This window comes from Mesorhizobium sp. B2-4-2, assembly GCF_006442845.1.
In the GTDB taxonomy this organism is placed as follows: Bacteria; Pseudomonadota; Alphaproteobacteria; order Rhizobiales; family Rhizobiaceae; genus Mesorhizobium.
In genome coordinates, this window is record NZ_VFVM01000003.1 from 57,672 (window position 1) to 115,342 (window position 57,671).

General features: G+C 61.3%; 48 protein-coding genes and 1 pseudogene (2 of these 49 cut by a window edge). 16 read left to right on the plus strand and 33 right to left on the minus strand.

All coding sequences use genetic code 11. The features are described 5' to 3' along the window. Positions 1-255, minus strand: partial view of a GntR family transcriptional regulator gene (locus FJ942_RS07330; protein ID WP_140672117.1) — the beginning only. It extends 420 nt beyond the left edge of the window; the window shows 255 of its 675 coding nt (coding positions 1-255); its start codon is at positions 253-255; the stop codon falls past the left edge of the window. A gap of 229 nt (positions 256-484) precedes the next feature. Here FJ942_RS07330 and uxaC point away from each other — a divergent pair, with 229 nt between their 5' ends. The 6 genes from uxaC (at position 485) to FJ942_RS07355 (ending at position 6,292) form a co-directional block, all read left to right on the plus strand. Continuing rightward, positions 485-1,885 (plus strand): glucuronate isomerase, encoded by a 1,401-nt coding sequence (uxaC, locus tag FJ942_RS07335; RefSeq protein WP_140897422.1) that lies wholly within the window; start codon positions 485-487, stop codon positions 1,883-1,885. A gap of 2 nt (positions 1,886-1,887) precedes the next feature. Then, entirely contained in the window at positions 1,888-2,061 is a 174-nt protein-coding gene (locus tag FJ942_RS28455) for a hypothetical protein (protein WP_181167349.1), read from the plus strand. A gap of 158 nt (positions 2,062-2,219) precedes the next feature. Beyond that, the gene (locus FJ942_RS07340) at positions 2,220-3,395 is read left to right on the plus strand and encodes an extracellular solute-binding protein (protein WP_140897609.1); all 1,176 of its coding nucleotides are present in this window, start codon (positions 2,220-2,222) and stop codon (positions 3,393-3,395) included. 77 nt (positions 3,396-3,472) lie between these two features. Continuing rightward, on the plus strand, positions 3,473-4,540 hold the full coding sequence (locus FJ942_RS07345) for an ABC transporter ATP-binding protein (RefSeq protein ID WP_140897423.1): 1,068 nt from the start codon (positions 3,473-3,475) through the stop codon (positions 4,538-4,540). An 8-nt stretch (positions 4,541-4,548) separates the two neighbouring features. After that, a complete protein-coding gene (locus FJ942_RS07350) occupies positions 4,549-5,445 on the plus strand; it encodes a sugar ABC transporter permease (RefSeq protein WP_140525304.1) in 897 nt (298 codons plus the stop codon). 1 nt (position 5,446) lies between these two features. Continuing rightward, positions 5,447-6,292, plus strand: a complete 846-nt coding sequence (locus FJ942_RS07355; protein WP_140498468.1) for an ABC transporter permease subunit — start codon at positions 5,447-5,449, stop codon at positions 6,290-6,292. An 81-nt stretch (positions 6,293-6,373) separates the two neighbouring features. On the opposite strand, the gene FJ942_RS07360 is transcribed toward FJ942_RS07355, so the two are convergent. The 5 genes from FJ942_RS07360 to FJ942_RS07380 form a co-directional block, all read right to left on the minus strand. Next, entirely contained in the window at positions 6,374-7,369 is a 996-nt protein-coding gene (locus FJ942_RS07360; protein WP_246679739.1) for a Gfo/Idh/MocA family oxidoreductase, read from the minus strand. 17 nt (positions 7,370-7,386) lie between these two features. Next, positions 7,387-8,409, minus strand: coding sequence for a Gfo/Idh/MocA family oxidoreductase (locus FJ942_RS07365; protein WP_140897425.1), 1,023 nt, complete (start codon positions 8,407-8,409; stop codon positions 7,387-7,389). Between the two features lie 7 nt (positions 8,410-8,416). Then, positions 8,417-9,601, minus strand: coding sequence for an extracellular solute-binding protein (locus tag FJ942_RS07370; RefSeq protein ID WP_140897426.1), 1,185 nt, complete (start codon positions 9,599-9,601; stop codon positions 8,417-8,419). A gap of 221 nt (positions 9,602-9,822) precedes the next feature. Then, positions 9,823-10,932, minus strand: coding sequence for an extracellular solute-binding protein (locus FJ942_RS07375; protein WP_348642134.1), 1,110 nt, complete (start codon positions 10,930-10,932; stop codon positions 9,823-9,825). Between the two features lie 79 nt (positions 10,933-11,011). Further along, entirely contained in the window at positions 11,012-12,082 is a 1,071-nt protein-coding gene (locus FJ942_RS07380) for an N-acetylglucosamine-6-phosphate deacetylase (RefSeq protein ID WP_246679720.1), read from the minus strand. A 222-nt stretch (positions 12,083-12,304) separates the two neighbouring features. Here FJ942_RS07380 and FJ942_RS07385 point away from each other — a divergent pair, with 222 nt between their 5' ends. Then, entirely contained in the window at positions 12,305-13,417 is a 1,113-nt protein-coding gene (locus tag FJ942_RS07385; RefSeq protein WP_246679741.1) for an ROK family protein, read from the plus strand. Positions 13,418-13,618: 201 nt separating this feature from the next. Here the strand turns inward: FJ942_RS07385 and FJ942_RS07390 are convergent, their stop codons facing one another. The 6 genes from FJ942_RS07390 to FJ942_RS07415 form a co-directional block, all read right to left on the minus strand. Beyond that, positions 13,619-14,071: a VOC family protein gene (locus FJ942_RS07390; protein ID WP_140897429.1), complete on the minus strand. Its 453-nt coding sequence runs from the start codon at positions 14,069-14,071 to the stop codon at positions 13,619-13,621. A gap of 64 nt (positions 14,072-14,135) precedes the next feature. Then, complete coding sequence (locus tag FJ942_RS07395) at positions 14,136-14,414, minus strand: hypothetical protein (protein WP_140897430.1); 279 nt, start codon at positions 14,412-14,414, stop codon at positions 14,136-14,138. An 83-nt stretch (positions 14,415-14,497) separates the two neighbouring features. After that, positions 14,498-15,196, minus strand: coding sequence for an ABC transporter ATP-binding protein (locus FJ942_RS07400; protein ID WP_140561318.1), 699 nt, complete (start codon positions 15,194-15,196; stop codon positions 14,498-14,500). Further along, positions 15,193-17,028, minus strand: a complete 1,836-nt coding sequence (locus FJ942_RS07405) for a branched-chain amino acid ABC transporter ATP-binding protein/permease (RefSeq protein WP_140666416.1) — start codon at positions 17,026-17,028, stop codon at positions 15,193-15,195. Before FJ942_RS07405 ends, FJ942_RS07400 begins: the two co-directional genes overlap by 4 nt. Positions 17,029-17,039: 11 nt before the next feature. After that, on the minus strand, positions 17,040-17,915 hold the full coding sequence (locus FJ942_RS07410; RefSeq protein WP_140561321.1) for a branched-chain amino acid ABC transporter permease: 876 nt from the start codon (positions 17,913-17,915) through the stop codon (positions 17,040-17,042). 185 nt (positions 17,916-18,100) lie between these two features. Next, positions 18,101-19,453 (minus strand): substrate-binding protein, encoded by a 1,353-nt coding sequence (locus FJ942_RS07415; protein WP_140513453.1) that lies wholly within the window; start codon positions 19,451-19,453, stop codon positions 18,101-18,103. 223 nt (positions 19,454-19,676) lie between these two features. Here FJ942_RS07415 and FJ942_RS07420 point away from each other — a divergent pair, with 223 nt between their 5' ends. Continuing rightward, positions 19,677-20,414, plus strand: a complete 738-nt coding sequence (locus FJ942_RS07420; RefSeq protein ID WP_140498481.1) for a Crp/Fnr family transcriptional regulator — start codon at positions 19,677-19,679, stop codon at positions 20,412-20,414. Positions 20,415-20,638: 224 nt separating this feature from the next. Then, positions 20,639-20,911, plus strand: coding sequence for a hypothetical protein (locus FJ942_RS07425; protein WP_140498482.1), 273 nt, complete (start codon positions 20,639-20,641; stop codon positions 20,909-20,911). Between the two features lie 265 nt (positions 20,912-21,176). Here FJ942_RS07425 and FJ942_RS07430 read toward each other — a convergent pair whose 3' ends face one another. Both FJ942_RS07430 and FJ942_RS07435 read right to left on the minus strand, forming a co-directional pair. Further along, complete coding sequence (locus tag FJ942_RS07430) at positions 21,177-21,863, minus strand: Crp/Fnr family transcriptional regulator (protein WP_140897431.1); 687 nt, start codon at positions 21,861-21,863, stop codon at positions 21,177-21,179. Between the two features lie 47 nt (positions 21,864-21,910). Next, positions 21,911-25,663 carry an adenylate/guanylate cyclase domain-containing protein gene (locus FJ942_RS07435; protein WP_181169847.1) on the minus strand — a complete coding sequence of 1,251 codons (3,753 nt, stop codon included), beginning with the start codon at positions 25,661-25,663 and terminating at the stop codon, positions 21,911-21,913. 416 nt (positions 25,664-26,079) lie between these two features. Between FJ942_RS07435 and FJ942_RS07440 the strand changes: the two genes are divergently transcribed. Continuing rightward, positions 26,080-30,207, plus strand: a complete 4,128-nt coding sequence (locus FJ942_RS07440) for a GMC oxidoreductase (RefSeq protein ID WP_140897433.1) — start codon at positions 26,080-26,082, stop codon at positions 30,205-30,207. Beyond that, positions 30,204-31,907 carry an alkaline phosphatase D family protein gene (locus FJ942_RS07445; RefSeq protein WP_140561326.1) on the plus strand — a complete coding sequence of 568 codons (1,704 nt, stop codon included), beginning with the start codon at positions 30,204-30,206 and terminating at the stop codon, positions 31,905-31,907. The genes FJ942_RS07440 and FJ942_RS07445 overlap by 4 nt, the downstream gene beginning before the upstream one ends. A 285-nt stretch (positions 31,908-32,192) precedes the next feature. Here FJ942_RS07445 and proX read toward each other — a convergent pair whose 3' ends face one another. From proX to FJ942_RS07460, 3 genes are read right to left on the minus strand one after another with little or no spacing between them, the layout of a single operon-like run. Continuing rightward, positions 32,193-33,245: a glycine betaine/L-proline ABC transporter substrate-binding protein ProX gene (gene proX, locus FJ942_RS07450; RefSeq protein WP_224519139.1), complete on the minus strand. Its 1,053-nt coding sequence runs from the start codon at positions 33,243-33,245 to the stop codon at positions 32,193-32,195. 56 nt (positions 33,246-33,301) lie between these two features. Then, positions 33,302-34,240 carry a proline/glycine betaine ABC transporter permease gene (locus FJ942_RS07455; RefSeq protein WP_140498487.1) on the minus strand — a complete coding sequence of 313 codons (939 nt, stop codon included), beginning with the start codon at positions 34,238-34,240 and terminating at the stop codon, positions 33,302-33,304. 2 nt (positions 34,241-34,242) lie between these two features. After that, positions 34,243-35,436: a glycine betaine/L-proline ABC transporter ATP-binding protein gene (locus FJ942_RS07460; protein ID WP_140498488.1), complete on the minus strand. Its 1,194-nt coding sequence runs from the start codon at positions 35,434-35,436 to the stop codon at positions 34,243-34,245. A 221-nt stretch (positions 35,437-35,657) separates the two neighbouring features. Here FJ942_RS07460 and FJ942_RS07465 point away from each other — a divergent pair, with 221 nt between their 5' ends. Further along, positions 35,658-36,320, plus strand: a complete 663-nt coding sequence (locus tag FJ942_RS07465) for a cysteine hydrolase (RefSeq protein WP_140897434.1) — start codon at positions 35,658-35,660, stop codon at positions 36,318-36,320. Here FJ942_RS07465 and FJ942_RS07470 read toward each other — a convergent pair. The 15 genes from FJ942_RS07470 to FJ942_RS07540 all read right to left on the minus strand — a co-directional run bounded on the left by FJ942_RS07470 (position 36,306) and on the right by FJ942_RS07540 (position 53,604). After that, positions 36,306-36,620, minus strand: a complete 315-nt coding sequence (locus FJ942_RS07470; RefSeq protein ID WP_140498490.1) for an NIPSNAP family protein — start codon at positions 36,618-36,620, stop codon at positions 36,306-36,308. The two genes, FJ942_RS07465 and FJ942_RS07470, sit on opposite strands and share 15 nt — an antisense overlap. A gap of 16 nt (positions 36,621-36,636) precedes the next feature. After that, entirely contained in the window at positions 36,637-37,719 is a 1,083-nt protein-coding gene (locus FJ942_RS07475; RefSeq protein WP_140498491.1) for an LLM class flavin-dependent oxidoreductase, read from the minus strand. Between the two features lie 42 nt (positions 37,720-37,761). Next, the gene (locus tag FJ942_RS07480) at positions 37,762-39,273 is read right to left on the minus strand and encodes an aldehyde dehydrogenase (RefSeq protein WP_140561386.1); all 1,512 of its coding nucleotides are present in this window, start codon (positions 39,271-39,273) and stop codon (positions 37,762-37,764) included. 4 nt (positions 39,274-39,277) lie between these two features. Further along, positions 39,278-40,291: a flavin reductase gene (locus tag FJ942_RS07485; RefSeq protein WP_140525288.1), complete on the minus strand. Its 1,014-nt coding sequence runs from the start codon at positions 40,289-40,291 to the stop codon at positions 39,278-39,280. 112 nt (positions 40,292-40,403) lie between these two features. Then, entirely contained in the window at positions 40,404-42,278 is a 1,875-nt protein-coding gene (locus tag FJ942_RS07490; protein ID WP_140897435.1) for a helix-turn-helix domain-containing protein, read from the minus strand. Between the two features lie 88 nt (positions 42,279-42,366). After that, complete coding sequence (locus tag FJ942_RS07495; RefSeq protein ID WP_281406723.1) at positions 42,367-43,923, minus strand: aldehyde dehydrogenase family protein; 1,557 nt, start codon at positions 43,921-43,923, stop codon at positions 42,367-42,369. 25 nt (positions 43,924-43,948) lie between these two features. Further along, entirely contained in the window at positions 43,949-45,697 is a 1,749-nt protein-coding gene (locus tag FJ942_RS07500) for an ABC transporter ATP-binding protein (protein ID WP_140897436.1), read from the minus strand. After that, positions 45,694-46,452, minus strand: a complete 759-nt coding sequence (locus tag FJ942_RS07505; RefSeq protein ID WP_140896789.1) for a hypothetical protein — start codon at positions 46,450-46,452, stop codon at positions 45,694-45,696. The genes FJ942_RS07500 and FJ942_RS07505 overlap by 4 nt, the downstream gene beginning before the upstream one ends. A gap of 8 nt (positions 46,453-46,460) precedes the next feature. Continuing rightward, complete coding sequence (locus FJ942_RS07510) at positions 46,461-48,218, minus strand: hypothetical protein (RefSeq protein WP_140513437.1); 1,758 nt, start codon at positions 48,216-48,218, stop codon at positions 46,461-46,463. A 13-nt stretch (positions 48,219-48,231) separates the two neighbouring features. Beyond that, positions 48,232-48,972: an ABC transporter permease gene (locus FJ942_RS07515; RefSeq protein WP_246679743.1), complete on the minus strand. Its 741-nt coding sequence runs from the start codon at positions 48,970-48,972 to the stop codon at positions 48,232-48,234. 72 nt (positions 48,973-49,044) lie between these two features. Continuing rightward, complete coding sequence (locus FJ942_RS07520; protein ID WP_140513435.1) at positions 49,045-49,986, minus strand: ABC transporter permease; 942 nt, start codon at positions 49,984-49,986, stop codon at positions 49,045-49,047. A gap of 195 nt (positions 49,987-50,181) precedes the next feature. Continuing rightward, positions 50,182-51,693 carry an ABC transporter substrate-binding protein gene (locus FJ942_RS07525; protein WP_181169851.1) on the minus strand — a complete coding sequence of 504 codons (1,512 nt, stop codon included), beginning with the start codon at positions 51,691-51,693 and terminating at the stop codon, positions 50,182-50,184. A gap of 101 nt (positions 51,694-51,794) precedes the next feature. Next, complete coding sequence (locus tag FJ942_RS07530; RefSeq protein WP_140498500.1) at positions 51,795-52,418, minus strand: amino acid synthesis family protein; 624 nt, start codon at positions 52,416-52,418, stop codon at positions 51,795-51,797. Further along, positions 52,415-52,807, minus strand: coding sequence for a carboxymuconolactone decarboxylase family protein (locus tag FJ942_RS07535; protein ID WP_140498501.1), 393 nt, complete (start codon positions 52,805-52,807; stop codon positions 52,415-52,417). The genes FJ942_RS07530 and FJ942_RS07535 overlap by 4 nt, the downstream gene beginning before the upstream one ends. Before the next feature lie 17 nt (positions 52,808-52,824). Then, positions 52,825-53,604 carry an alpha/beta hydrolase gene (locus tag FJ942_RS07540; protein WP_181168613.1) on the minus strand — a complete coding sequence of 260 codons (780 nt, stop codon included), beginning with the start codon at positions 53,602-53,604 and terminating at the stop codon, positions 52,825-52,827. 149 nt (positions 53,605-53,753) lie between these two features. On the opposite strand from FJ942_RS07540, the gene FJ942_RS07545 reads away from it, so the two are divergent. The 4 genes from FJ942_RS07545 (at position 53,754) to FJ942_RS07560 (ending at position 57,119) form a co-directional block, all read left to right on the plus strand. Beyond that, positions 53,754-54,476, plus strand: coding sequence for a GntR family transcriptional regulator (locus FJ942_RS07545; protein ID WP_181165366.1), 723 nt, complete (start codon positions 53,754-53,756; stop codon positions 54,474-54,476). After that, positions 54,473-55,453: an aldo/keto reductase gene (locus tag FJ942_RS07550; protein ID WP_140897438.1), complete on the plus strand. Its 981-nt coding sequence runs from the start codon at positions 54,473-54,475 to the stop codon at positions 55,451-55,453. Before FJ942_RS07545 ends, FJ942_RS07550 begins: the two co-directional genes overlap by 4 nt. An 81-nt stretch (positions 55,454-55,534) precedes the next feature. Continuing rightward, on the plus strand, positions 55,535-56,215 hold the full coding sequence (locus FJ942_RS07555) for a GntR family transcriptional regulator (RefSeq protein WP_140498504.1): 681 nt from the start codon (positions 55,535-55,537) through the stop codon (positions 56,213-56,215). Beyond that, positions 56,193-57,119, plus strand: coding sequence for an alpha/beta hydrolase (locus tag FJ942_RS07560; RefSeq protein ID WP_140498505.1), 927 nt, complete (start codon positions 56,193-56,195; stop codon positions 57,117-57,119). The genes FJ942_RS07555 and FJ942_RS07560 overlap by 23 nt, the downstream gene beginning before the upstream one ends. A 92-nt stretch (positions 57,120-57,211) precedes the next feature. On the opposite strand, the pseudogene FJ942_RS07565 reads toward FJ942_RS07560, so the two are convergent. Further along, a pseudogene (locus tag FJ942_RS07565) lies at positions 57,212-57,671 on the minus strand (glycerol-3-phosphate dehydrogenase); its annotated part runs 93 nt beyond the window's last position; the annotation flags it as partial.

Sequence of the window (57,671 nt, forward strand, 5' to 3'; positions counted from 1 at the left end):
GACGGCTTCGGGAATGAGCGAGATCGGTATCGGCGCGACGAAGGTTCCCGACTGAGGATAGATATTGACCAGCCCGTCTTCGACTAGGCGAATCAACGCCTCGCGCACCGGCGTGCGGCTGACACCGAAACGCTCGGTCAGCACCTTTTCATTCAAGGCGTTGCCGGGCTTAAGCTGCATGGATACGATCGCCTCGTGCAGTTCGCGGTATACTGCGGACGCAGCCGTCGTACGCACGATGCCCGGCCGACGCATCTTCGTTCGAACGGAGACGGCGTTGCGGTCGGAGCCCGCAATGCCCGCATGCGCCTTTGCTGATGTCATTTCTCGATCCCCGATCTTCAATCAGTTGACATATTAATATATTATTCCTTACTGTTCGCCAATATCGGAACGCCGCTTCATCCCAAATTATGATCGCGCGCATTCAATCGCCCCTCCCTTCCGAACGCCGCTTTCGCGGCTCGACCGCAAGGATTTTGCAATGCCGCTCCATCCCGACAGGCTTTTTTCGCCTGACCCTACCGTCCGTTCCATCGCCAGGCGCCTCTATGAAGGCGTGCGTGCCTTGCCGATCATCTCCCCGCACGGCCATACCGAGCCGGATTGGTATGCGTATGACCTGCCGTTCCCGGATCCGGCCACGCTGTTCGTCAAGCCCGACCACTACATTTTGCGCATGTTCTATTCCCAGGGAATGCGCATGGAAGATTTCGGCGTCCCGCGGCTGGATGGGGGGCCGATCGAAACCGATCCTCGCAAGATCTGGCGCCGCTTCGCCGAGAACTACGCCCTTTTCCGCGGCACGCCGACGCTGCTGTGGTTCGAGCATTCGCTGGCAACGGTCTTCGGAATCGAAGAGCGGCTCGGCGCGAAGAATGCCGACCTTCTTTATGACCGCATCGCCGAACAGCTCGAGCGGCCGGAGATGCGCCCGCGCGCGCTCTACAAGCGTTTCAACATCGAAGCCATCTCAACGACGGACGCCGCCACCGATGCGCTTGCCGCGCATGATGCGATCAAGGCTTCCGGATGGGACGGCCGGGTTGTGCCAGCCTACCGGCCAGACGCCGTCGTCGACCCTTCGCGCAAGGGTTTCCATGCCGAGGTGGAGCGGTTCCTGGCGTTGGCCGGAACGCCGGCCAGCTATCCCGGCTATCTTGAGGCGCACCGAATCCGCCGTGCATATTTCAAGCAGCGCGGCGCGACGTCCACCGACCACGGCCATCCGAATGCCCGCACCGCCGACCTATCGAAGGCGGAAGCAACGGCTCTGTTCAACCGGGTGCTGAAGGCCGATGTTTCGCCCGAGGATGCCGACCTGTTCCGCGCGCAAATGCTGACCGAAATGGCGCGCATGAGCGTCGAGGACGGCCTGGTCATGCAAATCCATCCCGGCTCTTTCCGCAACCACAACCCGCAGATTTTCGCCGAGTTCGGCTTCGACAAGGGCGCAGACATTCCCACCGGCACCGATTATGTCCACGACCTCAAGCCGCTCCTCGACGCGTTCGGCAACGACACGCGCCTGACATTGATCCTGTTCACACTGGACGAGACGGCCTATGGGCGCGAGCTTGCGCCGCTTGCCGGGCATTATCCGGCGCTGCGCCTCGGCCCGCCCTGGTGGTTTTTCGACAGCCCCGAAGGCATGTACCGGTTTCGCAAGCTTACCACGGAGACAGCCGGCTTCTATAACACGGTGGGCTTCAACGACGACACCCGTGCCTTCTGTTCGATCCCCGCGCGGCACGACATGGCGCGCCGCGTCGACTGCAATTTTCTCGCGGAATTGGTGGCTGACCACCGGCTCGACGAGGACGAGGCGCAGGAAGTGGCGCACGATCTCGCCTACCGCCTGGCCAAGAAAGCCTATAGGCTCTGACCATGGCGCAGCGGCTTTCCAATCGGACCTGGGTGACCTGCCGGCCGGGATCGGGCGCGCGGACCGCAAAGATCGGCTTGGCTGCCCAACTGGCCGCCGTCTTCCTGCGGCTGAAGCAGGTCCTCGGCACCGATCTCCCGGCCGAGCCCATTTCGCAAGCCTGGGAACCGTATTGACCGATCTTTTGAACGACGGCGCCGCAGCCACCGTGGCATGATTGGCGCAGCGGTTCATGCACGGAGCAGAAAGCGGTTGTTTTTGATGACTGGTAGATTAATATATCAAAATTGAAATCCTGCCGGACAAGACAGGACCAGCGGAGGAGATGAAGATGATCAAGATCACTCGGCGACAGGCGGTCGGCGGATTAGCCGGCATGGCGGCGCTTCCGGTTGCGCGCGCGTTTGCCCAGACCGCCAAGCTGCCGACCGCGCCCGTCACCATCAATATCGTCGATGTCGCCGGCAATCTGGCGCTAACCCAGAAGGCGATCGAGAATTACAAGACGGCCAAGCCGGAACTGATCTCGAACATTGTCTTCACCAAGGCGCCCGCCCCCGAGCTTCCCGGCAAGATCAAGGCGCAGCAGGCGGCGAACCGCGTCGATATCGACCTCGTGCTTACCGGAACGGATGCGCTGTCGGCAGGGCTCGAGATGGACCTGTGGGTCAAGCTGCTTCCTGATGATTCGAGCGCCTTGCCGAAGCTGGCCGATATCTATCAGGAGCCGGCAGCGCGCATGCAGACGCTGGCCAAGGACCACGGCGTCGTCGTCACCTACTACCCGTCCGGGCCGCTGCTCGAATACATGCCCGACAAGGTCAAGACAGTGCCGACCACGGCGGAGGAGCTTCTGGCCTGGGCCAAGGAGAACCCGAACCGGTTCCTCTATGCGCGCCCGGCCAATTCCGGCCCCGGCCGTACCTTCCTGATGGGCCTCCCCTATCTGCTCGGCGACAGCGATCCAAAGGATCCGGTCAAGGGCTGGGACAAGACCTGGGCCTATCTCAAGGAACTGCACAAATACATCGAATATTATCCGACCGGCACCGGGGCGCTGATGAAGGAACTCGGCGAAGGCACGCGCGACATGACGGTGTCGACGACGGGCTGGGACATCAACCCGCGCGTTCTCGGCGTCGTGCCGAAGGAAGCCAAGGTTGGGGCGCTGAAAGGCTTCCATTGGGTCGCCGACGCCCATTACATGTGCGTGCCGAAAGGGGTCAGCGACGAAAAACTCGCCGTGCTCAAGGATCTGATGGCATTCCTGCTGACGCCTAAACAGCAGGCCTATACCTATGACGAGGGCTATTTCTATCCGGGCCCGGCGGCCAAGGATGTCACCCTCGACATGGCGCCGCAGGAAAGCCAGAATGCGATCGCCGAATTCGGCCGCACCGAATATGCCGACCTGATCGCCAACAACCCGATCGAACTGCCGCTGGAGCCCGCTTCGATGGTAACGGCATTCCGAATCTGGGACGAACAGGTCGCCGCCGCCGCGAAATGACAAACTTTTGAGTTTCAGCGCATAATAGGAACCGGGCATGCCGCCCGGTTCGCCTACAACAATGGGGCTACGAACGGATGCTGCTCGCCTCGTCGAAATTCGACGAACTCCGCCTCGATCATATGAGTCGAAAATTCGGCAGTATGAGCGCGCTGAGTGACGTTTCGCTGACCGTGCGCAAGGGGGAATTCATCGCCCTGCTCGGACCTTCGGGCTGCGGCAAGTCGACCGCACTGAACTGCATCGCCGGACTGCTTTCCACCACGGGCGGCAGCATCTATCTCGACGACAAGCGCATCGACCAGCTTAAGCCGGAAGACCGCGGCTTCGGCATGGTCTTCCAGAACTATGCGCTGTTCCCGCATATGACCGTCAAAGCCAATATCGGCTTCGGCCTGAAAATGCGCGGCACGCCCAAGGCCGAGATCACGCAGCGCGTCGACGAGGCGCTGGGGCTGGTGCGGCTGGAAACGCAGGGCCACAAGCTGCCGGGTCAACTGTCAGGCGGTCAGCAGCAGCGGGTCGCCATCGCCCGCGCCATCGTCATCGAGCCGCCGCTGGTGCTGATGGACGAGCCGCTCTCCAACCTCGACGCGAAATTGCGCATCGAGATGCGTGCGGAAATCCGGCGCATCCACAACCAGCTCGGGGCCACCACCCTTTATGTGACGCATGACCAGGATGAGGCCTTGTCGCTTGCCGACCGCATAGTCGTGCTGCGCGATGGCCGAATCCGGCAGGTCGGCGCTCCGCGGGACCTCTATGAGAGCCCGGACCATCTCGACGTCGCCGAATTCATGGGCTACCGCAACCGGCTAACCGGCAAGGTCACCCGGCGCGCCGGCGACATTGCCACGGTCGAAGTCGGCGGCGTCAGCCTTTCGGGCAGAGTGCGCGACGATCTCGCGGTTGGCGCGCACGCCGTGATCGCCGCCAGGCCGGACGATGTCACCGTGAGCGACAAGGGCATCGGGACGCTCGATGCGAAGGTCGAAACCATCGAGTATCGCGGCCGGGAATTCGTCGGCACGGCACGCACCGAGGGCGGCCTCGAGCTGATTTTCCATGCCAGCCAGGCCGCGTCGGTCGGGAACACGGTTTCGCTCTCGATCGATTCTGCCCATGCCCTGATCTACGCGGCCTGAGGATGGCGATGTCGACGCTCGATCATACGCCCTCTCCTTCTCTGCGCCAGCGGCTGGCCTTGCACGGGATCGACGGCGTCACCCTTCTGGTGCTTCCGGCCGCCTTGTTTACGCTGGCGATCTTCGTCTATCCCTTTGTCTACGGCCTGCTCCTGTCCTTCCAGCCGAAGGAAGGGGGGCTCCTCGCCAACTACCAGCGTTTCTTCTCCGACCCGTTCCTTTACAACACCATTGCCACAACGCTGTGGCTGGCGGTGCCGGTCACCGTTATCAGCCTGGCGCTGGCGCTGCCCATCGCCTTTCGCGTTCGCCTGATGACGCACCAGCGTATGCTGACCACCATCCTCGTGCTGCCGGTAACGCTCGGCACGGTGCTGGTGGCGGAAGGCCTGCTCAACTATCTGGGACCGCAGGGCTGGTTCAGCCGCACGCTGATGTTGTTCGGCGTCATCAGCAGTCCCGTGAAACTCACCAACAATTACTGGGGTGTTTTCGCGTCGCTGATCATCACCGGTTTCCCGTTCACGTTCCTTTTGACGCTTTCCTATGTGACAGGCATCGATCCGGCACTGGAACAGGCAGCGGCGACCCACGGCGCGCGCTCCTGGCAGCGGTTCCGCTATGTGTTCCTGCCGCTGCTGATCCCCGGCCTGGCCATCGCCTTCCTGCTTTCATTCGTACAGGCCTTCGCCGTCTTCCCGTCGGCGGTTCTGCTCGGTGCGCCGGCCGGGCCGACCCGGGTCATCTCGATTGCAGCCTACCAGGCCGCCTTCGAGCAATATGACTACTCGATGGCCTCGGCAATCGCGATGATCATGGCCGGTGTGCAGTTGGTCATCGTCGTCGCCATCCTGATGCTGCGCAACCTGTTCTATCGTGGCAGCACCGCAGGCGGAAAGGGCTGACATGATCCGCGACACAACCATCGCCGCCAAGCTCTGGATCACCGCCATCTGGGTGGTGGTGGGTTTCTTCGTACTCAACCTCGCGGCGATGATTGCCACGGTCATCCTGTCGTCCTTCGGCACGCGCTGGCTGGGCACATGGATTCCTGCCGGCTTCACCACCCGCTGGTATTTCGCCGCCTGGGCGGAGTTCCAGCTCCACGATATCCTGATCGTAACCTTCCAGATCGCCTTCACCGTGGTCGCGCTTTCAGGCCTGCTCGGCGTGACGGCGGCCTATGCGCTGGCGCGGCGCGATTTTCCCGGCAAGAAGCTGGTCATGCTTCTGTTCCTGCTGCCGCTTCTGGTCCCGCCGATCACCTTCGGCATTCCGCTGGCTACCGTGCTCTACCAATCGGGGGTCGGTGGCACCTTCTGGGGCGTGGTGCTGGCCAATCTCGTGCCGACGGTTCCTTTCGTCATCCTGGTGATGATCCCCTTCATCGAGCAGATCGATCCCAAGATCGAGGCGGCCGCGCGTGTCTTCGGCGCCAACACGTTCCAGCTCTTTCTCCATGTTCTGCTGCCGATGCTGATGCCGGGCATCTTGGCGGCGCTGCTGCTGGTGCTGGTGCGTACCATCGGCATGTTCGAACTGACCTTCCTGACAGCCGGGCCGACCAGCCAGACGCTCGTCGTGGCGCTGTACTATTCGGTCTTTGCCTCGGGCGTTCGCGCGGTGCAGTCGATCGACGCGATGGCGGTGGTGTATATGATAACGACGCTGGTCTGGCTGCTGATCGCATTGCGCTTCGTCAATCCGACGCAGATTGTAGCGCGGGCAAAGCAGCAGCCCGCCTCCGCCTGAAACAGGCTTTTCTTTCCGCCGCATGATGGCGGCGGAAAGCCACTCTCTGCAGGAATCCTGGAGCGTTCGAGAAGGAAGCTCTTATACGGGTTGGTTGCTGGCCGGATCCGCACGGATGAGGGCTGCGATCAGGCGCTGTGTCTGGAGCGCCTCCTCACCCGTCACGACCGGATCGCGGTCTTGCGAAATCGCATCGGCGAAATCGTCAATCAGCGCACGATGCGCGTCATGGGGGAAGTCCATGATGGCTGCGCCGCTGCCTGTCTTCCCCTCCGCCTCGACGCGCTCTTCGCGCCCGTCGAGCCAGCCGACGCTCAGCGCACCGCCGGTCAGCGTGGCCGCGCCGAGCGAGCCGACAAGCTCCATGGTTTCAGGCGAGCCCGGATAGGCCGCCGTCGTGGCGAGCAGCGAGGCCGGCGAGCCGTTGCCGAGCCGCATCAGGGCGGTGACGTAATCCTCAGCCTCCATCCGGTGCAGGCCGGTCGTCCGCACCTGCGAAGCCACCACCTCGATCTCTCCCAGCAGAGAGCGGAAAAGGTCGATGGCGTGGATGGCCTGCGACAACAGCACGCCGCCCCCGTCCCGCGCGAAGCTGCCGCGGCCGCCGGTGTCGTAGTAGGCCTGCGGCCGCCACCACGGAACCCGAAGGCTGGCCGCCTCCACCGTGCCGATGGCGCCGGAAGCCAGCACCTGGCGCAGCCGCAGGCTGGCCGGCCGGAAACGGTGCTGCAGGACGACGCCGAGGCGCAGGCCGGCCCCGCGGGCCAGCGTGACCAGCTTCTCGGCGCGGGCCAGCGTCGTTTCGAGTGGCTTTTCGACGAGCACGTGCTTGCCGGCGGCAAGGGCCAGCTCGGCCACCGCCAGATGTGCGTTGGCCGGCGTCAGCACCAGCACCGCCTGAACTTCGGGATCGGCAATCGCGGCCGCAATATCGGTCGTCACGGGAAAGGAAAACTGGTCGGCAAAGGCTTCTGCCGTCGCCTGGCTGCGGCTGGCCGCCCATTTCACCTCGATCCTGCCAGCAAGATCGACGAGGCTCTTCGCATGCGGCAACGCCGCCGGACCCAAGCCGATCATGGCCACACGTAGCCTGCTCATCGCGCGTTCCTTTCCTGCCCCGTCACGACGACCGCCGCCGCCTGCGCCTCGAGCGCCAGCCGGCAGACCGTGAAGACATGCTCCTGCGTCATCGCCGTTTCGGTACGCTCGCACATGTCGGCAAGCAGGCGCTCGAAATAGGATATCTTTTCGCCCGACGCATCGAAATGGCGCGTGCCCTGGCCATCGACGAGGAATACGTGGTCCGTGCCAGGTTTGCCGGCTATGTCGACATATTTCCTAAGTTCGATCGTGCCCTTGGTGCCGAGCAGGACGAGCCGTCCATCCCCCCAGGTCGGCAGCCCGTCGGCGGTGAACCAGTCGACGCGGATATAGCCGCTCGCTTTGTCTCCCCGCAGGAGGATGTCGCCGAAATCCTGGAATGCCGGAATGTCAGGAGCGCCAAAATGGCCGACCGCACTTGAAACGACATTCGCGTCGGCGCAGCCAGTATAGAACAGGAACTGATCAATTTGGTGCGAGGCGATATCGACCAGGATGCCGCCGTAATTCACGGGATCGAAAAACCACGCCGGGCGTAGCGCACGGTTGAGCCGGTGCGGCCCCAGGCCCGTCACATGGATGACTTCGCCGATGGCGCCCTCCATCGCCAGCTGCGTCGCCAGCGTCGAGGCTCGGGTCAGGAGGCGCTCCGAAAAGCAGATCGAAAAGATGCGTCCCGTCTCACGCACGGTCTGCCGCACGGCGGCAAGCTGCTCGAACGTGGTCAGGCCGGGCTTGTCCGCAAGCACGTCCTTGCCATGCCGCATGGCCTCGACGGCAATGGCGGCCCGGTCGGAGGGGACAGCCGCGGTAACGACGAGGTCGATGGCGGGATCCTCGATCAGGCGCCGTCGTTCGACCGGCGCGATCCGTGGAAAACGCTCGGCGATGCCGGCGGCAACCTTGGGATCGGTCGTCGCGGGATCGTAGCCGGCGCACTCGGCGCCGGCATCCAGAAGCCCACCGATCAGGTCATAGACGTGACGATGATCGATGCCGATCACGGCAAATCGCATTGGTCCGCTATTTCATCTTGTTGGCACCGACCTCGCGGTCCCATTTCTCGAAGGCGGCGACCAGTGCTTCCGGCTTTAACGGCGCTTCGACCGGGAACTTCCTGATCAGCTCTTCATATTGTGGGCGGCCGAACTCTGCGATGGCGTCCTGGCTTTCCTGCGGCGCGGCGCTGAGTGGTACCCCCTTGACCGCCGGACCGGGATAGAAATAGCCCTTGTCGTAGGTATAGGCCTGCTGCGCGGGTTCGAGCATGAAGGCCATGAGCTTGACCAGAACCGCGACCTTTTCCTCCGCGACGCCCTTGGGAATGCACATGAACTGCGTATCGGGCACCCAATGCGTGCCTTCGAGCGCAAACGTCTCGATCTCCTTCGGCACGATGCCCAACACACGCGGGTTGATGTCCCAGCCGAAGGTGGAAACGATCATGTCGCGGGTGCCCTCGGCCAGCTCCTTCATCGTCACCGTGGTGCCGGAGGGATAGTAATCGATGCCTTCATCCAGCGCCTTCAGATAGGCCCAGGTCTTCTCCCAGCCATTGATGGGATCGGAAGGATTCTTGTCGCCGAGGATGTAGGGCATGGCCATCAGGAAGGTCCAGCCCGGTCCCGAATTGACCGGCCGCGCATAGCAGAATTTGCCGGGATTGGCCTTCACCCACGCCAGCAGTTCGTCGGTGTTCCTGGGGATGGTCTTGACCCTGTCCGGCGCATATTCGAAGAGTGGGCCCGACGGCGAATAGACGACGGCGACGCCTTCGTTCTGGCCGAAGTTCTTCTGCATCATCAAGGCGCTGTCGAGATAGACGTCCTCAGCCTTGGGCAGCACAGTGGGGTATTTCGTCCACACGTCGATCCACAGGCCCTGGGTGATGCCGTCCGACATGGCACCCGGCCCCGTCAGCACCAGGTCGATGTCGACCCGGTTGGCCGCCTGCTGCGCGGCGAGCTTGGCCGGCAGTTCGGGGGACGGCGCGCGCGAGAACGTGATCTTGGAGACGAGCCCCGGATTTTCCTTGCCGAATTTCTCGATTGCCGCCTGGGTAAGCTGCAGATTGCCCGCAACATCAATGATGTTGAGCGCCACCGGCGAAGTGGGCAGGGCAAGCTCGTCGGCGAATGACCTGCCAAAGGGCAGCACTGCAAACCCGGCCAATGCGCCGAGCGCCTGGCGGCGTGAAATCGTGAACATCGTCGTCCTCCTCATTTATTTTCTTGAAAGAGCGATATCTCCGCACTTTCATCCGGCTCTCCCAGATGAATGATATATTAGTCTATTAGTATCGAATGCAACACAAATGACGCCCCGCTGCGCTGAAGGTCCCGTCGCGGACAGGCCGCGTCAGGCCGTTGCCTGGCATGCTGCACTATCCTAGTGCCAGCCCCTCGACGCGGCCGGCCTTTGGCGAAGCATCAGGATTTCTTTGCGCCGACCAATTCGTCCCACTTTCGGAAGGCGGCGATCATCTTTTCCGGCGGCAGCGGCAGTTCGATCGGGTTGTCGGCGATGAGGCTGGCATACTCGTCCCTGCCGAAACGTTTGACGATGTCCTGGCTGTGCTGCGGCGCCATGGAGACAGGCACGTTCTTCACCGCCGGCCCGGGGTAGAGATAGCCCTCATCGTAGGAATAAGCCTGCGCTTCGGGCGTAAGCAAAAATGCCATCAGATCAAGCACCACGGCGAGCTTGTCGTCGGAAATGCCTTTCGGAACGCACATGAAAAAGGCGTCCGAAACCCAATGGAAGCCCTTGAGCGTGCCGATCCTTGCCGATTCCGGCACGATGCCGAGGGCACGTGGATTGATATCCCATCCCGTGGTCGAAATGATGATGTCGCGGCTGCCTTCCCCGAATTCCTTCATGGTGACGCCGGTGCCCGCGGGATAATAGTCGATATACTGGCCGATCTCTGCCAGATAACCCCACGTCTTCTCCCAGCCGTCGACGGGATCCTGCGGATCCTTGTCGCCAAGCAGGTAGGGGAGACCCATCATGAATGTGCGGCCAGGGCCGGAATTGGTGGGCCGCGCATACATGAAGCGGCCCGGATTGGCCTTGGCCCAGGCTAGCAGCTCCTCGACCGAGCCGGGAACCTCCTTCACCCGCTCAGGCGCGTATTCGATCAGCGGGCCGGAAGGATAGTAGTTGACGACAACGCCATATCCCGCGCCCTGCTTCTTGTGCAGGGCCAGTGCGGCGGGTTCGTAATTGTCCTCGATTTTGGGGAACTTGTCGTTGAAATCCGGCAGAATCTTGATCCACGTGCCGTTGGCTAGGCCTGCCGCCAGACCGTCGGACCCGGTCAGCACCATGTCGATATCGACGCGGTTGGCTTCCTGCTGCGCGCGCAGCTTTCCGGCCAGCTCGGTCACCGGCGCCTTGGTGAAGAGGATGCGTTCGGTGCGCTCGGGATATTTCTTGGCGTAATTTTCGAAGGCCGGCTGCGAAAGCGCCAGCGCGCCGCCCACGTCCATCACCGAGATGACGACCGGCGATGCCGGCAATTTGGGTGATTGCGCCAGGCCCGCGTCGTGCCAGCGAGGAACGTACCGCCAATGCCGCCAAGGATGGTGCGGCGATTCACCTTGAGTTCACGAGCAGTCATGGCCGTCTTCCTTCCCATTTTGTCGTTTGCCGGTCGTATTCGCGTTCTTCTTCTCCGACGCGCGCACGGGTGATGGTCATGTCGGGCGCCCACTCGATCTCGCTGGCGGGCACGCGAAGGCCATGCGCGTCCAGCACCGGCTGCAGCAGCGCCATCACATTTGCCGAGGCCATATCGACAGCCTGTGCGAAACCGGCGATGCCCCAGCGCACCAGGTTGCGCACGGCGTCGTCCAGTCGCAGCGCCGACCCGGCGAGCCCGATGCCGCCAGGAACACGGACCGAGCCATCGGCGCGGCTCTCGACCCGCATTCCGGCAAATTCGTAAGATCCGTGCGGCGCACCGGCCGCCGAAACGGCATCGGTAACCAGGACCGACCGGTCCAGCCCTTTTGCCCGGACCAGCGATTTCAACGCGCCTGGCGGAACGTGAATCCCGTCGGCGATGAAGGTCGCGGCGAGACGGTCTTCGGCCAGTTGGGCAAACAGGGTATTGTCCAGTTTCGGCAAGGTTTGCGGCAGCCCGTTGCCGAGATGGGTGGAAAGGACAGCGCCGGCCGCCGCGGCCTGCGCCACGAGCTCAAAACCGCAAGCCGAGTGGCCGATCGAAACAAGAATGTTGTGCCGGTTCATGGCCCGTATGAAAGCAATGCCACCTTCCACTTCGGGAGCCAGCGTCGTCAAAAGGATCGGGCGCTTGAGCAGCGACTGCAGACGCTCAATGAGCGCAGGATCCGCAGCGGTCATCGCCGAAGCGGGATGGCATCCGGAATAACCCGGGGCGGGATTGAGGAACGGACCTTCCAGATGATAGCCGGGGCACATGAGGGGACCGAGGCGGCTTTCGGAGACAGCCTTGTCGAGAGCGCTGAACCGCGCCGACAATTCGTCCGGCCTTGCCGTGATGATCGTCGGCAGGCACGCTGTCACGCCGCACGCCAGGAGGGCCTCCAGCGCTTCGTCGAGTTCCGCCGCCGTCAGGGTCCCCGAGTTGAAATCGACGCCGGCAAAGCCATTGACCTGCATGTCGACCAGATCGGGAGTAATCATGTTGCGGCCGATCGCCAAGATTCCTTACGCGGAGACTACACGGCCCGATACCGCTTGCAAGCCATTTTTGAATAATGTTATCCAAAAATGCGAAAGGAAAAGAATCCGGGCATGTTGACGCTCCACACCGCGGATTTCGAGGACGCCCGCCAACGCGACTGCGCACGCGTCATCGCCAGCCTGCACGAAGGCGGCGGCAAATCCCGCGCCACACTTGCAGCCGAGTTGGACATGACCTCGATGGCGATCTCGCGCGCCATCGCCGACCTCGTCGGCAGGGGCATCATTAAGCAAAGCGTCGGCCAGGTGAGCGGCCGTGGCCGCCCACCGGCGCAAATCGTTTTGAACCCCGGTTGCGCGGGCGCGACCGTCCTTCTTGTTTCCAGCCAGGAACTGGTTGGCGTCCTTGTCGATTTCCGCGGAAGTGTCCTCGCCCGGCAAACCGCCCATGTTCCGTCCGACGCCGATTCGGCCCGCATGACCGCGACGATGCGTGACCTTGTCGCCGGTCTGCTCGGCAGCTGCCCGTCTGGCATGCGTCATGTCGGAACGTCCGTTGCCGTTTCCGGCATCGTGGACGTGAAGACCCGGACGTGGATATTGACCTCGCGATGGCCGAACGTTCGCGATTTCGACGTCGGCAAGGCGCTCGATGGCATCACGCCGCGCGTGTTCCTGTTTCGCCAACTGGATGTCGAATTGAGCGCCCGATACGCCGTGCCGGGCATGGAAAGGCTGGAAGGCGCCTTCATTCTTCATTGGGGTTGGGGCATCGGCCTGGCCTATCGCGGCAGCGACGATGCGCCGATGCGCCAGGGCGGCCCCTTCGGCGAAATCGGCCATTGGCGTTTCAACGTGCTCAAGGATCGCCCCTGCGGATGCGGCAACCGGGGCTGTCTCGAAACAGCAGCTTCGCTGTCAGCCCTGTTGCCGGTCATACGGGAGATATATCCGTGGGCTTCAGGGGAGGAGGAACTCCTCTCCAGCCAAATCGAGACGATGGAGCTGACGGATATTCCCGAAATCCGGGTCGCCGTCGATCTTATGGCGCGCGCGCTGGGGAACGCCTGCAGGCTGCTTTTCCCCGAGAAGGTGTTCATCACCGGCCCGTTTACCTGCAATGCCGGACTCTACGAACTTCTACGCTCCCGCTTCGAGGCGGAAGGATTGATCGGCACCTTGCGCCTGCCGACCCTGATCTCCGATCGCTCCAGCCTGGACTACGTCGTCCAAGGCGCCGCGCAACCGCTTCATGAAATCGCCGTTTGCGTGCTGCTCGGCACGCCGCAGGGGAAACCGAATGGCGCAGGGCGGAGCCGGCGGAATGGAAAGCGGCAAAGGCCGATGCCCTGACGCGAAGCATCTGAATGATTGACGCTGCGGGTTCAGAGATCCGGGAGCAATCTCGATGCCCCACACCTCTCACGTCCTGTGGAGAATGCTGCGACGCCGCTCGGGCGAAGCTCACTGCCTCGCGGAGGTTTTCGAGCCGGTTCTCACTAACGAGCCGCACAGCGAACAGCCGCATTTAGCATGTCGCCAGCGTTTTCTTCTTTAGGCCAGGAGCGCATTCCCGCGCCGTTCCATCTCTGCCGGATCGAGGTCCTCCCTCCACGACAGGAGCACCCAGACGTGGCCGAAGGGATCGCGCACGGTGGCGGAACTGGCGCCATAGAACATATTCGTGGGTGGCTGAATTTCTTCCGCGCCAGCCTTGACCGCGCGCCGCAGCAAGGTCGCGCTATCATCAGTGAAGATGTGAAGGCCAGCTGTGCAGCGACCAAGTGTCCGCGGCTCGCCGTATAGTCTCTCGTCCGGATCCCCGATCATGATCACGGCTCCGCAGATCAAAATCTCGGCGTGCATGATTTTGCCGCCTGGGTGGGCAATTCGGAACAATTCCATCGCTCCGAATGCCCGCTCGTAGAACGCGATCCCATCCGACGCCCCGTCGACGTAGATATGAGGGACAATCGCATTTCGATATCTCTCCGGTCGTTCAGTCATCTCGGTGTCCTCGCGCCAAATATCAGAGCGCTCGTTTGCGGTGCACAAGCCGGCGAAACACTCTTTACAAGACCCGGCGGAAGGCTCGCCTCAGTTCGCCCACCGCACCGCCGGAGACCATCAACCGTGCGTCGACACGATCCGTTCCGGGTTCCACGCGATCATCTGCTCGATTGCCGCCGAAGCCGGCGCCGGCTCGACTTGAAATTCCTCGAAAATCGAACGGTGCCTCTCTTTTCCAACACGGCAGGTCGGCAAAAATCCAGGCCGACTCCAACCTGGAGACTGTCCCGATATTTCCGGCGATCAGCGGCTGGCGCCAGAAGGCGATACGGTCCTGCAAGCGATGGCCTGGATAGTCGCCGGCATGAAGCACGGATGGCCGAAGGCGGTCGGAAGTCGAACGCCGTCCGCGGCTGCTCGCCCCTAGACGCCGAGATGATGCTGCAGCAGCCCCGGCTGTGTCTTGAGCTCGGCGGCCGGGCCCTCGTGGGCGATATGGCCGTTATTGATGATATAAACGCGGCTCGCGAGCGCCAGCGTCGCGGCGATGTTCTGTTCCACCAGCACGATTGTCTGCCCTGCCTGGGCCAGTTCGCGGCAGGCGCGCACCAGATCGTGCACAATGACTGGAGCAAGTCCTTCGAAGGGCTCATCAAGCAGAAGGATCTTCGGGTTGCGCACCAATGCACGGGCTATGGCCAGCATCTGCTGTTCGCCACCCGAGAGATCCGTGCCACGGCTGGTGCGCCGTTCCTTCAGCCGTGGGAACATCGTGTAGATGCGTTCCAGCGGCCAGCGGCCGTCGGCGGTCAATCCGGCCAGAATGATGTTTTCCTCGACGCTCAGGCTGCCGAAGATGCGCCGATTTTCGTGCACGAGCTGCATGCCTTCCCGAGCGATGCTGTGCGCCTTCCTGCCAACCAGCTCAACCCCGTCGAGCTCAACCGAGCCGGCTCGTGGCGTCACCACGCCCATCAGGCTCTTCAGCGTCGTCGACTTGCCCGCGCCGTTGCGCCCGAGCAGCGCCACGACCTCGTTTTTCTCGACCCTCAATGAGACGTCGAACAGAATGTGACTGTCGCCATAATAGCTGTTCAACGCCCTGACTTCGAGCAGGCTCATGCCACCTCTCCATGTACCCCGCCGAGGTAGGCTTCCTGCACCTTTGCGTTGGTCTTGATCTCAGCGGGCATGCCTTCGACCAGTACCCTGCCCTCCTGCAGGACGGTCACTTTCTCGACCAGCTCGAAGAGCGAATCCATGTCGTGGTCGATGATGATCATCGTGCGTCCACGCGCGATTGACTTGAGCAGCGCCACGGTCTCGACGCGCTCGCGCGGGCTCATGCCGGCAAGCGGCTCGTCAAGCAGGAGCAGGCTCGGCGACGTCGCCAGCGCAAGGCCGATTTCCAGCCGCCGCTTCTCGCCATAGGCCAGTTCCGAAACGGGCCGATCGAGCCGCGCCGTAAGGTTCACCAGCGCCGCCGTTCGCTCGACCTGCTCATTGAGACCGGGAACGCTGTGGATACTCTTGAACAGGTCAAGCCGGAACTTTCCACGCGCCTCGCCCAGCGCGGCAATCATCAGGTTCCGCCGCACCGTCAGGCGGTCGAACAGCTGGTTGATCTGGTAGCTCTTGGTGAGCCCGAGCTGGCACACCTCGGACACACCCATGCCCGTAATGTCGCGGCCGGCCAGCATGATGCGGCCGGAGGTCGGCGCGATCTCGCAGGTGAGCATCTTGAAGAACGTCGTCTTGCCCGCGCCGTTGGGTCCAATGATGCCCCTTATCTCCCCATGGTCGACGCTGAAGTCGATGTCGCTGTTGGCTGTGATACCGCCATAGCGTTTGGTTAGGCCCTGCACCTGCAGGATCGGTCCGGATGCTGGCGCAGTGCCATGCCGGCGCGCCGGCATCGGTTCGACGACGGTCACGACGTGCGGCGCACTCTCGACCGCGGGATTGGCCCGTTCGATGCGCTTGCGGCCGCCGGTCAACCCATAGAGATCGACGATCGCACCGACGATGCCGCGCCGCAGGAAGCAGACCAGCAGCACGAAAACGATGCCGAGCACCAACTTCCATGTGGCGCCGAGATGCAATGTGTTCTGGAAAAAGTCGCTCAGATAGAGCCACACCGTCGCGCCCACCAGCGGCCCGAACAGTGTGCCGGCACCGCCGATCGCCGTCTGCATCACGACCTGGCCAGACGTGTCGAACATGAAAGCGTCCGGCGGCATGAAGCCCTGCATGACGCCCAACAGGCCGCCGGCAAAGCCGGCATAGATCGCCGCAACCACGAAGGCCGTGAGCTTGTAGCCGTGTATGTCGTGGCCGAGCGCCGCGGCGCGGAGCGGATTGTCACGGATCGCCGAAAGGATCGCGCCAACCGGCGAGCGTACGATGCGAAGTGCGACGACAATGCCCACGAAATACCAGAACGCCAGGAAGGTATACATCGTCCAGTCGGTGTTGAATTCGAGTACCGTGAAGCCGAGGTTGACGACCGGGGTTGGCACGCCAGGCAAGCCGTTCTCGCCGCCTGTGAATGCCGAGAGCGGATTGAACTCGACAAAGAAGAAGACTTCGGCGATGGCCACCGTGATCATGGCGAAATAGATGCCGGTGCGTCTCAGGGCGATCAGGCCGATCACATAGCCGACGACACCCGACACGACGGCGCCCATGACGATGGCAGCCATGACATAGGAGAAGCCGGTTTCAGTCAGGAGATAGGCGGCGAACATCCCGCCAGTACCGTAGAAGGCCGACTGGCCGAACGACAGCAATCCCGTGTAGCCGAACAGGATGTCGAAGCCGATCCCGAACAGGCCCCATATAAGGATACGATTGATCGTGCTGGGCGAAAAGCCGAGATGGGGCAGCACGAACGGCGCCAGGACGAGCGCCAGCGCCGTCAGAAGCTCGACAAGGAAGGGATGTTTGATGTTCATGGCGACCGCGTCTACTCGCGCCCTGCCGTGCCGAGCAGCCCGTGCGGGCGAAGCACCAGCACCAGAGTCATCGCCACGAACAGCATGACATAGGAATAACCGGGATTGAACATCGAGGTGATGCTGATGATTTCGCCGGCGATGAGGCCGCCGAGGATCGCGCCCGGAAAGGAACCGACGCCGCCGATCACCACGACCACGAAGGTCTGGACCAGTATGGCTTCCCCGACATCGGGCGCGATCGACACCACGGGTGCGTTGACGATGCCGGCGAAGCCGGCCGCCATGGCTCCGATGCCGAAGACGAGCATGAAGATCTTGTAGACGTCGATTCCAAGCGAATCGACCATTACCGAATCCTCGATGCCTGCTCGCACGATCATCCCGATGCGGGTGCGATAGAGCACGACATAGAGCATCAGCAGCGCCAGGGCGACGATGCCGAGGAGCGCCAATCGGTAGGTGGGATAGACCATGAAGCCCAGATGGGTGATGCCGACCAGCGAGGCGGGCGGCGGCACCGTGCGCGAGAGGCTGCCGAAGAAGAAGCGGATCGTCTCGACGAAAACGATGCCGAGCCCGAACGTAACGAGAAGCTGGTCCTCGAGCGGCCGCATGTAGAAATGGCGAATGATCAGCCGCTCGATCAACACGCCGACGATCATCACGAACAGCGATCCGGCCGCCACTGCGGCCAGGAATGAACCTGTGTAGGTGTAGGCGAGCCAGCCGGCATAGCCTCCGAGCATGAACATCGCGCCATGGGCAAGGTTCAGGACGCCGAGCGTCCCGTAGATGATGGTCAGCCCGGAGGAGATCAGCGCCAGAAGCGCGCCGAGCACGAGCCCATTGAAGCACTGCGAGATGAAATTTGCCCAGTTGATCACTCTGTGCCCACCTTAATCATGAAAAATATGCCCTGCCCTCGCGCCAGCAAGGGTTTGGTTGACAAGTCGCGAACAATCGACATTCCACCGACCGCCGGGAGACGAACCGTCTGAGTCCAGCCAGAGCCAGTCCCGGTGCGAGCGCCTTCTCCACCCGTGGCGGGCGGAGAAGGCGCTGCGGGATATCAGGTGTAGCTGCCCAGGTTGCAGCCGAACTCGTCAGGCTTCTGCATCAGCGGCGCGCCATCGACCACCTCGACCACGTTCCAGTAGTCGTCGTCGCTCTTCATGTCCTTGGGGTCCTTACCCTGGACGAGTACGACCGGTCGCACGCACTGATGGTCTTCCGGCCGATAGTGAACGTCGCCGACGAGTGAAGGGATGGTCTCACCCTTCTCGTATTGCTTGATGACGTCCGGCGGATAGAAGCTACCGGCCTGCGACACCATGCGCGCCCAATGAGCGAAGCTGACATAGGCATTTTCGGCGCCCCATTCCGGCCGATAACCGAACTTTTTCTGGAACGCGTCCACGAACTGCTTGGCGAGCGGATACTTGTCCTGCAGGGTCCACCAGAAATCGGTAGCGGCAAAAACGCCGGCTGTCAGTTCGGGGCCTACTTCCTTGGCAAGGAAGGGGATCTGGTAGGGGATGACCATCTTCATGCTCGGAGTCAGGCCGAACTGCTTGGCCTGCTGGATCGACAGCACCGCGTCGCGGCCCCAGTTGACGTTGACAATGAATTCGGCGCCCGAATTGGCGATGTTGGTCAGATACTGGCTGAAATCCTGGGTGCCTAGCGGCGAGACCTGGTCCGTCACCATCTCCCATCCACCCTGAGAGGTCAGGTAGTCGTTCACCGACTTGGTGACGGTGTGACCGTAAGTGTAGTCCGGCGTCATGAATGCCGCCTTCTTTCCCTTTCCGTAGGTCTTCAGAAGGATCGGGCCGATCGCGTTGGCTGCGGTCTGGCCGTAGAAGTTCTGGCGGAAGCCGTAGCGGACACAGTCCTTGCCTGTTGTGTCGTTTGAGCCGGAGATGCCCGCGACGTAGAGGATCTTCTCGCGCTGCGCGAATTTGTTGAGCGCAACCGCGACCGCCGATGAAGTCGAGCCAGTCATCAGGATGATGTTGTTTTGGTGGATGAAATTCTGCTCGAGCTCGACGGCCTGGTTCGGCTTGGCCGCGCTGTCGGCGGACAACAGCTCGACCTTCTTGCCGAGCAACCCCTTGTCGACTTTCGGCGCCAACGCCTTCATCAACTCATGGCCGTTGTTGATGTGGTCGACCGCCAGCTGCCAGCCCTTAAGTTCATCAGCACCCTGCACGGCATAGGCACCGGTAAGGGGCACCGCGGCTCCGATGTAGACGGTGTCGCCCGCCGACCCGGCCGGCCAGGTGCCTATCGCGGGCTTGTCGTCGGCTGCAAAAGCCGCAAAGCTGGATAAGGGCAGAACGGCACTACTGAGAAGACCTGCGCCCGCGTGCAGCATGGTGCGGCGGGATATATTGGAAGTATTTTGATCGTCGAGCGGCATCAGCTGTTCCTCCTTAGCGTGGAGCCGTCGGACGGCTCTCATTTGTTGTTCCCGCAAACCGGTTTTTTCCAGCGAAACGCTGAAAATGGCCTATTTGCATGGGCATTCGCAGTGGCGTAGGCCTGCCAGTCAATACAACTTTCGTTTGATAATTCTGTTCATTGATCTGGATTAATAAGCATAGGAAAGTTTCGTTGAAGGTCATGAACATTTGGAGCATGGCATGCCGCTGACCGGCCACCCGATCGTGACCCGACTGACACGTGCAATGAAGCTGGATTCGCTAGACATCAAACGTCTTGAGGCAATCTTCGAGCGCGATCTTACCATTCGGAAACGGGAGGAACTCGTCGTTCACGGCTCCGAGTTCCGAAACCTGTGCTTTGTTAAAGACGGCTACGCGATCCGCTACAGGTTGCTGCGCAGCGGCAGGCGGCAAATCCTGAAGCTCATCCTGCCCGGTGATGTCATTGGATTCCCGGTCAGCTTTTTCGATCGATCCACTTGTTCGGTCGTTGCCGTGAGCGAACTGACCTACGCCGTCTGCTCGTTCGACGCGTACATTCGTCTCTGCTACGAGCAGCCCCAATTCGGTCTGGTGTTAAGTTGGCTCGCCGCCCAAGAGGCAGCGACTTATGCGGAACACATCGTCAATCTAGGTCGGCGCACTCCGATTGAAAGGTTGGCGCACCTTTTGCTGGAGATTCACGCGCGTCTCCTGGAAGTCGAACGCGCCGACGAAGCAAGTTTCGATCTGCCGTTTTCACAGGAAATCATGGCGGACGCGCTCGGGTTGAGCGTGCCCCATCTCAATCGCATCATTCAGCAATTGCGCGCCGAACAGCTTATCACCAGCAACGCGCGCTTCATCGACTTGACTGATCTTGCGGGCCTTCGAAGACTGGCTCAGTACCAGCCGATGTCCCTCGTTCCGATCCCGGTGCTGAAGCAGCGGGAATGAAAAGCGTCCCGTCGATCATATTAGCACCCTGCGTGAATTCCTTCACATACAAATCTCACCCGCGGCGTACAAGAGATGACAGAGCAGGCAATTTAGTCTCTCTTTCGGACAGATCATAAAGAAAATAGCAAAGATCAAGCCCGAAGAGGAAGTTGGTTTTTAAACTAAGCCAATTTCGTTCTCATCACGAATTTTGTGATGCCATCAACCAAAGGGAGAGAAACATGTATAAGATCATTACAGCTGCGTCTGCATTCTTCATCCTCACGGTGCCTTCGTTCGCGATCGACTCGACCTTCGTCCACAGTCTGCGAGCCGACAATGGTGACTTCGAAGCCCCGGGTGACTTGAAGGGTCAACATTCATTGGCTTCAGAAGAAGCGGTGTATGGCTTCCCGACCGGGTCGATCGGATTGCCTGGTGGCGCTTCGAACTCCAAGTGCATGGGGGTCAGCCCACACCAGTACGATCCTGTCAGCCCGGACTGCCGGAATTGATCCAGATAAGAGCGGTGGCTAGCGCCACCGCTCTGCCTCCTTGAGCGGGTACCGACTGACCGACGGACTATTGAGAAAAGGCCCGACCATAGATCGCGCGACAGCGGTGGCAGGTCCAATCGCCTGGGACGGCGTCAGGATGCTGAACGGAGGTTCCCAGTTCGTCACCACGACAGGTGGAGGACTCTCCCTTCATGCCGATCCGGTCTTCGTTGCGCAATCTGATTCGCGGCTCTGATGCGCGCGCCGATTGCGAATGGCGACATCAGTCATCGTCCTGTGACTCGGCAATGTGACGAAGCGCACCGGCATTCGTTATGCGCAGGCCACCACGCTTGATTGCGATAATCGAACGGTTGCGCCAATCGTTAAGTGTCTTGTTGACGGACTCGCGCGTGGCGCCCAGGAACTCCCCCAGTTCGGACTGGGAGATCGGTATCCAACCTGAGCCATCCGCCATAACGCCGGCCAAAAAGACCAGTCGTTTTGCCAGCCTGGCCTCAATGCCGAAGAAAGCCTGATCGCCAAGTTCGCCGCTGACCCAACGCAGCCGTGCGCACAAAAGCTCAATCATGGCGCGTGCCAGAGGTGGGTTTTTTTCGATGCGATCGAAGAGCTGCTTCCGACCGAGCGAGGCCAGATCGCAAACGGTCAGGCAAGTGGCGGTTGCGGTGCGCGGGCGCCCGTCAAGCGCGCCGATCTCTCCGACCAAGCTGTGCGAAAGCTCGATATTGGCCACCAGCTTCCGGCCTCCCGGCGAATACATCGAGATCTCCACCGTCCCGCTCATCACCCCGTAAATACGATCGGATGGATCTTCCTGGACGAAGAGAATCTGGCCCGCCGCGTGGCGTTCAACCTTGCAGCCGCCGAAAAGAAGATCGAACAGGCGCGGATCGATCCGTGCAAGGCGCGGGAGATCATTTCTTTCGTTCGCGCCGCCAAAAGCCATGTCGCCCCCAAGTTGCCGATCGGATAACTCCAACGCAGGAGAGTATCTTAGATCTTGTCTTGCCGGCGCCTCAGCTCGGCCGCAATGATCGACTGATCCCTGCGTAACGAGAGGCGCCGCGCAGCCGCGAGTGCTTGCCGCCAAGTAGAGACGGCGCGGTCACCGCGCCCGTCCAGCCAATGGGCCACGCCGACCCACAGCCCATACTGAGCAGTGCCGACAGGAAACGCGCGGCGGTAACGCTTGAGCTCATGCAGCGCTTGGCGCTCCCAGTGGCGCCACTGGTCGTACTCGCGCGAGAGGCCTACCTCCCTGCCGCGCAGAAGCACTTCGCACACGCCGGCAATGCCGGGCAGTGTGCTGTGCACAGTCGGGCGACGCATCTCGCGCAGCAGGCGTAGCGTCTCGACCACAGCCCGAAGGCTCTCAGCATGGAGCCCGACCCGTGCAAGCGCGAGCGCAAGCGACCCTTTGGCGGAGACCAAGTCGGCGAGATCGGCGGATCCGACCATAGCGGACGTGGTCAGCCGAAGGATGTCGACCGCTTCACGGGGGCTATCCGTGTGGAGCACACACAACGACTTGCATCGGAGCGCCCAAATCTCTTGCTGGAGGTTTCCGCTGTTCTGCGCGCGGGAGAGCAGCGCCTGGGCGGTGTACTCCAGCGCACCCGATTCACCGCGGTAGTACATTGACCAGAAGCGCATGGCCTGGGCGTTGCACCAACTTAGTTGATCGCCCGCCTTTAGACACAGCTCTTGAGACTGATCCAGACGACGATCTACCATCAGCCAGTCGCAGCGGCCGATGCGCCAGAGCGCATCGAGATTACACAGGTGGGCATGGACCGCTGGATCGGCGAGCGCAGTCACCACCCGTTCTGCCCTTGCCATGAAGTAGTTGCAAGCGCGCCGGCGCCCCAGAATTCCCAGCCCGCATGCCAGTTGGGCGGACGCGATCACCATCTCCATGGTGAGCCCCGTGCGCTCCGCATGGGCGACAGCCGCGACGGTGTGGGAAAACGCTCGCGAAAAGCGAAGCTCGAAATAGTCCACGACCGCCGCCTGGTTAAGGCAGCGAGCTAGTTCTCGCTCCCAGGAGTCCAGCACACCACCCTGAGTTGACCATAGCGAAGGAGGGAACACTTGTTGGAACGCGAGCCGCATTCCACCCCCAAGCAGCCGCATCAAAAGGGCTGCCGAGGAACGTGGAACCGGCGTGCCCGCCAAGGTGAGGGCGCGCCTCACCGAAATGCCCTGAGCATGGAGGTCGCCACGACTGTAATGGGCCTCGCCGAGCTGCCTGCGCCAACGCACCGACTGAAGTCTTTGCTCAGCACTCCAAGGCTGCTTCGACTCGTATCTCAAGCAGATTTCCAGAAACGCCTCGACCTCTCGAAACGCACCGACCTGCAGCGCCTTGATTGCTGCCAAATTGGCATATCCAACTGCCTTGAAATTGTTTCCGGCGGCCTCAAAATGCTGAACGAGGGCCGCGACATCCGCGCCCATGCCGGCCGACTGGCTCGACTCGATCCAAGCGGCCAGAGCTGCATGAAGTCGCTGTCGCACTTCACTGGGAATTGAGCCATAAACGACGTCTCGGATTTGATCATGACGGAACTCGTAGTTCCCTGATCCAGTGCCCTGACGCACGAGATGCGCCGCCACGAGCGACTCGACAGCTGCACCCACACCGTCGTGATCCAACTCGCCCTCGAGCAACGTCGCCAGGGCCTCGCCGGTAAATGAACGCCCGATCACGGCCGCAGCCCTGAGAACGTGCTGGACTGAGGTCTCCAATCGATCAACGCGCTCCCGAATGACCCGATCGACACCTTCGAAATATCGAAGGCTCTCGAGCGGGCGGATCGGACACCACAAACCATCGCGTATGGCGATGAGCCCCTGGCTCTTTAATGTCAGCGCTATCTCCTCGGCGAAAAACGGATTGCCACCGGCTAAGGCCGAGACCCGGCGCGCCAGTTCGCCATGTGGGGGCACATCCCCGAGCGTGCGGGCGACCAGTTCGCAAATCGACGCCTCGCTGAGTTCCTCAAGATCCAGGATACGACACAGGCGCGCGGGATCGTCAGGTTCCGTTCCGGATGTATTCCTTCTTGTGGCCTCGGCTCGCCTTCGTAGGTTTTTTAACTCCTCCGGAACTTCGTCCGAGCGTACGCACAGGACCAGAAGCAACGAGGACAGAGATGAGAGAACCCACTCGACGAGGCGCCACGATGCCGAATCCAGCCACTGACTGTCCTCCAGGACCAATGCCAACGGGCGCGGTGCCAAGTTATCCATGAGATCACCCAAAAGACGCATGGTGGCATCAGCGCGATGAGGTCCCTCCAGATGTCGCGTCCCGTCGTTTTGGGGAATTTCGATGCTCAGAACATCACCTAGCAAGGGCAGTCGCCCAACGAGCGACGAGTTGCCTTGAACCCGTTGTGTGACGACATCAAGCACCGCAAATCCATCGCTGTCGGACGGTAGGCCGAGAAGGGACACAAGCACCCGCCGCCATGGCAGGAGCGATGTCCGGCGATCGTCACGTTCGGCGCGCGCGGTCAAAACCTCGATTGCGGTTGAGCGCAGTTCGTCCGTGAAAGCTCTGATCAAAGCGGTTTTTCCAATGCCCGACTCACCCAAGACAACGAGCAAACGCCTGCCTCCACGGCGGGTCTCCTCGAACGTACGTTTCAGGAACTCCAGCTCGCTCTGCCGACCAATCAGCGGACTAAGAGGTTGGACCGGGGCGCGCGGATCCATGGGACAAAATACCGTTGCCATGTCCCCAAGTCCGTCCAGTTGCAACGTGCCGTGTTCTTCGAACCAAAACGCCGTCCGGCTGGCTCGCTCTGTTGGTGCATCGCAGAGAACGTTTGCCGATGCCGCCGTCATAAGCCGCGCCGCCCGATTCACGGGCGCGCCGATCACCATCAGCTGGCGCCGGCGTGCGCTTCCGACAACACTAAAAAGCGCATCGCCGGTAGCCACGCCCATCGACGCGGAGAGGCCCAAGCGTTGGGCCGTCAGACGGATCGCGCGAGCAGCATCGACGGCACGGCAAGGATCGTCGCGGTGGAAACTGCCTCGCGCTCCGAACGTCGCAAAGAAAATCAGACCTTTGTCGTCGAAGAGCAACTCGCCGGCCGGCCCACCGCGCGAACGCAGATCCTCCTGGAGGGTCGCGCATAGCAATTGATAGCGCGCAAGCGCCTGAGGTTGACGATGGTCAAGTCCGGCAATTCGCGCGAAAAGGGCGGTGATCGGCCTAATCTCCGCCAGGGCGTCTAAGCGGGCGGTCGTTGGACGATCTTCTTCGGAACGGATGGCAACGGCGCTGTCCGCGGCAACTGAGCGCAAGTCGGCTTCGGACAGCAGGTCCCTGAGCTGCAAAGGCAAAAACCTTGCCAGCCAGCCCGGAGGCGGAGAAGCCAGCGTAGGCCGACTGCGCCGCGATTGAGACGGCTGCGCAAGGGCCAAGTTGGCTTTGTCGGAAAGTACATATTCCCATCGGCGCGCAGCCGCTTGGGACTGAGCGGCCTGCATGATGGCATCTCCCCCTGCAAAGAGCGTCCAGACCGGCTGGCCGCCCAAAGCCGCCGCCCAGAGGGGCCCCGCCCCTACTCCAACATGCAGCGCGGGTGCGATTTCAGCTGTTCCGTTCTCCAAACGCTCGTTCTGGCCGCCGCAGATTGCCTTGGCACAGGCTGTCGCCGCTCGCACCGCGCTTTCAAGTCCGCGGACATCCGCCGACCAGTAGGCTAGCAGTTCGTCGCCAGCGAGGTACAAAATCTCGCCTCCACGATTGTATACTTGCTCCACGCATCGCGCGTAGGAGTGACTAAGCAGGCTCGGGATTCTTTCAAGTCCTTCTTGCCCCCGTCGTGCTAGTTGCTCGACCAAGGCCGTGTATCTGGACACATCGACAAACACCACTGCAGCCGGGAATTCGACGGCTACTGGGCCATCCGCTCGAAGTGCGTGAATTCTACCGAGTAATTCCAGCGGCAGAAAACTCTCAAGTAGCTCGCAAGTACCCTCCATGGGTTCCTTCCCGCAGCCGTGCCCATGGTTTCAGGGCAGAGAAAAGCACCGCCGACCGCGCACTTCCTAAAGGGAATGAATATCGCCCCGATAGATTGCGTGACTTCCTGACGTTACACCAAATTTCGTATATGATTGATATCTAAATTAGGGAGGACGCATTGCCTGTACACATCAAGGCAGCGCCGGAGCCGCCACGTGCGACGGCTTGGCTCTCGCACCGACTCGAGACATTGGTCCACGATTTTCCGCAGATCGCCGATAGGGAAAGGACAACCGTCAAGGGCGGATATGACTTTGATGTTGCCATCGTTGGCAGCGGCTATGGCGGCTCGGTGGCTGCCGCCGAATTGAGCGCCTGCAAGGATGTGCAAGGCCAATCTTTAAAAATCTGCGTACTGGAACGCGGCAAGGAGTACCTGGCCGGAATGTTCCCTTCGCGATTGGCCGATCTGGGCGGCCACGTCCGCTTTGCCACCCCCTTTGCGAAACGCCAACGCGGCGTGTTCGATGGTCTTTACGACTTGCGCTGCAGCGACGACGCGGTAGCTCTCGTCGCGTGTGGCTTGGGTGGAGGCTCATTAATCAACGCCGGCGTGATGGAGATGCCGCTGCCGGAGATTTTCCGGGAAGCACGCTGGCCCACCAAAATCCGCAGAGATACGACGCTCGCAGAGACAGCTGAACGGCTGCGTGATTGGTTGGGAGCCAAGCCGATACGTGTCACCAAGCCTTTCCTGGCCAAGTCCGAAGCAATTAGAAATTTGGCTGGTGGCAAAGCACGACCCGCTCACATAACCGTCGCTTCCGATTGCCACACCAACCACGCCGGGGTCGCGATGAGCGAATGTCGCCGTTGCGGCGACTGCGCCACTGGTTGCAACTACAATGCCAAAGAATCCCTCGACCTGAACTTGTTGCGGCTGGCTCGACAAAGCCTGGTACAGATCGTCACTGGCGCCACCGTCTTGCGCGTTTTGCGCGCGGGCGAAGGATGGCAGTTGGACGTCAATCACACCGACGGCCATCTACGCGATAACCAGCGGAAGCCGTTCGCGCTGCTGGCGAGGCGCGTGATCCTTGCAGCAGGCACATTCGGCTCGACGGAAATTTTGATGCGCTCGCAAATCCGCGGGATAAAGTTCTCCGATCAGCTGGGAAGCAAGTTCTCCGCCAATGGTGACATGCTCGTCGTTGCCCATGATTTGGCGGCACGGGTGAATGGCGTCGCTGACGAAACCGAGAATCCGGCCCCAAACATCAAGAGCGAGGATTGCGGTCGCGCGGTCGGCCCGACGATAACCGCAATGATCGATCTGCGCGACGGCAACGCGGCTACTGACCTGGTGATCCAGGATCTTGCCGTACCGGGACCGCTGCGCCGCCTGTTTGAGGAAAGCGCCACCACATTCGATGTGCTCAATCGCGTCGCCGATGGCGACTGGGCGAAGCATGAGCCGAATCCTTCACGGGCAGACGATGCAGCCGTCAATCCAGCCGCCATCACCAACTCCCTGGTGTTGGCTATGATCGGCCGCGACGACGCGGAGGGAGCACTGGCGCTAGGGCCCTCGATGCAAAACAGCGCCGATGAGAAGCAAGACGATCCTGAAAAAATGCTCGCCGACGGGATGCTCACAGTGCGCTGGCCGGAGTTGCGACTGGACCCCCGACTCGAGAACCATCATGCGCGCCTTGGCGCCTTGCTTCGAGAGTCTGGATTGGGCGGACGGCTGGTGAACAACCTGTTGTGGCGACCTTTGTCCGACAGGCTCGAAGCCGTGTTCGGTCGCCAGCGCGGCCCGCTGCTGACGGTGCATCCTCTCGGGGGCTGCGCCATGGGTGACGACGTTCGCCAAGGCGTGACCGATCATTGCGGCCGCGTGTTCGATGCCGCCGCGGTCGGCCTCAGACGCACTCACGAAGGGTTGATCGTGCTCGATGGCTCGGTCGTGCCCACGTCTCTGGGTATCAATCCCGCCTTGACCATAGCCGTTCTGGCATTGCGAGCGATCACCGAGCTCAAGGAGGAATGGCAACTCAGTGGCGGCCGTTTGACCAATGCACCCTTGCCTGGGAACTCTCGTGGCGAAACGCGGCCGATATATTCCACGCCGCGGACGAACCCTGCGCCTACGCCTACCAGCATCGAACTGACCGAACAGGTGCGCGGCAAGGTCCCTCTGGCTATGCGCGGCAACGGTGTGAAACCACACATGGTCGAACTGACGCTAACCACCAAGCCGGTGGTGCTCACCGATCTCTACGCGCTGCAAACGCCCCGTGGACGGTGTTTGCCGATTGCCCATGGTCGGCTGCGCATTCTGCGTGCAGGAAAGGAGTTCGACCCCATTGCAGATCAGGCCTATGAAAGCCATGTTGCGCTCGAGGCGGAGATCTCGGGATCGCTCCACCTGTTCGATCTGGAAAAATCGCGCCCCGTGCCCCGAATGCTGCGCGCTATCCTTGCGTGGGCGCTCAACCGCGGGATGCGCGACTTTGCTTACCGCTTGGTCCGCCAGGGCCAGGAATGGTTGCGTTTCACGCCGCCTAGCGGAGGGGCATCCCATCTCAGACTGCTCGACATTCTGCACCTGTGCTCGCGTGCGGGCGGGGTCCGCCTGATCGAATACGATTTGCACATCGACAAGGTTGTCGAGCCGGAAGATCTCGGCACGGGCGCGAGGTTCGAAAGCTCTCTGTTCACGCAGAAGAAAATCAGAGCGGTTAAGCGCCTCACCTATGCGCGCGGCGCCAGCCCTTGGCAGCAATTGATGGAGATGTCGGTCGAAGTTTTCCCGCAGATGAGCAAGACCGTCATTGGCAAGAAGCTACCGTCGCTGGAGCTAAACAAACGATACCTGGCGCGGCAATCGGTGCCTCTGCTGCGGATAGTGGGGCAGCAAGACCGTGTCGCGGCACTGGCAGATCTGGCCTCTTTCATACTCTACGGTTTTCGCGTCGTGCTTCAGATACATGCACTGAGTTTTCGCCGCCCCGACCCGCCATCTGCGCGTGAACCACAACGGCTGCCCGGGGCGGTGCCGGGCTTACCTGCGCCCCAAATCGACTGGTTGACCTTGAAAGGTCAGCTCAGCCCGCCGATCCGCATTCGCCTGGCCCGCTATGACGGCAGTATCGAGAAGGGCGTCCCGAAACGCCCCGTCTTGCTCATCCATGGTTACAGTGCGAGCGGCACCACATTTGCTCATGCTGCCGTACCCGGCAACCTCGCTCAATCGCTGTGTGATGCTGGGCGCGATGTCTGGGTGCTCGATATGCGATCGAGTTCAGGCCTGACTACCGCCACAGGCGGTTGGTCTTTTGAGGAGATGGCGGAGAATGACATTCCGATCGCCGTCCAACACGTGCTGGCTGCGACAGGGCAGGAAAGGCTCGATGTCGTCTGCCATTGCATGGGCGCGGCAATGTTCAGCATGGCAGTGCTTGGCGAGCATGATCGAAGGAATTTGCACAATAAGATCGGGCGCGTGGTGTTTTCGCAAGTCGGCCCGGCAATGCTGTTGAGTTCGGCAAATGTGCTCGCCGCATATGTGATGCGATATGTACGTTATTTTCTTCAACTTGAAGACTATGTGTTTAGTCCGCATGGCGATATCTCGCTCGCCGGTCAATTGCTCGACAGAGCGCTCTCGGCAATGTGGCTGCCGTCCGACGAGTATCGGCGCGAGAATCCTCTCTGGCCCCCAGGCAAAGCGACGCCTTGGGTCGGCACAAGACATCGGATGGACGCGCTCTATGCACGCACCTTCTCGCTCAACAATCTCTCTGACCTCGTACTCGACCACATCGACGATTTCTTCGGCCCGCTCAGCGTCGAGACAGTCTCGCAGGTCATACATTTTGCTGGCTTCAACACCGTGACCGATCGCGCCGGCATAAATCGCTATGTGCTGCCGGACCGGGTGAGGGATCGACTGAAGTTCCCGATGATGTCGATCCATGGAGCGGAAAACGGTTTGGTCGCCCCCTCAACGCTAAGACTGATGCGAAATATGCTCAAAGGGGCCGGCGTGCCGCATTTGAACTCATCTCTGCATGCGGTCGAGGCGGTGCAATCGGAGGAAGAAATCAGGGATCTTATCGACAAAAGCGGCCAGTTCCTGGCGCTCGGCCAACCGTCCTACCTGACCTGGTGCATTGCCGGCCACGGTCATCAGGATTGCCTGATCGGCAAAGACGCCTCGTCGATCTGCGGCGTTATAGCGAAATACCTCGGAATGCCGGATATCTCCGATATGCCGGGCCCCTTGGAGGAAAAGCCATGACGCTCCCCTTTGAAGCCAGGGCGCCCGTCTTCGGGGTGCGCGTAGAGGTCGAGGCGGGCAAGATCCTGGTGCAAGCGGCCGATAGCGGAGGGCGGGGCTTGCCTCATGCAGCTTTCATTGTTCCCGTCTACGCAAAGGGCGACCGCCTGCACATGATCGGTCCGCCGGTTACGAGCCGCGGCGACGAGAAAGGACAGAGGGACGATAGCCTCTATAATAGTCTTCCGCATTACTATATTAAGCAACCCGCATCTCCTTACGTATTTGAAGTTCCGCTCCATGAATGGCCTGAAGCGCAGCAGGTACTGGTCTTGCTGCTGTACGTTCAGGCGCAGGGTATTGGCGGCTTGGCTCGGTTACCGAAATTGCCCGACGGGGCGGGATCACCACCTGAAATCCTCGACACAGGTTCGCATGCCAAGAACGCGGTGAAGAGGGCCGCCGAGGCTATTCGGTATGCGCTCGAGACTGACACATTGGATGATTTGCGAGGTGGCCTGATCGTCGGCGGGCCTGGAAGGTCGCACAGAAGCCATCGGCACAAGAGCGATGCCCGCGCGGTATCGAACCTTTCATTCGCTCTCGCAAGTTGCCAATACCCCAGTGATTTCCTCGACCACATGCCCGACGGTCAGCATGCGACACGAGGGCCCGCGGATGCGTCTCTGCTCGCGCTCGGCGATCTACTGGGCAAACCCGGCGCCCCAACGTTGCTGCTGCTGGCCGGCGATCAGGTATATATCGACGCTACGGCAGGGCTTTTCGACCCTAAGGTAGTCAACGACCGATTCCGAATACCCTACGAACGCCGGGGCCAGAGCCGCGGTGTGAAGGCGGTGATGCAGCGCTTGGACATGGCGGTTGAAATGATGCTGGACGATCATGAGATTCGCGACAATTGGGCAAAAGACCCCGACCCGGCGATGCGCAAGAATGATATCGTCATAAAGCCTGGGAAGCTGGCTTACTTCAGGTACGAACGTGGCAAGACCGAGGTGCTGGAAAAGCGCCTGCCGGCACACATCTGGCGAGACGATTTAACCCACAACGGTATGCCATTCTTCCTTTGCGACACGCGCACCGAACGTCAAGGACGGACGGTTTCGAACTGGTGCGAAGCGCGGATCATGGGTTCAACGCAATTCGCCAAACTTTGTGAATGGCTTACCAAGCCTGAACACACCGAAATGCCCAAATTTGTTCTCACATCCTCGGCAGTGCTGCCGCGGCGGCGGGAGGTGGCCGAGGCCCCCACTTGTGCCTTGCGTTCGGACGCGTGGGATGGATACCCGTTTTCCTTACATAAACTGCTCAGGTTCGTGTGCAACAAGGAAATAAAGGGACTGGTATTCCTGTCTGGTGACGAGCACGTGAGCAGCCTGGTCACCGCTCGTGTAACAAACAGCAAAACCGGCAAGCAGAGCATCCTGCATTGTATCCACAGTTCGGCGCTGTACGCGCCATATCCGTTTGCGAACGGAACTGCCGACAATTTCCAGGCCAATGAGACTTTTTGCTTTCCCGATCCCGATCCTGAGCAGGGGCCGTATTGTTGCGAGGTGCAGACAAGTTTCGCCCCTGGCGACGGTTTCGCGCTTGTAACGACATGCCGCCGCCGTTCGCATTGGCGTCTGGATGTCAAGTTCCACGACAGCGGGGGGCTCAAGGAGAACGGAACCTTCACGCGCGACCTAGAGTAATAGCTGCGCGTGAAATAAGGCTTCACTCAGTTTTTCTCACTATACCAAGCGGCCCGCGCTCGATCAGGCGCGGCGGCAGCTATTTATCCCGAGATAATCGTCTCTGAGGCCGCATGTCCAAACGATCGCCTGCCCTTTGCATGAGCCTGTGTAGCCGCTCCCCATAAGGAAACGTCGCCATGAAGCGAAAACGCTTGGCCGGCAATCGGTCTCCTCAATCGACAATGGTGGCGGACAGGGTCCGCCACCATTGTGATAACAGGCCACGATAGAGGCCTGCCCGGATTATTTCCCGGCGGCAGCCGCATTCTTTACCCAGCCATCGAACTCCGACTGATTTGCGGCAATCCAGTCGTTGGCGATCTTCTTGATCTCGGCGTCGGTCTTGTTGCCGGCCCCCAGATCGCCTTCCCACTGGCTCCAGATGTCCAGCGACCATTTCGCTTGTTCGATGAATTTCTTGGCCGCCGGATTGTCAGCCAGGAACTTCTTGTTGGCGAGCGTGCGCCAGTTCCATGGGCCAACCGCCATGCGGCATGGGTTCTGCCCCCCCGCACAGCCAACCACGTCCTTGACCTCGTGCGTCTTCGGTTTCGATACGCCCTCGGGAAGAGCGTCATACGGGATCGGCAGCCACACCACGTCCTTGCCGGGCTTCAGCCGATAGACGATCCAGGATGGGCTCCAGGTGTAAAGAAGGATCGGCTCTCCTCGGTCGGCCCGTGCAAAGACCTCGCCGATCAGCGGCTCGTATTTGGCGCGGATGGAGCGCACCGTATCGCTCAAGCCGAACTCCTTGACCTGGAAATCGACGACGTCACCGCACTTCCAAGCGGGATCGCAATTCACCAGATTGGCTTTTCCGTCACCGTCGGTGTCGAACAAGGCGGCGATCTTCGGGTCCTTCAGTTGCGAGACATTGGTGATGTTGTTGGCTTCGGCTGTCTTCTTGTCGATCATGTAGCCGTTGATGCCGCCGCCCGCGATCGTGCCTTCATTGATCAGTTCGACCGTATCCGAGATCTGTGCGATGGCGGGCTCGGCCTGCGGCCAGTTGATGTCGCCGGTCATGTCGAGGTCGTCCTGCGAAATGGCCTGCAGGATCGCCGACATGTTCATGGTCGACAACTTTACGTCGTAACCGAGTTTCTCGAGGCCCGCTATCAGGACCTGGTCCTGAATATAGTTGGCGCCCAGGCTGTCGGAGGACGTGAAACGAATGGTCTTGCCTTCGCCAGGCTTATCCTGCGCAAAACTCTGCCCACCCATCATGGTTGCTGCAACAGCCATGGCGCAGGCCAGTCTCAGCCCTTTGCGGTATCGATAATTCGCCGACATGTATTCTCCCCTTGTTGTGATATTTGTTGCGTCGTTCCGCCTGATCGAGACGGTGTTCAAACCTGCTGGTGGTTCGTTTCGAAACTCCCCGCTTCCTCATTTCTGGGACGCAGCAACTGAGCCAGGGCGGCCCGGATGCCCCGGGTTGGTCCGGCCTTGTCCTGGTTGGCCAGGCCCTGCGTGATGCGATCGAGGATCATGGCTAGCAGGACGATGGCGATGCCGCCGACGGCAGCCATGCCGACATCGAGACGTCCCAGCCCCTGCAGGACCACAAGTCCGAGCCCTTCGGCCCCGATCATGGATACGATCACCGACATGACCATGGCCATCAGTACTGTCTGGTTGAGGCCGCCCAGAATGGTTGGCAAGGCCAATGGAAGTTGGACTTCCCAGAGAAGTTGGCGATCGGTGGCACCGAAGGCCCGCCCCGCCTCGACCATCTCCTTGTCGACAAGACGAATCCCGAGATTGGTGAAGCGGATCAGCGGCGATATCGCCGCCACGATGACCGCGACTGCCCCAGGCACCGTTCCGACGCCGAACAGCATGACCACCGGGACCAGGTAGACGAAGCTGGGCGTCGTCTGCATGACATCGAGCACCGGCCGCACGATGGTCCAGGCGCGATCGTGGCGCGCGCACAGGATTCCGATTGGAATGCCAAGGATGACGCACACCACGATTGCCGTGGCGATGAGCGACAGGGTGGTGATCGCTTCCGCCCACAGGCCCATGAAGGCAATCAGGGTCAGCGAAAGCAGCGTGAATATAGCCACGCCACGCGATGCGGAGCGCCATGCGATGAGGGCAAAGATCCCGATCAGGATCGGAAACGGAATGGCATGGAGTCCATGGTCGATCGCGGTCAGAAGGGTCTCGACGGGCCACTTGATGGTCTGGAAAAGCGGCCGGAAATGCATTGCCAGCCAGCGGACGCCGACCTGGATCCATTGGTCCAGCGGGATGACATAGAGATTATCGACATCCAGCATGATCAGGCCTCCGCTCCCCGGGATTGCGAGGAAGCCGCCGCCGGAGCGCCAATGCGGGACAGGATCTGGAGTGGATCGACACGCCCCAAATATCGGCCGCCCTCGTCAACAACGGCTATCGGCCGGTCTCGATGGCACAGGCTGGCCACCACCGACAGCTTTTCCGTGCCGCATACCGTCTCATAGTCCTTGCTCATCAATGATTGGATCGCCGAACCATCGGCGAGGCGTGGCAACTGGCGTGGTCCGACGACACCCACGACCTGCATCGAATCGTCGACGATGAACACCGGTTCGCCCTCGGCATCGCGGCCGCCAGACGCACGTCCGTCTAGCCGGAGCGGGCTGCTTTCCACCATCACGGAACTCGCATCGAACAGATGGGCCCGGTTGACGTCGCGGGTGAAGGCGGCGACGTAGTCATTGCCGGGCTTGGTCACGATGTCCTGCGGAACGCCTTCGCGCATCACCATTCCATCCGCCATGATGGCGACCCGGCTTCCGAGCTTCAGCGCCTCCTGGAAATCATGCGTGATGAACAGGATGGTCTTGTGGAAAGTCCTGTGCAGGCGCAGCAGTTCGTCCTGCATTTCGCTGCGGATGAGTGGGTCCAGCGCGCTGAAAGCCTCGTCCATGATCAGGACATCGGCATCCGTGGCGAGTGCGCGGGCCAATCCGACGCGCTGACGCATGCCGCCGCTCAGCGTACCGGGAAGATGATTTGCCCACGAAGCCAGCCCGACGACCTCCAGCACCTCCATCACCTTCTTCCTGCGCGCGGCGGCTGGCACACCGCGCAGTTTCAGGCCGAACTCGGCATTCTCCAACACCGTTCTGTTCGGCAACAGGCCGAAGTGCTGGAACACCATGGAGATACGCGTCCGGCGGATTTCGCGCAGCCGCGCTTCGCTGGCGCCGGTGATCTCCTCGCCATCGATAAGGATGCGCCCTGCATTCGGCTCGATGAGGCGATTGATGCATCGCGCAAGCGTCGACTTACCGGAGCCGGACAAGCCCATGATCATGTAAATCGAACCGACGGGAACGGACAGCGACACGTCGCTCAAGCCGACGACCTGCCCGGTCTTCTGGAGCACAGCTTCCTTTGTCTCGCCAGACTTCAGCATGGCCAAAGCCGATTCCGGCGATCTGCCGAAAATCTTGTACACGCCCTCGACCGTTATGCGATCCGTCACACCTGTCCTCCACTCCTGGCCTGGCGGACGATAGTCAGCACATTCCAGAGCCACGATCCCGATTAATGAAGATAGAACTGCACCCGCCGTCTTCCCCCGTTCGGCAGGATACCCGCCTAGCCCAATGCTACGAAGGAAAGCATACGGCTCGCGGGTTCGATGGTATAGGCTCTCCGCTACCCGGATAGGTATAATCCGGGGCGCCCGTATGGAGAAACGGCGTGCTGGCTTCGCTTAAAAACCCTGCCCTCATGGTCGTGGACATGCAGAACGATTTCGTGCGCAGGCATGCGCCGATGGAGGTTGCATCCGCGCGCGAAACCATACCTTCGATCGGCAGACTCATTGCGGCGTTTCGCGGCAACGGCAAGCCGGTGGTATTCACGCGATACGTTGCCGACCCCCTGTATCAGGCCTTGGCCGGCAAGCTGACCTGGATCAAGCTGACCGATGCGCCGACCCATGCGTGCGTACCAGGCTTCATGCGCTCCTACGGCGATGTCGAGGGCCTGCGGGATGCCGCGGAGGTGATCGACGAGCTTGCGCCACAGGACGACGACATCGTGCTGGACAAGGTCTATTTCAGCGCCTTTCATGCCACGGATCTTGCCAAGACGCTCAAGCTGCTTGCGGTAGACGGTCTGGTATTCGTCGGCACGGTAGCGGAGATGTGCGTCGAAGATAGCTGCCGTCACGCCGTGCATTTCGGTTATCCCACGATTGTGGTGGAGGATGCTGTTTCTTCCAACCATCCGCCCAGCCGGCAGGCCATGCTCGATGCTTTCGCACGCAACTACGGCTGGGTGATGACCACGGACCGGCTCTTGGATTCTTTCGCGGTCGGGCAAGCGGGATGCGAGGTCTTGAACCTACCGCAGCGGTGAAAAATCGGTCGGGATCAGGATTCGGTTTTCCATCGTTTCGATATTCTCGGTGAGCTTGACCGTAAACGCCCGCCACGCGGGATCTTCGGCCAGCCGCTGACGCCGCTCGGCGCGGTCGTTCAGGTCGCTATAGCCCCATAGATGCACGACATGGTTGAGAGGTCCGATCTCGGTGCGGAAATAGCCGATCAGGTTGCCCAAGATCGGCTGCTGGATGGCAAGGCCTTCCTCGCTGATAAGTTGCATGTATCTGGCGAGACGGCCGGCCCTTATCTTGTAGATGCGTTCCTCGACAATCATGGCGCGACAGCTCCCATCAGGCGATCACCCGCGACTTTTCCCTGCCCGCTTCCTTCTCGCGCATCGCAAATACGGGCATCACTTCCTTGATGAACAACGCCAGCGATTTCTTCTGCACTTCAAACGGCAGGTCGAAGGCGAGGCCGAGGCAGAACTGGTCTACGCCCGCCGCTTCATAGACCATCAGCTTTTCGACCACCTCGTCCGGCGTGCCGAACAGGAGATTGTCGCGGATCGACCGCGGATCGTAGTCGCCGCTGTTGCCAACGGTGTCGTAAGAAACCGCTTCAGGAAAGCCGTTCTTCACCGTGCCGATGTTCTGGAACAGGTTCTCGAAGCTGCGCCCATATTGATAGCTGTAGCGAACCGGCAGTTCCCAGTCCTCGGGACGTTCATACACGCAAGTGCGGCGCAGCATCATGAACCGCGGCCTCGGCACTTCGGGATGATCCTGGACCGCCTTCTTGAACTTGTCGCCGAGAATGCCGATTTCCGCGACCGGCCGCGACAACGGCGTGGAGAGGATGTTGTGGCCATTGCGCACCGCCCAATCGAATGTGCCGGGGTCACGCGCCGCCACCCAGATGGGCGGGTTGGGTTGCTGCAAGGGCTTCGGCACCGAGGTTGCCAGCGGGAAGTGGTAATACTTACCCTCGTGGGCGTAGTCGCCTGCCCATAATTTCTGGACTGCCGGCAGCAGTTCCTGCATGTAGGCGCCGCCTTCCTGTTGCGGGATGCCTCCCGCCATACGGTCAAATTCATACTGATAGGCGCCGCGGGCGATGCCGAATTCCAGCCGCCCTCCCGTCAGGTGATCGCAAAGTGCGGCCTCTCCCGCGAGACGGATCGGGGTCCAGTACGGCGCGACGATGGTGGCGGTGCCAAGCCGGATCTGTTCGGTATGAGCTCCCCACCAGACCAGCAACTGGAACGGGCCGGGCGCGATCGTGAATTCAATCGTGTGATGCTCGGGCGACCAGGCGGTCTCGAAGCCGCCGGCATCGGCCATACGGACCAGTTCCAGCGTCTCAGCCGCCACCTGGCGCATATCCTTGTCGGGACTGAACCTCTCCATGTTCAGGGAAACGGAAAATTTCATGGCAATGACCTTTTCGAATATTAGGGAACCGTCGGACGAGCGTCAGCGCAAACGGATTACGAACGGGTCCTGCGTGGCGCCGGAGTAGTCGATGACGACATTCTTCACACGGGAGAACTCGCGCATAACCTCGAAGCCCCCGCGCTTGCCGTAACCGCTCTCCTTGAACCCGCCGGAGGGCGACATGTAAGCAGCAGAGCGATACGTATTGACCCAGACCGTGCCGGCATCGACGTTGCGCGCAAAGCGTAGCGCCCGGTCGATGTCGCGGGTCCAGACACCCGCCGCCAGCCCATAATGGGTGTCGTTGGCAAGCCCAATCAGCTCGCTTTCATTGTCGAACGGCACGACGCCCACGACGGGCCCGAAAATTTCGTCGCGCATGAAGCGCATGTCGTTGCGCGCATCCGCCAGAACCGTGGGCTCGTAATACCAGCCGCCGGAGAGGTCGTCCCGCCGCGGCCGGTGGCCTCCGGCAACCAGCCGCGCACCGTCGGCGACGCCGTAGTCCACATACTGCTCGACCTTGTCGAGTTGGGCAGCCAGCGCCAGCGGACCGATTTCCGTGTCCTCATCGGTCGGATGGCCGATACGCACGCGCCTGGTACGATCCGCCAGCTTTTCTACGAATGCGGCATAGATGGATTTTTCGACGAAACAGCGCGAGCCTGCGATACAGGTCTGCCCGGCAGCGGCGAACACGCCGGCAACCACGCCGTTCACCGCGCGCTCGATGTCGGTATCGGCGAATACGACATGAGGCGACTTGCCGCCCAGTTCCATCTGACACGAAACAAGTCGGCTGGCAGCGTTGGCGGCGATGCGGCGGCCGGTTGCCGTACTGCCCGTGAAGGCGATCTTGGCGACATCGGGATGCAAGGTCAGCGCTTCGCCCGCCGTGGCGCCCTTGCCGGTAACGACATTGAAAACGCCAGCCGGGAAGCCCGCTTTTGCAATCAGTTCGGCGAGGGCAAGGGTGGACGCGGACGTATGCTCTGATGGCTTGACCACGACCGTATTGCCAATTGCCAGGCAGGGTGCGAGCGTGCCGGTCAGCAGCATCAGCGGTGAATTCCACGGCGAGATCATGCCCACCACGCCGATCGGCTCGCGCAGCGTGAAGTTCAGCATATCGAGCTTATTGACCGGTATGGTCTCGCCATGCAGCTTGTCGGCCATTCCGGCGAAATAGAGATAGCTGTCCGGCGCCGCGCGCAGTTGCACACGCATCTCTTTCAGAAGCTTGCCGTTGTCACGCGTCTCGATGGCCGCGAGTTCATCGGCGTGTTCCGCGATGAGATCGGCCAACCGGCGCAGCAGCTTGCCGCGATCCGTCTGCGTCAGCCTGCGCCAGGCCGGATCGTGAAACGCTCTTTTGGCTGCCTGCACGGCGGCGTCGACATCATCCGCCCCGGCGTCGGCAACCTCATACCAAGGCGCCGCGTTCGTCGGATCGTAGCTCGGCATGTAGCGGCCGGACCGCGGCGCGACGCGCTCCCCGGCAATGAAAAGATCCTGGCGCGATCCTTCGATCACCTTCAGCGTCAGGTCCATCATCTCATCCCTTCGCGGTTTCTCGGTCGCCGGCCAAGCCGTTAAGCGACCGCCACGGACGCGGGGCGCCGTCTATCATCGCCACCCGGCCGCCATCGCTGGAATCGACGTAGATCCCGAAGCGAGAGTCCGCGCGCTCATGCAGGTAACGGCGCAGCGTTGCGCGTATCTGCCTGATCGGAATGCTGTCCCAAGGCAGCTCTTCATGGGCAAAGAACCTCAGCGACGGCGACAAATCCGGAATTTCGCCAGGCGGGCCCGCGAGCGCGCCACGGTAAACGACATAACCGGGCTGCTGGTCGGCCACATCGAAGACCGAATAGAGAAACGCATCGCTGGTGAGCGGCGCAACCACGCCGCCGCCTTCGAAGCTGAGCATGTCGCCCGGCTTACGGTGCGTTGCCGTCGGCAGTTCCCAGCCTCCGGCGCCATCGTCGCGCAGCAGGATGCGGCCGTCATGCTCGACCAGGTAGCCGATGATCATGCGATGGGAAGGCGTCCAGCCAGGCGGCATCGGGTCTTCCACGCAGACATAGCGCCCCCGGCAAAACCCTAGCGGAGCGGCAGGGCTGGTGCCGAAAGCACGCACCCGGCCGATCAGGATCACATGGTCTCCCGCCTCGATACGGTCATGCACCGTGCAGTCGAACCAGGTAAGGCTGTCGGTGAGCACCGGCGAGCCCGTATGCACGGTAGTATGGGCTATCGTCTCGAACTTGGAGAGTGACTTCGAGGCGAAGAGGCTCGCCACCTCCTTCTGGCGCTCGTGCAGCACGTTGACGGCGAAGCCTTCGGCCGTGTTGAATGCCGGAAAGCTGCTGGCGCTCTTTCCTATGCAGACGAGCAGCAGCGGCGGCTCTAGGGAGACTGAGGTGAAGGAATTCGCAGTCATGCCGCGCGGCGAACCATCTTCGTCCCGCGTCGTCACCACCGTGATGCCCGTGACGAAGGTGCCGAACGTTCGCCGCAGTTCCACTGGATCGATCGTGCTCAGCTCTTTTTCCCTCTTGTCCGCCATGCGTCCTGCCTCTCCAGGAGGGTGGAAGGATAAAGGGACGTGAGAGAGGGTCTTCCTGCTCTACGCAGGAGAGGCGGTAGTCAGACTCCTAGGACACGAAGCAGAGACCGCATCAGACAGGTTGCTCCTGGGCAATGGTCTCGTTGAGGCGTATTGCCAGTTCAAGCGCGAACCGACGTTCGGGTGAATCGATCTCGATGCCAAACAGTTCCTGGATACGGTTCAGGCGATAACGAAGCGTAGTAACATGCAATTCCATCGCGTCCGCGCAGGCCTGGCTGCGGCAACCGTGCTCCAGAAAGACGGTCAGGGTCCTAATATAGTCCGTTGCATGCGCCTCGTCGTGACGCACGACCGCGCCAATGGCGATATCCACGAACGACCTCACTTCCTTGCTGTCGGCCGCCGAAAGCAGCAGCGGAAAAGGACCGAAGTCCTGGGGCGCAAGCAACCCGGTACGGTTGAAGCGGACGGCAAGACGGATCATGCGCTCGCATTCAAGCCATGCCTGGGGATAGTCGTGAATGCTCGAACAGGTCTTACCCGCCACGATGATCGGCTTGGTGCCGATCAGCCACTGCGTTTCCTCGATCAGCTTGCGCACAAACGTCTTGACCACCGTGTCCGCGTCGCGGGGCGCGTCGGGAATGCGGCACAGAATGATCTCGCCCAATGCGGCGGCGGTCGCCTGCGGCGCCAATTGGCCGGCGAGCCGCATGATGGAGCGGTGCAGTTCGGGTATGGTCTTGCCCTTTTCCGGCACAGTTTCCGGGAGGCCGATCGCGACCAGCCTGGCGGTGGCGTTTACGTCAATGCCGAGCCGGCGCGCCCGCGCCGTCAAATCGTCCACGTTGCGCCAGTTGCCGGAAACGATTTCCATGAACAATTCGCTGGAAGTCTGCGATTCCGTCTGGAACCGTAAATGGCTGCGCATCAACTGGACGCTGAGCGCGAACCGAGCGCTCTGAAGAAGAAGATGATCGAGGTCGCCGAAATTGGCGTCGAGCGAAAACACGATCAGCGCCCCTACCGTCTTGCCATCCACGACCAACGGCTCCACCGCCGCCGGCAGGTTGAGGTGATGGCCGCCGCAGTTCAGGTACAGCTTGCGCATTTCAAGCCCGGCCTGGTCCGAGATATCGCGAGCAAGACGGAGAAACTGGCGGCTCATGCAATCGTCCATCTCCTCGCGCCAGCGGTCGGTGTCGATGAGGTCCGGCTTGGGCGAACGTCCGGCAACGACCAGGTTGGCAGTCAGATCCACCACGACGATTGCGTTCGGCAGGAAGGTTTCGACCATGGAAGCCGCGGATGCGACGGAACCGTCCGACAGGACCTGGTGCATCAGGGAGGAATGCGCGGCAAGTGCGTTTTGGAGTTGCGCGGCGGCAGCATGTTCCGCCCTTAGCCTGTGGGCCTTGTCCACGGCTATGGCGCCCAGATGGACGATCGTCTGCAGGAATGCGAGATCGGCCGCTGACAGATCGACAACGTCGCGCGACTGCACCGACAAGACCATCGCGCGGTCTTCCATGTCCCGGCAGCCCAGAGGCAAAACCACGACAGTGCGATAACCGCGCTGGATTGCCTCTTCCCGATAGCCCGGAAATTCGATGCTCTCCTGGGCATCGCGAATGATCACCGGATCATTGCGGGTCAACGCGATGAGGGATGGACTTGTCGCCAGCGTCCAGCGGTTGCGATAGGACTTCGTCAACTGGCTAGGATCATGCCGGGTCACGACCACAGCATTGCCATCCGCCTGATCGATGCTCATCACCGCCGCCATCGACCAGGCATCGTGCTGGCATGCCGCATCGACAAGGTGCTGCAGCGTTGTCTCGAGGTCGACGCTGGAATTGATGAGGCTGGTCACGTCGCGCAGGACGCGTGACAGCGGGCGATCCAAAGCGCTCAACAGAACCTCGCTGCTTGCCGGTACTCGATCGTTACATAGCCTTCCTGGTCGATGGCGCGCCACAGTCATATTCGTTACCGGGGGTCATGCCGCCGCCATATGGCCGGCATGGATAGGATCGACCTTGCCGGCTGTTCGCGAAAGGTTTGGCAGGCCTTCAAAGCGACATGATGACCGACTTGGTCTCCGTATAAAGGTTCAGCCCTTCCTGTCCCCGTTCCCTGCCCCAGCCGGATTGCTTGAAGCCGCCGGTGGGTATCGCCGCGTCCACCGAGCCGTGTACGTTGACCCCGATCCGGCCCGCGCGAATTCGCCGTACCATCTTGTGGGCGACGCTCAGGTCCCGCGTCCAGACGCTGCCAGCTAGTCCGAAGATGCTGTCATTCGCCTGCCGCGCGATCTGTTCCAGGTCGTCGTCATCGAAGCTCATGGCGCACAGGACAGGACCGAAAATCTCTTCCTGCACCACCGCCATGTCGGGTCGGGTATCGGTCAGCACCGTCGGCGCAATGAAGTTGCCTTCATTGCCTATCCGCGTGCCGCCAAACGCCACCGTTGCACCGGCGCTCCTGCCCTGCTCGATATAGCTCATGACGCGGTCGCACTGGACCGGGGAAATGACCGGCCCCATCTGGACGCCTTCGCTGAGGCCATGACCAACGCGGATATTCCCCGCCCGCTGGCCGATCCCATCCACGATCTGGTCGAACACCTTCTTGTGGGCGAACAGCCGCGATCCCGCGGTGCAGACCTGGCCGCTATTGGCAAAAATGCCCTGCGTGACACCGGGAATGGCAACCGACATGTCAGCATCGGGAAAGACGATGACGGGCGACTTCCCTCCCAATTCGAGCGACACTTTCTTCAAATTGCCCGCGGCAGCCTTGACGATGATGCGGCCGACCTCGCTGGAACCCGTAAAGGCAACCTTGTCGATCTGGGGGTGCGAGGCGATCGCTGCGCCCGCCGTAGGTCCAAAACCGGTCACGATATTGATCACGCCGGCGGGAATGCCGGCCTCCTGGACCAGTTCACCGAAGCGCAGCGCCGTCAGCGGCGTCTGCTCCGCCGGCTTGAGCACGATCGTGCAGCCGGTGGCCAGCGCCGGAGCTACCTTCCAGGCCAGCATGAGCAGTGGCGCATTCCACGGAATGATCTGCCCGACGACGCCGACCGGCTCGCGCACCGTGAAGGCATGGTACTTGTCCGGCGCAGAGATCGAAATGGTTTCCCCTGTGATCTTGGTCGCCCAGCCCGCCATGTAGCGGAACATATCCACGCTGAGCGTGACGTCGGAATTCCGGGCATTGGCAAGCGGCTTGCCATTGTTGAGAACCTCCAGTTCGGCCAGTTCATCGGCGTTCTGTTCCAGCAGATCCGCCAGTTTCCAGATGAGACGTCCACGTTCGCTGGGCGTGATGCGGCTCCATGGGCCTTCTTCAAAGGCCCGCCGCGCAGCTTTGACGGCATTGTCGATATCGGCGGCGTCGCCCTCCGGAACCTGTGCAATTATGCGTCCCGTGCCCGGATCATATGTGTCGAAAACCTTCCCGGACTGAGCCGGCACCCATTTTCCATCGATAAGGAGTTTTTTCTCCTGGCGTAAAAAGGAAGCCGCCTTCTCTCCAATTCGGAACTGATCAGCATGTGTGTTCATCGAATTCTCCATAGGTATCGGGAAGCGCCTTGCCCGGATTCGTTCAAGGGCGTCCATCTGAAGCGCCCTTCGTTAAAGCTTGTCACTCGATCACGAAGTGGTCGGGTCCGACCGCGCGAGGCTGCCGGTTCGGCGGAATGAAATCGAGCGGCCGCACGGGAGACGGCAATTCCGTCACCGGCTTGCCGATCAAGCGGTGCCTGTCCGCGGCCGGCTCCGGGCTCGGCACCGCTGCCATCAGCTTCTGGGTATAGGGATGTTTCGGATTCCCTATCACCTCGCGGCTGGGCCCGATCTCCACGATCTCGCCAAGATACATGACCGCCACGCGGTGGCTGACACGTTCGACAATGGCCATGTCGTGACTGATGAAGAGGTAGGACAACCGCAGGTCCTCCTGCAACTCAAGCAGCAGGTCGATCACCTGCGCCTTTACCGAAACGTCGAGCGCCGAGACGGCCTCGTCGGCTATAATGACCTTCGGGTCGAGCATCAGGGTCCGCGCAATGCAGATTCGCTGACGCTGTCCGCCGGAAAATTCGTGCGGAAGACGGGTGATCATCGACGGTTCGAGGCCGACACGCTCCAGAAGATGTTTCGCCTTGTCTAGGGCCTTGGCCCTGGTCGCCAACCCATGGCATAGCAGGGGCTCCGCCAGGATCGCACCGACGTTTTGCTTCGGGTCCAGGGAACTGAAAGGATCCTGGAAGATCATCTGCACATTGCGCCGGAGATCCGAAAGATCGGACCTGTTGTCGCGCCGCACCGTGCGTCCGTCGAAGACCACCTCGCCGGAATCCGGAGGATTGAGAAACAGGATGCTGCGTCCGGTCGTCGACTTGCCGCAGCCGGATTCGCCAACCAGCGACAGCGTTTCTCCAGGCATGATGTCGAAGCTCAGACCCTCGACGGCATGGAGACGCCCCACCTTGCGACGCATCGCCCCGCCACGCACGTCGAACCGGGTCACCAGCTTGCGCACGCTCAAAACCGGCTTCGGCACAGCATCCTTGGCGGGCGCGCGGTAGGAGCGGGCGACGCCTTGCCCCAGGCGGGGGACCGCGTCGATCAGCATCCTCGTATAGTCCTCGCGCGGACGCTCGAAAACGTCCTTTACTGCTCCCGTTTCCACCACACGTCCCTTGTGCATGACCATGACGCGGTCGGCGATGTTGGCCACTACGCCCATGTCATGCGTGATGAACAGGATCGCGGTGCCGGTATCGCGCTGGACCTCGTTCAGGAGATCGAGGATTTGCGCCTGTATCGTCACGTCGAGCGCTGTTGTCGGCTCGTCGGCGATAAGCAGCTTCGGCGAGCACGCCAATGCGATGGCGATCATGATCCGCTGCCGCATCCCCCCGGAGAACGTGTGAGGATAGTCATTGAACCGCCGCCGCGCGTCAGGAATGCGAACACGGTCGAAAAGCCGGATGCCCTCCTCCCGCGCCTCGGCATCGCTTAAGGGTCGATGCTGGCGCAGCATTTCCTTGATTTGGGTGCTGACCTGCAGAACCGGGTTCAGGCTCATCATCGGTTCTTGGAAGATCATGCTGGCAATGCCGCCACGCACCCGCCGCAATGTCGATGTCGACGCCCCCACCACTTGCTGGCCATCCACGATGACCGAACCGGTCACTTGGGTATTGCCGGAAAGCAGTCCCATGATCGTCATGGAGGTGACGCTCTTGCCGGACCCCGACTCGCCGACAAGCGCCAGCGTCTCGCCAGCATGGATGGCCAGATCGACATCATGCACCACCTGATGCTTGCCGAAAGCGACGTTGAGGCCTTTTACCTCGACCACTGGATCGGATTTCCGTTCACTCATGAGTTTGGCGCCGGTGCAACAGTGAAGCCCGCCTGCGAGCGAGAGCGCTCCGAAGTTGGAGCCCAGGTGAGCATTTCGAGCGCGTACAGCGCATCCAGCGTCTCGCGCGACAGGGGAATGCCCTTCTGGTGCGCCATGGCGATCTTTTCCCGAGGCCGAACGGCAACGTGCCCGGACGCCTTCAGTTCAGGCCTGCGGGCGCTGACCATGAGAAGCGCGCAGCCCGGCGTCAGCCCGGCGGCGTCGATCGATTCCAGAACCGCCGTGTCCTCACCGAGGAGCGCCGCCAGGGCATCCCGGCCCCGGCCCGAATAAAGCACACCCCGTGCGTCGGGGTCAGCCAACAGCCAGTCGAAGGTTCCATCCCTGGCGATGATGCCGATAGAGGAGAGATTGTAGTCCATCGCACCGACCAGCGTGGCCGGAACAAGCGACAGCTCGGTCGCCGCCAATATCCGGCACATTTCCCATTTGGCGCCGCCTGCATGCGCGGCGAGAGCATCGATCGCGGCAGGTCCCGTTTCCAGAAATGAAACGCCGGCGGCGTCCAGCATCGTGAGCCCGTTCGATTTCCGGTAGCGGAAGCCATAGGAGGGCCGCGGTCCCGCTTGGCGAATTTCATCCAGAATAGCCGGATCGAGCGCCGCACCTGTTGCAACGAGATGAGCGCCCCGGTCAGCGGTTCCGAACGCGTAGCCCAGCGCCCTGAGCGACCACGGCAGGACGCGAGTCAGTTCGGAATAGGCAACAAACATGCTCGTGCTCACAGGGCGACCTCATTCTCATGCTTGCGAACCCGGGAACCCGGCCTGCCAGGCTCGAGGAATTCCGAAGGCAGCGGCTGGTCTTGGAAGAAAGTCCCCCGCACATAGCGGATGCTGAGCGGCGTCGAGCCGCGAATGCCCAGCGACGCAAGGAAAAACCGTATGAGATCGGCGGGGACGAAATCGCGATGCGCGAGCGGATCGCGTATTTCCGCATAGAGCAGGCCATCCAGATATTGCACCCGCGAAATGGCGTAATGCAAGTCCGGATGGTCGAGGACGACGTCGCCGGCGCGCTCCTTGTCACCACGGCTGACCAGCACCGCCGCCAGCCTCTGGATCAATCCGATATGATCGATGAAGGATTCGAAACGCTCGTGCGGGTCGATGACCCGCTCGCCGCGCCTTTGTTCGCCATTGTCGATCGAATGGTACCAGAAGTGCTGATGGGTTTCGGCAAGCGTGCGGTCGGCGGTGAGAGCCCAGACGTAGTTCCTGCGCAGGATCTCGCGCAATTCAGCGACCGTCATTGCTGGCTGCAATTGCCGCTTGCGGGCTGCGCCGATCTGGAAATAGGGCGCGATGGCGTCACAAAAGTCCGGTACCACGTCGAGAAGTACGCTGTGGAACTGCTCACTGGTCTCGCCATCCATGACTTCTGCGACGTGCGCAGCAACGTCGCCCCAGCACCGAAACTGTCCTTCGCGCAGGCTTGCCGATATGCGTGTCAGGTTCTCGATGATGGTTTCGTTGGCCACCACGTAGTCCTGCGTCTGTGGGTCGGTCTGCGCATAGATGCGGATGGTGCTCTCTATCGAGCCGCGGACAACTGAAATGCTTCCCGCATCGACCGGCAGGCTTTTTGCGTAGCCAAGAGCCGCCTCGCGTACGGTCACCCATGTGGCGACCCAATGCGGCCAGCGCTGGAGGGCAACGCACATGCCCTGGCCTGAGGAGTTGCCTATTCCAAGCCCGCGCGCGATCGAAATGTCGAGCTGCGCTGCGTCCGGATTGCGCCGCCGCGCCACGGCATTGACGAGATCGATGGAGACGAGCCGCACCAGGTAGATGGCGAAGATATCCGCAAAGAACGGGTGCGCCAGCGGATGCCCCTCGGGAATGCCCGGATAGGAAACCGTGCCATTCCGGCCGCTGCTTTGAAAGCCACCGTTCCGCATGAGATAGGCGATGCCGAGCTCGGGGGCGGGCTGTTCGCCGCGGGACAGTGCTTCGACTACGGCGTCGAAATGCCGGCTGCTGCGATTGGCCGGGGTCCAGCCGACCACATCCGAATCCGTACGCATCTGGCCTTCAGCCTTGATGTCGAACGTTTCAAATTCCCGCTCGATACGCTGTTGGCTGGCAAGATTGACGAAGAGCGCGCCGAACATGTCACGGTCCGCGCCATCGGAGCGGCGTCCGACTTTTTCGATTCCGTCCCATGGATATGCTCGGGCAATATAGGAGAAGGAATGGCCTTCCGCGTCGATCCGGTAGACGAATCTCGCCGCGCCGTCATCGCCGCATTCCGCCGAGATCATCCTTATCTGCCAGCGTTCGCGAACGATCCTGCGCAACAACATGTCGGCAAAACTGACGCGCGAAGCCTTGAAGCAGCGAAGGTTCTCCACACGCATCAGAACATCCGCCGGCCGCATCCATCGCCGCGCTTTCAGGGCACCTTCCCGGCCGGCAAACTCCTGCAGGCGTTGTTCTATGAATGCCGGCAGCGGCGGCTCGATCTGGTTAGACGTCATTTCCCTGTTCCAATCAGCGATCATTGCGGGACGCGGCCTCGTTCATGCTCGACCCGACAAGATAAAATGTGAAAACTGTAAGGGCGACGGCAGCGCCCGGCCCCAGGCTGAGCAGCGGCAGGATCGGCAGGAACATCGAACCGTCGCGTACCATGCCGCCCCAGTCCGGAGCCGGCGGAGGAACGCCCAGCCCCAGGAAGCTGAGGCTTGCGGAGGTGAAGATCGCGAAGGCCACATTGATTGCGAACTGCGCCCACACCACGCGCATCGTGTTTGGCATGATATGATGGCGGATGATCCAGAAAGAGCTTGCGCCCGTGGCGCGCGCAGCTTCCACGAAGACCATTTCCCGGACGACGAAGACCTGACCACGAACCAGCCGGGCGACCGTCGGCGCGGTGACGACACCCAGCGTGACCGCCAGGTTGACCACCGATGGCCCGAGCATCGCGGTGATGATCAATGCGAGAACGAGCCCCGGCAAGGCGATGAAAATGTCGATGATCTGGACGAGGACAAAATCGATCCAGCCACGGAAAAATCCGGCGATCAGGCCAATGGGGGCGCCGATCAGCACAGCCACTATGGCCGCCGAAGCGCCCACCTGCAGTGAAACCCTTGTTCCGTAGATGACGCGCGACAGCACGTCCCGGCCAAGTTGATCCGTGCCAAGGATGTTTTCAGCCGAAGGCGGGCCGAGGACGTTTACCGTCGTGGCGGTCGGGTGCAGGGGCGCGATCAAGGGCGCGGACACCGCGATCAAAGTGATGATCACCAGAAGCGTCAGGCCAAGGACCAATCGGAATGGAAGTTTTCTCATTGGATGCTAAGCCGATGTTCGCACGAGCGGATTGACGAGGCTGTAGGTCACGTCCGCCACAAGGTTGAGGATCATCACGCCGACGATGATCACCATTCCAACCGACAGCATGACAGGAAAATCCCGGGACGAGATCGCTTCCACCAGAAGCCGGCCCATGCCCGGCATCGAAAAGACGGTTTCGGTGACGACCGCGCCGCCAACCAGTTGTCCAAGCGAAAGACCGGCATAGGTGATCAAGGGCAATATGCTGTTGGGCAGAATGTGCCGGTAGGAAATGCGCGCCTCGGACAGCCCCTTCGAACGCGCGGCCTGGATGTAGAGGCTGCCTTTCACCGACTGGTATTCGGCTTTGTAGACGAGCGTGAAGGAGCTAAAATAAAAGGTCGTAAGCGTGATGACGGGCAAGATCATGTGGATGAGATGCTGCCCGGCGCCCCGTGACCACGGCGACCATCCGGTCGTCGGTAGCCAGCGGAGTTGAACCGAAAACAGGTAGATCAGCAGCAGTCCGAGAAAGAAATTCGGTACGGTGATGCCGACGATGCTGACGGCGGCGGTGAGCCGGTCCACCAGCTTTTTCATGAACGTCGCCGAATTGATCAGCGTGGCGCCCAGGAAAGCGATGAGGATTGCCCAGGATGCCAGCTCAAGCGTTAGAGGAAGGGCATCCGCGATCATTTGCGCGACAGGCTGTTGGGTGGAATAAGACCGGCCCAGGTCGCCCGACAATGCGGCGCTGATCCAGTTCCAGTAACGCGACAGAATGGGCTGGTCGAAGCCTAGCTTCGCGTTGAGTTCGGCGATCGATTGGGGGGATGCGTTCTCGCCCAGCATGATCGCCGCCGGCGTCCCCAGAAAGGACGTCACCGACGTGAACAGCAGAAACGTCAGAACGATAACGTTCGGAACCATGATCGCTATGCGGGAAAGTACAAGCGCAAGCATGCCGGCCTCAGTTCATCACGAAGGATTGAAGAAACGCCTCCGGGGCGCCCGTCCCGCAAAGCGGGCGGTTGGGCACATCCGATGGGCGGCGGTCATAATGGCGATCAAGTTCCTCTACCGGTTGCAGGCGGGACCAGGTCCCACCCGCGCCAGAGGCCGCGGCGCGCCGCGCCGCGCCGCGGCAAAGCATGAAGATCAGGCCTGCGTTTTCCAGACGTAACGGAACCGCGGGATCTCGTCCGGCATCGGAGCGAACCCTTTGACGGTGTTGCGCATGGCGTTGAATTCGACGCTGAACCCGACGGGCATGTAAGGCAGATCGGCAGAAATCTGACGCTGGATCTTTTCGTACAATTCCTTGCGGCGCGCCTGATCGGAAATTACCCGCGCTTCATCGATCCATTTGTCCACTTGGTCATTCTTGTACCCCGTGGAGTTCGCGGTGCCTTTGCTGGAGAAGAGATAGTGGATCAGGCCGTCGGGATCCGCCCGTTGCGTCCAGCGCATCGGCGTGAAGCGTATCTCGCCTGAGACCGCCTTTGCGTAGTAGTCGCTTTGGGGGACCGGCTCGAGCTCAATGTTGAGGCCGATCGCGTCGAGGTCTTCCTTGGCAAGTTCGGCAAAGCGTCGCAGCGTATCGCCGCTTGGCGCCGCAAGCTTGATGGTGGTGCCCTTCAGGCCGGAATCAGCCACGATCTTGCGCGCCTTTTCCGGATCGTATTCGTAGTGCACCAGATCGGTTGGGGTCCACCACAGGCCGTCTGGCGTGAAGCTGTCGGAAATCTTGCCTTGCCCCGCCCATATGATCTGGTTGATGCGGTCGCGGTTGAGGCCATGCGCGATGGCCTGGCGCAGTTCCGGCTTGTTATATGGCTCGGCGTCCCACCGCCACTGGTAGGAATACCAGACGCCACCCTTCGACGGCACAAGCTCGATGTCCGGGCTGGCCTTGGAAAGGCGCGTATCCAACGGATCAAGCTGGCTTATGAAATCCAGTTCACCGATGGCCATGCGCTGAATGCCGACGACGTTCGTCGGAATGTCATGGAAGGTAATGCCGTCGAGATATGGCATTCCCTTCTGCCAATAGCTGTCGTTCTTGGTGAGCGCGATGCGCGACCCGCGGACCCATTCGCCGAAAACGAACGGACCGGTCCCGACAGGATTGGAACCGACGTCGCTGCCGTATTTCTTGGCCGCAGCTGGCGAAGCCATCAGCCCTGCGCGGTCGGCAAACAGCGCCAGCAGCGGCGGATAAGGTTCCTTCATGTCGATGGCGACGGTGAATTCGTCCAGCACTTCGACATTCTTGACGCCTTCCAGCAACTTGAGCTGCGATGAGTTGCCTTTCGGATCGAGACGTGCATCAAGGTTCCATTTCACGGCCTCGGCGTTGAACGGTGTGCCGTCATGGAACTTCACGCCTTCCTGCAGCTTCAGGACCACGCGCTTGCCGTCGTCCGAAAACTCCCAGCTTTTCGCCAGGGCAGGCTTCAGGGAGAAGTCCGCCTCGGTCTCGAGAAGCGTATCGAATATCAGGAAAAGGATCTGCCGCTCGGTCCATTGCGACGACTGAAGCGGGTCGAGCGTGCGGACGTCGCTGATGAAGCCGACGTTGAGCGTGCCGCCGGTGACCGGCTGGGTATCTTGAGCCAGCGCTACCGCCGGCAAAGAGGCCACGATTGCGAAGCCGCTGACGGCGGCCATAAATTGCCTTCTATCCATGACAAATCCTCCGTTGGTTCAGTTCCCGATATTATCGGCATTGCCGTTATTGGCCTCCGGGCAAGGACCCGGAGGCTTGCGCGTTATTTGCTCTCGGCTGGCAGCGGCCGGCCGGCCTGATCGACTCCCATGATCCGCATGTCGTTGAACCGATCGCCGATGCGATGGTGCGGACGCCCGCCGCTCGCGGCTCCCAAGGCGATGACGATCTCGTCATGCGCAGGCGCGTCGGGAATGGTGAATTCCACGGTCAGAAAATGAGCGCGGCTTCCCTTCTTCTCAGCGTCCTTGTGGGTCAAGGGAACGGTGAGCGCGGTGCCGGCGCCGGCACGCTTGTTCGTGAACGGGAGAAAGGAATCGCCACCAGCGGCGATGCGGAAGACATTGCCGAAATGCAGCGTGTGGATCAGGCCGGCCGCGTGTTCGACTTCGCCGTCCGTCCCGGTCACCGCGCACTTTCCAAACGCTTCTATCCTGTCCGGACCGCCCATGATCGCCACCAGGCGAGGCACGAGGGCATCCGTGAGAGCCTTGGCGTGCTCCATGATGTGCGGCTGCAGGTCCTCGACGAATGCCGATCCTGCCCAGGGATTACGGATTACCGCCGCGCAGGCGGCCATGCGAAGCGGAACCGGCGCGACGCGCCCCCCTTCGATAAGCGTGTCCTCGACGAAATCGACGATCTTGCGGATCAGGACCCCAGTCATTTTTCCACTCCGCCGGCTGCGAGTTCGGCAAGCACGCGGTTGGCGATGCGATGGCATTCGACGCCGACAGGAACGCCGCAATAAATCGTGAGATGGGTTATCAACGCGTCCAGCTCGTCACGGGTGACCCCGTTGCGAAGGGCGCCGCGAAAATGCAGTTCCCACTCATGCATGCGGTTGAGCGCGGCAATCATGACGATGTTCAGCATGCTGCGGGTCCTGGCATCCAGCCTGTCGTCACCCCAGGCCGTTCCCCAGCAATATTCTGTGATAAATGACTGAAAACCCTTGGAAAACTCGGTTGCCTTGCTCAGCGAATTTTCAACATATTCGCTGCCGAGCGTCGCCTTGCGCCGCTCCAGCCCACGCTCAAATAGCGTCTCGTTCATTCGTCTTCCCTTCATTTTCAGCGTGGACGCAAAAGGAACTCGCGGACATGGTCGGACACCAGCTTGGATGCCTCGACCAGGACGCTGTGCTTCAGGCCGGCCAGAATGCGTAATTCCGAATCGGGGATCAGCCGGTGCATCGTCTCGGCCATCCGGACATTCGACCCTTGATCGAATTCGCCCGTCATCACCAGCGTTGGCTGTCTGATCTCGGGAAGCCGATCCACCAGTTCGGTAAGGCCGAACACCCGATACGCCTCCAGGTAAGACGGCACGTGGACAGCCTTGAGCTCGGCAATTCGCCGCTCGATCACATCGGGATGGCGCTCGGCGAATTCCTTGGTGAACCAGCGGTCGTGCGCAGCACCAACGACTGCGTCCATACCGCCGTCGCGGATCATCTGCAGGCGCGCCACAACCTTCTCACGTTCGGCGGGGGTGCGCCCCGCAACTGCGGAAAGAAGCACGACGCGCTCAAACCGGTCCGAATAGGAACAGGCCAGCTCTTGCGCGATCAAGCCCCCCAATGAAAAGCCGACCAGATGGGCTTTGGGCACGCCGGCGTCGTCCATCACCCGAACGATATCGGCGGCAAACTTCTCGACGGAATATTCCGAATCGATGTGCGCGGACTGACCATGACCGCGCAGGTCGGAGCGAATAATGTCGAAGCTGCCCTCCAATTGGAGGCTGACGTCCTCCCAGCTTTGCAGGTTGGCGCCGACACCGTGCACCAGCACGAGAGGATGGCCCTTACCGCTTCTCTCATAGGCGATGAGATCGTCTTTGGTGCGCATCGGCGCCATCCCAGGTCCCTCGTTCGAACTCGATTTTTTTGGTATACCGACAGACAGGCATATGGTCAACCGTATTTGAATCGGCTACTTGTGATGAAAGAGTCGAACGCGTAGCTGTCATGGAAGGAACGACGGGAGAGGACGCCGCGATGCATGAATGGACGGACTGGTCGATTGCGGATTCGCCGACATTGCGCGAGCAGACCGTTGTCACGCTGCGCGAGGCGTTGTTCAACGAAGTGTTCAAGCCGGGTGACAAGCTGGTGGAACGGAAGCTTGCCGAGCAGACCGGCGTAAGCCGCACAAGCATTCGGGAAGCGCTGAGCCAGCTTGAGTCCGAAGGGCTTGTGACTCGGGTAGCCGGCAAGGGCATGTTCGTGACCCGCTTGTCGGAACGGGAAGTCCGGCAGATCTACGAGGCCCGCGCAATCCTGGAATCGGCCATGGCGCGCCTGTTTGTCGAACGGGCCAGCCAGGAACAAATGGACGAATTGGCGCGGCGTATTTCGGAAGCAGGCGAAACCGACACCTCCGAGCTTGCCAGGCAGCATGCCGAGAAGCTCGACGCGGTGTGGGACATCATCATGCAAGGCGCAGGCAACGACATCACCAGGCAAATGACCTTTCTCCTGCATGGCCGCGTCACCTATCTGCGCACCGTCACCACCCGCGTCGCCTCGGCTGAACGGCGCAGGAATACGATGGCCTTGCTCCACGGCATTTTCGACGCGCTGCGCGCGCGCGATGCCGACCTCGCCGAAAAGCTCACGCGCGGGTATGTCGAAAGATCCGCGGCTTTCGCGCTGTCGCTGCTGCGGGACTCTGGGCAGAACGCCAAATCCTCATCACGCAAGCAACGGATCGACACATGAACTATGTCAGGCTCGGCAAGAGCAATCTGAAGGTATCCCGGCTATGCCTCGGCGCGATGGGATTCGGATCCGCGGGATGGCGGGCCTGGGTGCTCGATGAGAAGGCGTCGGCGCCGATCGTTGCGCGCGCCCTCGACCACGGCATCAACTTCTTCGACACCTGCGACTTCTATTCGGCTGGCGAGAGTGAACGCATTCTCGGCCAGATACTCGTTCTCAAGCAGCCGCGCGACAGCTTCGTCATCGCCACCAAGGCGGGAAACCCGATGGCCGCGCATTGCAACGGCCGCGGCTACTCCAGAAAGCACCTGTTCAAGGCAATCGACGATTCGTTGGTCCGCCTTGGAACCGATCACGTGGACCTCTTCCAGACGCATATCTGGGACAAGGACACCGACCTCGACGAACTGGTCGATGCCATGGCGGATATCGTGCGCGCCGGAAAGGCGCTCTATGTAGGCGTCACGACGATGCCCGGCTGGACACTCGCAAAATGCCGTGCGGCTGCCAGCGCACGCGACCTTCCGGCATTCATCTCGATGCAATGCGAATACAATCCCGCTCACCGGGAGTGCGAGCGGGAACTGCTTGCCTACTGCCGCCACGATGATGTTGCCCTGATACCGTTCAGCCCGATCGCGCGCGGCTTCCTTGCCGCGGACCGCCGCAATCCCGGCCAGCAGACGGCGCGCACGAAAAGCGACGACTATACGCAGAGATATTACCACCGCGACGGCGACCACGCCGTGCGCGAAGCCGTCGCTGCCGTTGCCGCCGACATCGGAAAGACACCGGCGCAGGTGGCTCTCGCCTGGACATTGGCGCGCCCCGGCATTACCGCGCCCATCTTCGGAGCGACCTCGACAGACCATGTCGACGAGGCAGTCGCGGCATTGGACATAGTGCTTACGCCCGAACATATCGACCGCATCGACCGGGCCTACGAGCCACGGCCGCTGAACGCCTCAGGCCACTGAATGAAGCACAATGCTTGCGGTAAGCTGATATGCTTGTGACATTGCACTCGTCCGCGCAGGTTTCAAAGGAGCAAATCCGCCGTGTATGATCTGCGAGTCCATGCTCCGCCGCGCCTGTACACGCAGGTGGCCGATACCATCCGCAACGCCATCGTCGTCGGAGAACTGGCGCCGGGAGAGCGGCTGGTGGAGCGCACGCTTTGCGAGCGCATGGGCGTTTCACGGACGTCGCTCAGGGAAGCGATGCGCGAGCTCGAGAACGAGGGCTTGGTCACGAACCTGCCCAACCGGGGACTTATCGTCTCTGTCGTCGATCCCAAGATCGCGAAGGACATTTTTGATCTTCGCGAGGCGCTGGAGGCGCTTGTATGCAGGTTGTTTTGCGAGAATGCGACTGACGATCATATCACGCGTTGTCGGGGCGTGTATGACGAGTTGATGGAAACCTATCGCGTCGGTGTGGCGCGCGAAATGATAGCTGCAAAGACTAGATTCTACGACGTCTTGATAGCGGGCGCGAACAATTCCGAGGCGGAACGGATGCTTCGCAGCATCCATATGCGGGCCTCACAGTTGCGCATGATTTCTCTTTCCGATGCAGAGCGGCGAAAGGCATCTCAGGAAGAGCTGGCAGCCCTGCTCGACGCCCTTGTGAATCGCAGGGCATCGGATGCCGAGCGGCTTGCAAAAAAGCATGTACGCAAAGCCGCCCAGTTCGCGCTCGGGATGATCGAACAGCTTGAAAACCAATCCGTCAGCTGATCGGCGGCGCTTGAAAGCGCGAGACGCCGCCCGTCCGCCGCTACCCGCGGCGACGGTGAAGGAGAATTATGTCGTGGCGGGCGGCATCCGTACGCGCTATTTCGAAGCTGGCAGCGGACCGGCCGTGATTCTGCTGCACGGCTCGTCACTGGCGATCGATGCCTGGTCCACTTGGCACAACACCATCCCGGCACTCGCGCATGACTTCCGGGTGCTGGCGCCCGATCTGGTCGGCTTCGGTCTCTCGGATGCGCCGGTGGACGGGAAACACGTTCCCCGCCTCGAAAGGCGGCATCACGTTTCAGCCTTCATCGAAGCGCTCGGCGTCACCCGATGCGCGCTCGTCGGCCATTCCGAAGGCGGTTTCATCGCGGCAATGCTCGCCGTTGAAAAGCCGGGTCTGGTCGATAAGGTGGTTGTCGTGAGCAGCGGTGCGACCTCCCCGCGCCTCGGCGGAAATGAGGACCACGCTTGGCAGGCAGCAGCGGCAGCAGCGTATAATGTGCTCGAGGGATGCGACACCGAGAAAGACTTTCTGCGCACCAATGCGAGGCTAAGCACAAAGAATCCGCCGGAGTTCGTGGAGCTGCTAAAAAAGAACTACCGCCTGGCCTGCGAGTCCGGTCAGTTGGAGCGCTTCAAGCAGGCTGCCCGGAAAAAGGACGACACCGAATATACCCAGATCCAGGAGGACCATCTCCTTCCGCATTTGCCCACCATGCAGGCCAAGCTGTTCATAGCCTGGTCAGGCTGCGACGAAACCGTGCCGGTGGCTCGCGGCATCAAGCTGCTGGAACGCGCGCCGCAAGCCGACATGCACATTTTCGCCAATGCCGCTCACATGGTCATGATCGATCGCCCACGCGAATTCAATGGAGTTGTCCGGGACTGGCTTGGCAGCTAGCGCCGGTCAAACCGTCCAGCTTATGACCCACAGCAAGTCGTCCCAAGAGGCCCCCTATGCCGCGGGAGGATGTCCTCGGGCGTGCGCCCTCACTCCCTCGCCACCAGGTAACGCGCTTCCGAGTCGTAGAGCAGCCCGCCATAGTGCTGCCCGAGGTCGGACATGCCAGCCGTGGCGCCCACCACCTCCTGGCCGCGTGCCGTAGAGCCGCCGGTAATGATGAACGAGGGCGCGCGGCATCCACGGCCATGTTTCGCATAATCCGTTGACGGAAGGCTCAAAGTCCGCGTTCGGCATGTTGCCGCCCGGCAGCGGCACACTCGCGGTCCAGTCGCCCCCATCTGCGGAAAGATATGTTCGAGGCGATGGAGGCCGCGCTAGGCCAATTTCCGGAAGGTCGTGATCTTGCCGCCGAAGACATTGAACAGTGGCGCGCCCCCGGTCTCGTCAAGGTCGAAGACGTAGTCGCGCGTAACCGCCGAAAGGGTTCCCATTGCCGTCGTCGAACAACAGCCGCACGCCCGAGAACGCATACAGCAAGTCCTGGCGGCG

Bases quoted from the DNA above. Each gene is read 5' to 3' on its own strand.
- FJ942_RS07430 (WP_140897431.1), bottom strand. From the start codon at position 21,863: ATGGCTTTTGGCGGCGCGAACGAAAGAAATGATCTCCCGCGCCTTGCA.
- FJ942_RS07360 (WP_246679739.1), bottom strand. From the start codon at position 7,369: ATGATCGGCTTGGGTCCGGCGGCGTTGCCGCATGCGAAGAGCCTCGTC.
- FJ942_RS07550 (WP_140897438.1), top strand. From the start codon at position 54,473: ATGAACTATGTCAGGCTCGGCAAGAGCAATCTGAAGGTATCCCGGCTA.
- FJ942_RS07355 (WP_140498468.1), top strand. From the start codon at position 5,447: ATGATCCGCGACACAACCATCGCCGCCAAGCTCTGGATCACCGCCATC.
- FJ942_RS07535 (WP_140498501.1), bottom strand. From the start codon at position 52,807: ATGAACGAGACGCTATTTGAGCGTGGGCTGGAGCGGCGCAAGGCGACG.
- FJ942_RS07470 (WP_140498490.1), bottom strand. From the start codon at position 36,620: ATGATTGTCGAGGAACGCATCTACAAGATAAGGGCCGGCCGTCTCGCC.
- FJ942_RS07455 (WP_140498487.1), bottom strand. From the start codon at position 34,240: ATGCTGGATGTCGATAATCTCTATGTCATCCCGCTGGACCAATGGATC.
- FJ942_RS07500 (WP_140897436.1), bottom strand. From the start codon at position 45,697: ATGAGTGAACGGAAATCCGATCCAGTGGTCGAGGTAAAAGGCCTCAAC.
- FJ942_RS07400 (WP_140561318.1), bottom strand. From the start codon at position 15,196: ATGAGCCTGCTCGAAGTCAGGGCGTTGAACAGCTATTATGGCGACAGT.
- FJ942_RS07345 (WP_140897423.1), top strand. From the start codon at position 3,473: ATGCTGCTCGCCTCGTCGAAATTCGACGAACTCCGCCTCGATCATATG.
- FJ942_RS07390 (WP_140897429.1), bottom strand. From the start codon at position 14,071: ATGACTGAACGACCGGAGAGATATCGAAATGCGATTGTCCCTCATATC.
- uxaC (WP_140897422.1), top strand. From the start codon at position 485: ATGCCGCTCCATCCCGACAGGCTTTTTTCGCCTGACCCTACCGTCCGT.
- FJ942_RS07425 (WP_140498482.1), top strand. From the start codon at position 20,639: ATGTATAAGATCATTACAGCTGCGTCTGCATTCTTCATCCTCACGGTG.
- FJ942_RS07490 (WP_140897435.1), bottom strand. From the start codon at position 42,278: ATGACTGTGGCGCGCCATCGACCAGGAAGGCTATGTAACGATCGAGTA.
- FJ942_RS07545 (WP_181165366.1), top strand. From the start codon at position 53,754: ATGCATGAATGGACGGACTGGTCGATTGCGGATTCGCCGACATTGCGC.
- proX (WP_224519139.1), bottom strand. From the start codon at position 33,245: ATGTCGGCGAATTATCGATACCGCAAAGGGCTGAGACTGGCCTGCGCC.
- FJ942_RS07415 (WP_140513453.1), bottom strand. From the start codon at position 19,453: ATGCCGCTCGACGATCAAAATACTTCCAATATATCCCGCCGCACCATG.
- FJ942_RS07530 (WP_140498500.1), bottom strand. From the start codon at position 52,418: ATGACTGGGGTCCTGATCCGCAAGATCGTCGATTTCGTCGAGGACACG.
- FJ942_RS07525 (WP_181169851.1), bottom strand. From the start codon at position 51,693: ATGGCCGCCGTCAGCGGCTTCGCAATCGTGGCCTCTTTGCCGGCGGTA.
- FJ942_RS07445 (WP_140561326.1), top strand. From the start codon at position 30,204: ATGACGCTCCCCTTTGAAGCCAGGGCGCCCGTCTTCGGGGTGCGCGTA.
- FJ942_RS07505 (WP_140896789.1), bottom strand. From the start codon at position 46,452: ATGTTTGTTGCCTATTCCGAACTGACTCGCGTCCTGCCGTGGTCGCTC.
- FJ942_RS07405 (WP_140666416.1), bottom strand. From the start codon at position 17,028: ATGAACATCAAACATCCCTTCCTTGTCGAGCTTCTGACGGCGCTGGCG.
- FJ942_RS07480 (WP_140561386.1), bottom strand. From the start codon at position 39,273: ATGGACCTGACGCTGAAGGTGATCGAAGGATCGCGCCAGGATCTTTTC.
- FJ942_RS07485 (WP_140525288.1), bottom strand. From the start codon at position 40,291: ATGGCGGACAAGAGGGAAAAAGAGCTGAGCACGATCGATCCAGTGGAA.
- FJ942_RS07385 (WP_246679741.1), top strand. From the start codon at position 12,305: ATGGCGATCTCGCGCGCCATCGCCGACCTCGTCGGCAGGGGCATCATT.
- FJ942_RS07475 (WP_140498491.1), bottom strand. From the start codon at position 37,719: ATGAAATTTTCCGTTTCCCTGAACATGGAGAGGTTCAGTCCCGACAAG.
- FJ942_RS07350 (WP_140525304.1), top strand. From the start codon at position 4,549: ATGTCGACGCTCGATCATACGCCCTCTCCTTCTCTGCGCCAGCGGCTG.
- FJ942_RS28455 (WP_181167349.1), top strand. From the start codon at position 1,888: ATGGCGCAGCGGCTTTCCAATCGGACCTGGGTGACCTGCCGGCCGGGA.
- FJ942_RS07520 (WP_140513435.1), bottom strand. From the start codon at position 49,986: ATGCTTGCGCTTGTACTTTCCCGCATAGCGATCATGGTTCCGAACGTT.
- FJ942_RS07370 (WP_140897426.1), bottom strand. From the start codon at position 9,601: ATGTTCACGATTTCACGCCGCCAGGCGCTCGGCGCATTGGCCGGGTTT.
- FJ942_RS07420 (WP_140498481.1), top strand. From the start codon at position 19,677: ATGCCGCTGACCGGCCACCCGATCGTGACCCGACTGACACGTGCAATG.
- FJ942_RS07540 (WP_181168613.1), bottom strand. From the start codon at position 53,604: ATGCGCACCAAAGACGATCTCATCGCCTATGAGAGAAGCGGTAAGGGC.
- FJ942_RS07365 (WP_140897425.1), bottom strand. From the start codon at position 8,409: ATGCGATTTGCCGTGATCGGCATCGATCATCGTCACGTCTATGACCTG.
- FJ942_RS07495 (WP_281406723.1), bottom strand. From the start codon at position 43,923: ATGGACGCCCTTGAACGAATCCGGGCAAGGCGCTTCCCGATACCTATG.
- FJ942_RS07510 (WP_140513437.1), bottom strand. From the start codon at position 48,218: ATGACGTCTAACCAGATCGAGCCGCCGCTGCCGGCATTCATAGAACAA.